The following is a 57,671-nucleotide window of genomic DNA, read 5'->3' on the forward strand; positions in this document are numbered from 1 at the left end:
GGTTTTTGTCAGATGAACAACGACAAAAAATGAAACATCCAAACGATCAGCCGAAAAAAGAAAAACGTATCGCCAGTCGGATGGCGTAGTCGGCACAGACCTTGCCCTCTTGAAGGACTGTTTTTCTCTCAAGAGTTGTTCGCCTAAGTTCCGCCTCTGTCTCTTTCAATGAAAGAAGGTAAGCGGGATGTTTGCGAAAAAGAACCCCATGGCTTCAGCCGTGGGAGTGGTCAGAAGAGCGCGAGAATCCGAGCACCAGAGTTCCATTAAAAGAAGTTGTTTTCGAAGGAGCAATCAATTCGTAAACTGAAATGATATATTTCTAAGTAAAACCGGAACAAACCGATGAAGGATAAAGACAACATTTCGGAAATTTTATACGCTAAGCAGATTCAATCAAAAAACCGATTTTCTGTATTCAGAAATCGATTTTTTGATTGAAATTGTTTATGATAGGGAAGACGCCTTTTTCCGACAGGGACCGTCATCGAGTCAATCAGCATCAATTGGTTCGGGATCTTCAGCGGCCGCCGTGCAACATGATTGCATTGATCAATGGTTTTCTGAAATAGCTCCTTCATCAGATGAAAATCAAGATGGACGCCCTTCTTTATGTTAATGGAGGCAGCCTCTTCTTTTGTTGATTATTAAAAAATGGTTCATCTGCTTACACAAAAAAGCGTTTTCTAGTTATAAAGAGAACGCTTTTTGCTAATTTAAACAGGAATAGAGTTAAAAATCATTTATTGAAAAAAGAAAGATTTTACTATATATTAATATGGCTGGTAAAAACTTCATAACCTCATACAGGGAACACTTTCCACCTTTCGCAAGAATCCTACTCAACCTCATTTTTGTAAGCTTTTAAATAATCGTTGACCTTAAAAATTAAATAAGAAAGTAAGGAAAATAAATGAAAGAAAAAAATAGAGATAGACGAATCAACCGACTGATCCAGTCCACTATGAAAACTGTCGGGATGGATATTGAGATCAAACAGGAACAGACCGGAGTGAATATGAGTTATAATTTTATCTTTGACTATGTAGGTGTTGACATGCAGCGTGTGAGTGAAGCAATAAAGGAAATGCAGATTCCGGTTTCAATCGAAACATATATCAAAACATTTACATTGCACGAGTTAGGGCATGCGCTGGATCGGAGAGCTTTATTGGATTCACTGGACAGAACACTTGAAATTTTTGAGATGAAAAGAAACTATACGCTGTATGAACAGTACAATGACATTCATCTGCTCGCTATGCTGATTGAAGAGCATAAGATGAATATTGATTTTGAAGAAAAAGCTTGGATGAATGCTGAAGAATTGAACGAGAAATATGGCATTGTAGATTGGGGTATTTTTGAGAAGTTGAAAGACCAAGGAATGGCCACTTATATGAACTTATATAAAGAAGATTTACAGCTCTATAGCAAGCTTGTGGCAGAAAATAGTGAAAAAACTGCGTAAGCATTGATACAAATGAGTTCATAAAAAATGTATATTTTAATGAATTTCAACAGGCTGCGATAAACTTATGCGACAGCCTCTTTGCTGTTTACATTTGCAATTAGAGAACAGAGGGAAGGATTTTTCTTCTATTGTATTCGTACACGATAGAGTCATGGACAATGATAGATAAAATTCTTATAATTTAAATCAAGTTATTGGAAGCGTTTTCTGAAGGGGGATTTTATGAAAATCATTATAGCACCAGATTCATTCAAAGGAAGCCTAACTGCGGTTGAAGCAGCAAATGCGATAAACAGGGGCATTAAAAAGGCGTTTAAGGAAGCGGAAACAGTCTTACTCCCTGTAGGGGATGGCGGCGAAGGAACGATGGAAACCTTGGTTGCTGCTACAGGAGGAGAAATAAGAACAGTCTCCGTGACGGGCCCGTTAGGCAATCAGGTCGAAGCAGCCTATGGAATATTGGGGGATAGTGAAACGTGTGTGATTGAAATGGCCACTGCATCGGGGCTCCACTTGATGCCTGGGGAGAAGAGGTCTCCTCTGCAAGCCACTACTTACGGCACCGGGCAATTAATTCAGCGGGCTCTTGATGACGGATTTATTTCCTTCATTATTGGTTTAGGGGGATCGGCGACAAATGATGGAGGAGCTGGAATGCTTCAGGCTCTGGGGCTGCAGCTTTTTGATAAACAAGGAAATAAAATTGGCCATGGCGGCGGCGAACTAAACAAAATTAGGAAAATTGACTTACACTCTTTTGATAAACGAATAACAGACAGCAAGTTTATCATTGCTTCTGACGTCCAAAATCCGTTGATTGGACCAGAAGGCGCTTCTCGGGTTTTCGGTCCGCAAAAAGGAGCCACAGCTGCGGAGGTGGAATTGTTAGAGCGGAATCTCACCCATTGGGCAGACGAGGTTGCCAAAGCAACCGGGATCAAACTTCACGATCAGCCAGGCGCAGGGGCAGCCGGCGGCATCGGAGGCGCATTTCAAGCTTTTTTCCCAGTTAAAATGAAGCGTGGGATAGATGTCGTTCTTAACTATATTAAACTGGATGATGAATTGGCGAATGCAGATCTTGTCATTACAGGAGAAGGAAAGGTAGATAGCCAAACAGTATTTGGGAAAACCCCCATCGGTGTCGCTCAAGCAGCGAAAAATCGAGATGTTCCAACCATTCTTATGACTGGATCTATTGGGGAAGATATTGAGGTACTTTATGATGCCGGTGTTGTAAGCGTAAACAGTATTATTAATAGACCAATGTCTTTAAAAGAAGCTATGGAGCAGGCAGAGGAATTACTGCAATCAAGTGCAGAACAAGTTATTCGTTCGTATTTCTATCGTAGTATAAAAGAGAAAATGAAGCTGTCTTCAATAAGACATGAAGAATGACTGCCTAACTAGGGAGTCTTTTTTTCTGTGAGGTTAAGTATAGATTTATTAACTTTAAAAGAAGGAATTAAATGAAAAAAGAATCTTCAAGAGCGAAGATTCACGATTATAATCCCTGTTATTATAATGTAAATCTATTCTCTAAATCATCAAATCCTTGATCATTGTCTTTCCTTACTTCAAATTGTATGCCATCACGAGAAAACACGCTAACTTCATAGTTTTTGTAATCCCCATAGTTTTTGCGCTTGCCTTTTACATCGTAGATAAAGCCAATATAGTCTTTTCCTTCACCTGGCAAAATCTCTTCTTCAACGAACTGAACGTCTTTGTAGTCAAAGGGTCCACTCGATAATACATTTTTGATGGTTTCTACTGAGCTTGACAAATCACATTTTATTTTTTCTGAGGAATTCATTTAATCCACCCTTTCTTTTATTAATTTGACTCCATTCTTTAAAGCTATGCTATGTTATTCCCTGTATGAATCGTTTTAAACGTAATTTATCTGAAAACACTATTAATTTTTAGAAGGTGTTTTTTATTTGTAAATAATAAGTTACATTTAACCAAAATGGAGGTAAACAGTAATATCAAAATAAAAATGATACAATAATGACAAATGTATGAAAGACGGAAGGAGATTTTAGTTGTGCGTGACATGCAAAAAAAAATTATTGAAGAGCTAAAAGTGAAACCGGAGATTAATGCACAGGAAGAAATTAGACGAAGTGTTGATTTTCTGAAAGATTATTTGCGCCGCCATTCTTTTTTAAAAGGATTTGTACTCGGTATTTCCGGTGGTCAGGATTCAACACTCGCTGGTAAACTTGCACAGATAGCCGTCGATGAATTAAAAGAAGAAACAGGTTCTGAGGACTACGCTTTTTTTGCTGTACGTCTCCCATATGGAGTTCAAAGGGATGAAGATGATTGTCAGGATGCACTTGACTTTATCCAACCGGATGAAACGTACACGATTAATATTAAACCATCTGTGGAAGCGAGTGAAGAGGCACTCCGGGCAAATGGTATTGAATTAACGGATTTTTCAAAAGGGAATGAAAAAGCACGTGAACGAATGAAAGCACAGTACAGCATTGCTGCTATGAAACATGCAGTTGTCATTGGAACGGATCATGGAGCAGAAGCTGTAACGGGTTTTTACACAAAATACGGTGACGGGGGTGCTGATCTTGTTCCGCTTTTCCGTTTGAATAAGCGGCAAGGACGTCAAATGCTGCAAGAATTGGATTGTCCGAAGCATTTGTACACGAAAGTACCGACAGCTGATCTTGAAGAAGATCGTCCGCAGCTGCCGGATGAAGTGGCACTTGGCGTTACGTATAAACACATCGATGATTATTTGGAAGGGAAAACGGTACCGGATGCAGCAGCGGAAAGAATCGAAGAATACTTTAAAAAATCCGCGCATAAACGTCATCTTCCCATTACTGTTTTTGATGATTTTTGGAAAAAGTAATGCTTTCCGGCTTCTGCTGGGAAGTTTTTTTAAATCTGAATTTTCAATAAAAACTCCAACGCCTTGACCGGTTCGCTGTATACATATAAAATGAGGTCAAAATGTGTGAATACGAACAAACAATAGAGGATTGTTTCCGATAATACGGAATTGTTGAAGATAGTTAAACAAAGAGGAGTAGATACGATGACAGGAAAATCAGAGTTACAAAATCAGGAAATGATCCTAGTGCTTGATTTTGGCAGTCAGTACAATCAATTAATCACACGACGAATTCGTGAATTTGGTGTATACAGTGAGCTTCATCCACACACAATTACATTGGAAGAAGTGAAAGAAATTAACCCAAAAGGGATTATTTTCTCTGGTGGACCAAACAGTGTGTACGCAGACAATGCATTTGGCTGCGATGAACGTATTTTTGATTTAAATATTCCTATATTTGGTATTTGTTACGGCATGCAGTTGATGACAAAATATTATGGGGGCAAAGTAGAATCGGCTTCTCATCGTGAATATGGCAAAGCGGCCATCAACGTGCAGACAGAATCCGCACTTTTCGCCGATCTGCCGAAAGAGCAAGTGGTTTGGATGAGCCATAGCGATCTTGTAACAGAAGCGCCGTCAGGATTTACGGTTGATGCTGTGAATCCGTCATGCCCGATCGCGTCGATAAGCTATGCAGAAAAAAATCTGTATGGTGTTCAGTTCCATCCAGAAGTAAAACATTCTGTGTATGGCAATGATATTTTGAAAAATTTCGTCTTCGGTGTTTGCGATTGCACAGGAGACTGGTCAATGGAAAACTTCATCGAAGTCGAAGTGGAAAAAATTCGTCAAACAGTTGGTGACAAAAATGTTCTTTGTGCTATGTCAGGCGGTGTTGATTCATCAGTAGTGGCGGTATTGATGCATAAAGCAATTGGTGATCAACTAACATGTATTTTTGTCGATCACGGTCTTTTACGTAAAAACGAAGCAGAAGAAGTGATGGATACATTTGCGAATGGATTTAATATCAACATTATTAAAGTGGATGCAAAAGACCGCTTTTTAAATAAACTTGTGGGTGTTTCTGATCCAGAGAAAAAACGCAAAATTATTGGTAATGAATTTATTTATGTATTTGACGATGAAGCATCAAAACTAAAAGGTATTGATTACCTTGCACAAGGAACACTTTATACAGATATTATTGAAAGTGGGACAGCGACCGCGCAAACAATTAAATCACACCATAATGTCGGCGGCCTGCCAGAAGATATGCAATTCCAATTGATCGAACCGCTTAATACTTTATTTAAAGATGAAGTACGTTTGCTCGGTTCTGAGCTCGGTATTCCAGATCATATTGTCTGGCGTCAACCATTTCCAGGACCTGGTTTGGGCATTCGGGTTCTTGGGGAAATTTCTGAAGAGAAATTGGAAATTGTTCGCGAATCCGATGCGATTTTACGTGAAGAAGTGCGTAACCATGGACTTGAGCGTGAAATTTGGCAATACTTTACCGTTCTTCCGGATATCCGCAGCGTGGGTGTGATGGGGGATGCACGTACGTACGATTACACAATCGGCATTCGTGCGGTGACATCCATTGATGGCATGACATCTGATTGGGCACGTATTCCTTGGGAAGTACTTGAAGTAATCTCAACTCGTATTGTTAATGAAGTAGCACACGTAAACCGCGTCGTGTATGACATTACGAGCAAGCCGCCTGCAACGATTGAATGGGAATAAAACACGAACGAATATCCAAAAAACAATAACTTTGTTCGTCTTTTTTTATTGACGAATAATTATTATATGAGTAAGATGAAAGAGAACTACATTATTTTTCGCATTGTATCGTATATCGTCAAGAATAAGGCTTGACAGTTTCTACCGGGCTGCCGTAAATGGTCCGACTACGAATGAATGAAAAGAGAATGATCTCTTTCTGTATTCTTTTCTTAGTCATGCCCGGAACAAATCTGTTCCGGGCATTTTTTCTTATCTGAAGTTACGATCGGAAGGAGAACTATTATGAATAAATTTTTCCAATTGGAAGAATTAGGTACAAATTATCGACGCGAATTTATTGGTGGTTTAACTACCTTTTTATCAATGGCGTACATTTTGATTGTCAATCCAATTACGTTGTCACTGCAATCGATACCTGATTTGCCTGACGCGATGCGGATGGATTATGGAGCTGTGTTTACGGCAACAGCACTTGCTGCTGCACTTGGTTCCATTATAATGGGTATTTTTGCAAAATATCCAATTGCGCTGGCACCAGGGATGGGATTAAACGCATTTTTTGCTTATACAGTTGTTTTAGGATATGGAATTCCGTGGGAAACGGCTTTAACAGGCGTTTTAATTTCCGGATTAACTTTTATTGTTTTAACCATTTCAGGACTTCGGGAAAAAATCATTAACGCAATTCCCGCTGAGCTTAAATACGCGGTCGCAGCTGGGATCGGATTGTTTATCACATTCGTTGGTTTTCAAAATGCAGGTATTATTGTTAATGATGATGCCGTACTCGTTGGACTTGGTGATTTAACTTCAGGCAACACACTGCTGGCCGTCTTTGGCATTATCCTTACAGTTATCTTGATGACAAAAGGGATTAATGGCGGAATTTTTTATGGCATGGTTATTACATCAATTGTTGGAATGATTGTTGGATTAATTAGTCTTCCAACAGGTATTGTTGATATGGCGCCAAGTTTGGCTCCAACTTTTGGTGTGGCTGTTGAGAATATTTTCCAATCGCCTAGTAATGTATTTACCTTGCAAATGCTTGTTGTTATCCTGACATTTTTATTCGCTGACTTTTTTGATACAGCTGGAACGCTTCTCGCTGTCGCAAACCAGGCAGGATTGATGAAAGATAATAAACTACCACGTGCAGGAAAAGCATTGCTTGCCGATTCATGCGGAACAGTATTAGGAGCGATTATTGGTACTTCAACTACAACTTCTTATATTGAGTCTTCTGCGGGTGTAGCCGCTGGAGCACGTTCTGGTCTTGCAGCAGTCGTAACTGGATTGTTCTTCTTATTATCACTTTTCTTCTTTCCGCTTCTTCAAGTGATTACGGCACCAGTAACAGCACCAGCGCTTATTATCGTCGGGGCCCTTATGGTGTCGGCTTTAGGAAAAATTGAATGGACAAGATTTGAAATCGCTGTTCCTGCATTCTTGACGATTATCGCCATGCCGCTTTCTTACAGCATCGCGACTGGAATTGCGATTGGATTTATTTTTTATCCAATTACAATGATCGTCAAAGGGCGATCAAAAGAAGTTCATCCAATTATGTATGGAATGTTCGTGATCTTCGTTTTATATTTCATCTTTCTTAAATAGGAATAACAAAACACCTTCTCAGGATGAGAAGGTGTTTTTTCGAATCAACATCGTGCTATACTGTAAAAAGAAAAAGGACATTGGAGATGCTGCCGTGGAAAAATTTTCTGTGAAAAAAGTATTAAACAACAACGTGCTTATCGCTTCAGGAGAAGATGGTGTGGAAGTTGTATTAATCGGAAGAGGAATGGGATTCGGGCGACAGCAGGGAGACAGCATCATCCGTGATTCAGTTGAAAAGCTGTTTGTTTTGACCGATCGGAATGAGCAGGAGCAATATAAAAAGTTGCTGCCGAGTATTGATGATGAGACATTAAAAGTAATGATTGCAGCGGTTGAATTGATTCGTGATCGTGTTGGACAAACGTTAAACGAGCATATTCACGTTGGCCTGACTGATCACCTTTTGTTCGCTGTCAACCGGATGATCCGAGGGATTGGAATACGGAATCCATTTTTGTTGGAAACGAAAGCGCTCTATCCGTTTGAATACGAAGTGGCAGAATCAGTAACCAAGCTTATTAACGAGCGGTTGACGGTGGCGCTGCCTCCAGGTGAGGTAGGTTTTATTGCCCTTCATATACATAGCGCGATTGCAAATCAAGATGTACGTGATTTGAGCCGTTATTCAGAATTGATGGCAGCCCTTATTCAAATGATTGAACTGCAATTAGACGTGAAGGTAGATAAAGAAAGCATTGATTATATGCGGCTCGTCCGTCATATTCGCTACACGATTGAACGGGTTGTCCGCGGTGAAAAAGTGGATGAACCTGAAAAAATAGCAAGTCTATTGAAAACAGAATACCCAATATGCTATAATCTGTCGTGGAAGCTAATCAAAGTGATGCAGCAAACATTAAAAAAGCCGGTGTATGATGCAGAAGCGGTATACTTGACGATGCATTTGCAACGGATTCAGACAAAAATGAAATAATTTCCGTTCTTTTACGTGTTACTGATACGATCAGGCATGAGTAGAGGAGATATAGGGAATAGAAGGATAAATACTTCTGTTTTCTGTTGTCTTCTTTTCTCATGCCTTTTTTCGTGTTTGTCTATGTTCTCTTTGAAAAGCGCATACTAAAAATAATTGAAGGAGGAAAATATATGTTTAAAAAGTTTTTTGGTGTTTTGCAAAAAATTGGTAAAGCACTTATGCTCCCTGTAGCGATTTTGCCGGCCGCTGGCTTACTTCTTGCAATCGGTAATGCACTTCAAAACCCGACACTTGTCGAATTGGCTCCATTTCTTGAAGCAAATTGGATTGTTCAAATAGCAGCAGTTATGGAAAATTCAGGGGATATTGTATTTGGCAACTTGCCCATATTATTTGCTCTTGGGGTGGCCATCGGTCTTGCAGGAGGAGATGGTGTAGCCGGTCTTGCAGCATTAGTCGGGTATTTAATTATGAATGCCACCATGGGAACAGCTCTTGGTCTTGACCGATTAGAGGTTATCGAAAATGCGGATCCAGCATATGCGCTCATTTTAGGGATTCCATCTCTTCAAACAGGCGTATTCGGGGGAATTATCGTCGGTGTTCTCGCGGCCTATATGTACAACAAATTCTTTAACATTGAATTGCCGTCCTACCTCGGTTTCTTTGCAGGTAAACGGTTTGTTCCAATTGCAACAGCTGCATCATCGGTTGTACTCGGTCTTTTAATGATTTTCATCTGGCCAACCATTCAAAGTGGTTTAAATACATTTTCTCATTTCGTCTTAAATTGGAATCTTGCCGGATCAGCTTTCGTTTTCGGTGTGATTGAACGTGCATTAATTCCATTTGGTCTGCACCATATTTTCTATACACCATTTTGGTTTGAGTTCGGTTCGTATATAAATCAGGCTGGGGAAGTTGTTCGTGGGGATAACACAATTTTCCAGGCGCAAATTAAAGATGGTGTTCAAAACTTAACAGCTGGTACATTTATGACAGGTAAATATCCGTTCATGATGTTTGGTCTTCCAGCAGCAGCGCTTGCGATTTATCATGAAGCGCGTCCGGAACGCAAAAAGATTGTTGCCGGTATTATGGGTTCTGCCGCTTTGACCTCTTTTTTAACAGGGATTACTGAGCCGCTCGAATTCTCATTCTTGTTCGTTGCACCTGTGTTATTCGCCATTCACACAATCTTTGCAGGTCTCTCATTTATGACGATGCACCTTCTAGACGTTAAAATTGGGATGACTTTCTCTGGCGGTTTGATCGATTATATTTTATTCGGTGCCATTAATCCGCAAACGAACGCATGGATCGTTATTCCAGTTGGTCTCGTCCTAGCGGTCATTTATTACTTTGGTTTCCGTTTTGCGATTCGCAAGTTTAATTTGGCAACACCAGGACGTGAACCGGAAGATGAAAATGAGGACAACGATGCACCAGCAGTTGTTGCGAGTGAACTTCCGTATGAGATATTAGAAGCAATGGGCGGCAAAGAAAACATTGCTAACCTGGATGCGTGTATTACACGTCTTCGCGTTTCGGTTAACGACAGTGCGAATGTTAACAAAAAACGACTGAAACAGCTGGGAGCTGCCGGGGTTCTTGAAGTTGGTAACAACATTCAAGCAATTTTCGGTCCTCGTTCAGATAGCTTGCGTCACCAAATGGCGGACATTATGAAAGGAAATTCTCCACGTCCGACTGCGGTAAAACCAGATCAAGAAGTACAGAAAGAAATTGAACAGGCGGCACCTGCTGCGATTCGCAATGATGTGACAAGTCGTTTCGTTGCGCCACTCACAGGCGAGTTAATGCCGATCACAGAAGTACCGGATCCTGTTTTCTCAGGAAAAATGATGGGGGATGGTTTTGCGGTTAAGCCAACTGAGGGTATAGTTGTCTCACCGGTTGACGGTAAAATCATCAATGTCTTTCCAACAAAGCATGCAATTGGTCTTCTGTCAGATACTGGTCTTGAAGTATTAATTCATTTCGGTATTGATACGGTGAAATTGAAAGGTGAAGGGTTCGAATCACTTGTCTCAGAAGGGGACACTGTGAAAGCGGGTCAGCCACTTCTTAAAGTAGACCTTGATTACATTGCCGAAAACGCAACTTCAACAATTACACCAATTATTTTTACAAACCTTGCTGAAGGTGAATCAGTGGTTGTTGATAAACCTGGTTTAGTGAAATCTGGTGACGAGAACATTATCACTATTAAATAAGAAGTGATCGGTCTTAAACAGTCTAATACGGACTGTTTAAGACTTTTTTATTTAATGAGTGTATGATACACTGCCGTCAAAGAGGAGTGGAAAAGCCGATGATAGATAACGCCATTTTTATGGTTGTGATCATATTATGTATTAACGTTGTATACGTGTCGTTTTTCACGATTCGAATGATTTTAACATTGAAAGGATACCGGTATACAGCTGCTTTTGTCAGTACCATTGAAGTTGTCATTTATGTTGTCGGCCTTGGGCTTGTTCTTGACAATTTAAATGAAATTCAAAACTTGATTGCGTATGCAGTTGGTTATGGCCTTGGTGTCATCGTTGGAATGAAAATTGAAGAGAAGTTAGCGCTTGGGTATATGATGGTCAATGTAATCACGAAAGAATATGACAAAGATTTACCAAAGCGGCTTCGTGAAGATGGGTATGGTGTAACAAATTGGGCAGCCAATGGTCTTGAGGGTGAGCGGATGGTTTTGCAAATATTAACACCAAGAAAATATGAATTAAAACTATACCAAAGAATACAGGAACTTGATCCAAAAGCGTTTATAATCGCTTATGAATCAAAGACGATTCACGGCGGGTTTTGGGTAAAAACAGTGAAAAAAGGAATGCTGATGAAATGAGCAAAAAGAAAATATTCCGAGTTGAAGCAGAGGAAACAATTGATCATTGTCTAGACCGTATGAGAGATGAAGGATATGTCCCGGTCCGGCGAATGGAAAAACCGATCTTTGAAGAAAAAAAGAAAAATGGAGAGACGATTCATGTCCCGATTGGCCGTGAAATCGTCTTTGAAGGAAAAAAAACGACGTAAATACGAACGTTTAAATAAACGCATTGAATATCGTTCGATTTTTATTGACAACTACTCTGCGTCGTTGTTAATATGTAAATGACAAATAAACCACCTCATATAATAGCGGGAATATGGCCTGCGAGTTTCTACCGGCTGCCTTAAACAGCCGACTATGGGTGAAAGCATTCGGAATCTCGATCGGCTGCGGACGAATCGCTTTCTCCTTCAACGGGGAAAGTGGTCTGTCCGCTTTTTTATGTAAAATAATCTCACATTGGAGGATCAATATGACGATTGAAGTTGGCGTTATTATGGGCAGCACATCGGATTGGGAGACGATGAAACATGCATGTGACGTACTAGACGAACTTGGCGTATCGTATGAAAAACGGGTCGTCTCTGCGCATCGTACACCTGACTTAATGTTTGAATATGCCGAGTCTGCACGTGAAAGAGGCATTAAAGTGATTATTGCCGGTGCGGGCGGAGCGGCTCATTTGCCGGGGATGACTGCGGCGAAAACGACATTGCCGGTTATCGGTATTCCTGTACAATCGAAAGCATTGAATGGACTTGACTCATTATTATCAATCGTTCAAATGCCAGGTGGTGTACCGGTTGCAACGACAGCAATTGGCAAAGCAGGCGCAACGAATGCTGGACTGCTAGCTGCGCAAATTTTGTCTATTGCTGATGCGAAAATTGCCGAAAAATTAGAAAATCGCCGAAAAGAAACAGAAAAAATGGTATTAGAAAGCAGTGATCAACTTGGCTAGAAAAATCATTGAACCAGGTAAAACAATTGGTATTATTGGCGGAGGACAACTTGGCCGAATGATGGCACTCGCGGCGAAGGAAGCAGGCTTTCGCATTGCTGTATTGGAACCGGTAGAAGATGCCCCCTGTACACAAACAGCCGATATTGTTATTCAAGCACCTTATGATGACCAAGCTGCCTTAAAACGACTTTCTGATGTAAGTGACGTGATCACATATGAATTTGAAAATATTGATTACGAAGGATTAAAGGAGTTAATGAAAGAAGCTTATGTGCCGCAGGGAGCAGAATTGATCCGAATTACGCAAAATCGTGTTTTTGAAAAAGAAGCGATTACAAATGCAGGTGTGCCAGTTGCTCCGTATCGCGTCATCCGGACAGAAGCCGACCTTAAGCAAGGCATGGAAGAGCTCGGTTTACCGGCGGTGCTTAAAACAGCAACAGGTGGCTATGATGGGAAAGGGCAATTCGTCTTAAAAGAAGCTGAACAAGCGATTGAAGCGGCCGCTCTTTTAACACATGGAGAATGTGTCCTTGAGCAATGGGTGCCATTTGAAAAAGAGATTTCCGTTATTATTACGCGTAATCCAGCAGGTGAAACAACCTATTTCCCAGCAGCAGAAAATATTCATGTTGATAATATTTTGCATGAATCCATTGTGCCGGCTCGCATTTCTGATGAAACGAAACATGCTGCGTTTGAAGCGGCAGAAAAGATTGCATCTGCGTTGTCACTTGTCGGTACACTTGCTGTAGAAATGTTCATCGGAAAAAATGGTGAAATTTACATTAATGAGCTCGCACCGCGGCCGCATAATTCAGGGCATTATACAATTGAAGCGTGCGGTATTTCGCAGTTTGGTCAGCATATTCGTGCCATCTGTAATTGGCCGCTTAAAAGTACAGAGTTGTTAAAGCCAGCTGTGATGGTAAATATACTCGGTGAACACGTAGATGGGGTCATTCAAGCGATCCTTAGTAAACCGGAATGGTCGATTCATTTATATGGAAAAGATGAAGCGAAAGAAAAGCGGAAAATGGGGCATGTGACCATTTTAGCTGAGACGGTTGAAGAAGCATTGCAAGATATAGACGAAAGCCGAATTTGGGCAAACTAAGATGTACACATATCGGAGGATGAAAAAATGATCGAACGTTATACGCGACCAGAAATGGGCACTATTTGGACAGAAGAAAACAAATTTAAGGCATGGCTTGAAGTTGAAATTCTTGCCTGTGAAGCATGGGCGGAAATTGGCGATATTCCGAAAGAAGATGTAAAGAAACTTCGCGAGAACGCTAGCTTTGATATTAACCGTATAAACGAAATTGAACTTGAAACACGCCATGATGTTGTGGCCTTTACGCGTGCTGTCTCAGAAACACTTGGCGAAGAGCGTAAATGGGTTCATTACGGATTAACGTCAACAGATGTCGTTGATACGGCATTATCTTACTTACTCAAACAAGCAAATGATATTTTGCGTAAAGATATTGAATCATTTATTGAAATCCTCCGAAATAAAGCGATTGAACATAAACATACGGTCATGATGGGCCGTACGCATGGTGTTCATGCAGAACCGACAACATTCGGACTGAAAATGGCGCTATGGTATGAAGAAATGAAACGAAATCTCAAACGCTTTAATGATGCTGCAGAAAATGTTGAGTTTGGGAAGATTTCTGGTGCAGTGGGCACGTATGCAAACATTGATCCGTTTGTTGAAGAATATGTTTGTGAAAAGCTTGGAACGAAACCGGCTCCAGTATCAACACAGACGCTTCAGCGTGACCGTCATGCTCATTATATAGCAACCCTCGCACTCGTTGCTGCATCCATTGAAAAGTTTGCAACAGAAGTACGCGGTTTGCAAAAATCAGAAACGCGAGAAGTAGAAGAATTTTTCGCGAAAGGTCAAAAAGGATCTTCAGCAATGCCGCATAAACGCAATCCGATCGGTTCAGAAAACATGGTTGGTCTGGCGCGTGTGATCCGTGGCCACATGGTTACAGCGTACGAGAACGTGTCGCTCTGGCATGAACGCGATATTTCGCATTCATCAGCAGAACGTGTGATTTTACCGGATGCGACGATTGCTTTGAACTACATGCTGAACCGTTTCGGCAATATTGTGAAAAACCTGACTGTGTTCCCTGATAATATGAAGCGCAATATGGATCGCACACTGGGCCTTATCTACTCACAGCGCGTTCTTCTTGCACTGATTGACAAAGGGATGGCGCGTGAAGCAGCGTACGACACCGTTCAACCGAGAGCAATGGAAGCATGGGATAAACAAGTTCAATTCCGTTCCCTTGTGGAAGCAGACGAAACGATTACGTCGAAATTATCTGCTGAAGAAATTGCAGACTGCTTTGATTACAATTATCATTTGAAGCATGTTGACACAATCTTTGACCGCATTGGCCTGAAGTAATGCTTATTCCTAACTGGGGAGGAACCGGATATGAACAAAGGTAAACAGCTTTATGAAGGAAAAGCGAAACGCATTTATGCAACTGACCAAGAAGATGTGGTATGGATTGAATATAAAAATTCGGCAACCGCGTTTAATGGCGAGAAAAAAGCTGAAATTGACGGTAAAGGCCGTTTAAATAACTTAATTACGGGGCTTCTTTTTCAAAAGCTTGCAGAAAAAGGGATTGAATCTCATTTCGTTAAACAAATTTCTGAAAATGAGCAGCTTGTAAAACATGTAACAATTATTCCACTTGAAGTCGTTGTCCGAAATGTTGCGGCAGGCAGTATTGCGAAACGTCTCGGTTTTGAAGAAGGAACGCCTTTTAAAGAGCCGATTGTCGAGTTTTATTATAAAAATGATGAACTGGGTGATCCGCTTTTAACAGAAGATCATGTGAAAATTCTTGATATTGCGACACCTGAAGAATTGCAAGTGTTGAAAAAAGAAGCATTGCGTATAAATGAGGTGCTTGTCCCGCTTTTCAGTGAAATAGACATAGAACTAATCGATTTTAAAATTGAGCTAGGCAAAGATAAAAGTGGGAATATTTTACTTGCGGATGAGATTTCACCGGACACATGCCGTCTTTGGGAAAAAGGGACAAACCGCAAATTAGATAAAGACCTTTTCCGCCGGGATTTGGGCGGATTAACAGAAGCATATACCGAAATCTATAATCGACTTGGAGGAACAATTTAATGTATAAAGTTAAAGTTTACGTTACACTTCGCGAAAGCGTGCTGGATCCGCAAGGAAAGGCTGTACAGCAGTCTTTATCAAGCCTTGGCTATAAAGGTGTAGAAGATGTGCGCATTGGAAAATATATGGAGCTTCAGCTTGACGATACAGTAACCGATGTAGAAGGAACAGTGAAAGAAGTATGCGAAAAGCTATTGTCTAACCCGGTTATTGAAGATTACCGATATGAAATCGAGGAGAGTGCGAAACAGTGAAATTTGCAGTCATCGTATTTCCAGGATCCAACTGTGATGTGGACATGTATCATGCAGTAAAAGACGAGCTTGGTGAGCAAGTAGATTTAGTGTGGCATGATGCCGACAATCTTGATCAATATGACGGAATCTTAATTCCAGGCGGCTTCTCGTACGGCGATTATCTTCGTTCAGGCGCGATTGCCCACATGTCAGTAGTCATGAATGCTATTAAAAAAGCGGCTGAAGCGGGCAAACCTGTTTTAGGTGTATGCAATGGATTCCAAATTTTGCTTGAGTCTGGACTTCTTCCAGGTGCGATGCTTCGCAATAAAAACTTGAAATTTATTTGCCGGACAGTTGAACTAACGGTTGAAAATAATGAAACAATGTTTACGTCTTCATACGAAAAAGGCGATAAAATCCGTATTCCGATTGCACATGGTGAAGGCAATTACTACTGTGATGAGGAAACGCTAGGAAAATTAAAAGAAAACAATCAAATTGTATTCACGTATGCGAGCGATGTAAATGGCAGTCTGTCCGACATTGCAGGCATTACAAACGAAAAAGGTAATGTACTTGGCATGATGCCGCATCCGGAACGGGCTGTTAGCGATCTTCTTGGCAGCGCAGACGGACTTAAACTTTTCCAATCAATTGTGAAACACTGGAGGGACTCTCATGTCGTTAATGCTTGAACCAAACGCGCAACAAATTAAAGATGAAAAGCTGTATCGTACGATGGGCTTGACGGACGAAGAATTCGATAAAGCAACAGAAATCATCGGGCGTTTGCCAAATTATACAGAGACAGGTCTATTCTCGGTGATGTGGTCTGAACACTGCAGCTATAAAAACTCAAAGCCAGTTCTTCGTAAATTCCCGGTTGAAGGCGAGCATGTTTTGCAAGGACCAGGTGAAGGTGCTGGAATTGTGGATATCGGTGACGGTCAAGCGGTCGTATTTAAAATTGAAAGCCATAACCATCCATCTGCTATTGAACCATATCAAGGTGCAGCGACAGGTGTAGGAGGCATTATCCGCGATGTTTTTTCAATGGGAGCACGCCCGGTTGCGATATTAAACTCGCTTCGTTTCGGTGAGCTTGAAACGTCACGTGTGAAATATTTGTTTGAAGAAGTGGTTGCCGGTATTGCTGGATATGGCAACTGTATCGGTATTCCGACAGTCGGCGGCGAAATCGGATTTGATCCATCTTATGAAGGCAATCCGCTTGTAAATGCAATGTGTGTTGGCTTAATTGCTCATGAAGATATTCAAAAAGGACAGGCAAAAGGCGTTGGAAACACAGTTATGTACGTTGGTGCGAAAACAGGACGCGATGGCATTCATGGGGCAACGTTTGCTTCTGAGGAGCTAAGCGAAAATTCTGAAGAAAAACGGCCGGCTGTTCAAGTAGGCGATCCATTTATGGAAAAATTGCTACTGGAAGCTTGTCTTGAGCTTATCCATAACGACGCCCTCGTTGGCATTCAAGATATGGGTGCAGCAGGTCTCACAAGTTCTTCTGCTGAAATGGCTTCTAAATCTGGTTCGGGTATGGAATTGAATCTTGATTTGATCCCACAGCGTGAAACAGGCATGACACCATACGAAATGATGTTATCTGAATCACAGGAACGTATGCTTATCGTTGTTGAAAAAGGACGCGAAAAAGAAATTGAAGACTTATTTGCCAAGTACGATCTGGAGGCGGCATCAGTAGGTGTTGTAACTGATGACAAAATGCTTCGTCTTCTTCATAAAGGTGAAGTAGCAGCAGAAATACCGGTTGATGCATTAGCAGAAGATGCACCGGTTTATCATAAACCATCAGCTGAACCACAATACTTCCGGGATTTCCAGGCTATGGAACAGGCAACACCGAATGTAACGGATTACAAAGAAACACTTGTAAATCTATTAAAACAGCCGACGATAGCGAGCAAAGAGTGGGTATATGACCAATACGATTATCAAGTACGGACAAATACAGTTGTTGCACCGGGTTCTGATGCGGCGGTTATTCGCCTGCGCGGCACAGATAAAGCTCTTGCCATGACAACAGACTGTAACTCTCGCTATATTTACCTTGACCCGAAAACAGGCGGTAAAATTGCGGTTGCAGAAGCAGCGCGTAACATCGTTTGCTCAGGTGCAAAACCGCTGGCGATTACAGATGGATTGAACTATGGCAGCCCTGAAAATCCAGGTGTATTCTGGCAGCTTGAAGAATCAGCTGATGGCATCAGTGAAGCATGTCTAGCACTTGAATCACCGGTTATTGGCGGAAATGTCTCTTTATATAATGAAACGAATGGCACAGCGATTTATCCAACACCTGTTATCGGGATGGTGGGGTTAATTGAACATACAGATTACATTACTACACAGTCCGTTAAACAAGCCGACGATCTTGTGTATGTTATCGGTGACGCTATGAATGAATTTGGCGGCAGCGAATTGCAAAAAATGACGAATGGCGGCGAAATTTTTGGTCAAGCGCCAGCGATTGATCTATCCGTTGAAAAAGCGCGTCAAGATGCGATTCTTTCAGCCATTCAATCAGGCCTTGTTCAATCTGCTCACGATATTTCAGAAGGTGGATTTGCAGTAGCTCTTGTTGAAAAAGTATTTGGCACAGATCTTGGTGTAAATGTATCCCTTGAAGGCGAAGCAACAGCCGCATTGTTTGCAGAAACACAATCCCGTTTTGTTGTTACGGTGAAAGCAGGAAATAAGGAAGCATTTGAAGCAGCTGTACAAGATGCAAAAGAAATTGGAAAAGTAACAGTAGAACCAGTCGTGTCAATTCGTGTCAATGGAGAAGAAGTGGTACAGGCATCTGTCAAAAGTCTTGAGGATGCTTGGAAAGGAGCTATTCCATGCTTGCTGAAATCAGAGGCTTAAACGAAGAGTGCGGCGTTTTCGGTGTCTTCGGTCATGAAAATGCTTCCCAAATCACCTATTATGGTCTTCAAAGCCTGCAGCACCGCGGACAAGAAGGAGCGGGCGTCGTCATGAGTGACGGCGAACACCTTCGCGGTCATAAAGGCGAAGGACTGGTGACAGAAATTTTCAATCAGGATATTATCAATGGATTAACAGGGGCAAGTGCGATTGGCCACGTTCGGTATAAAACAGCAGGCGGCGGCGGATATGAAAATGTCCAACCGCTTCTCTTCCATTTCCAAACAGGGAGTTTTGCGCTTGCACATAACGGAAATCTAATCAATGCCGATTCTTTAAAAAGTGAACTTGAAGCGCAAGGCAGTATTTTTCAAACGACATCGGATACGGAAGTGCTGGCTCATTTAATTCGCCGAAGCGGTCTTGGTACGATGAAAGATCGGATGAAAACAGCGTTATCTATGTTAAAAGGTGCTTATGCATTTCTGGTAATGACAGAAAATGAGCTGCATGTAGCACTCGATCCACAAGGAATGCGCCCGCTTTCAATCGGGAAACTAGGCGATGCGTATGTCGTCGCATCTGAAACGTGTGCATTTGATATTGTCGGCGCTGAATTTGTACGTGACGTGAAGCCAGGAGAATTGATTACGATCAATGAAGATGGCCTTCAATCTGAACAGTTTGCCGTTGCCACAAACAGTGCGATTTGTACGATGGAGTATGTATATTTCTCCCGTCCAGACAGTGACATTCATAACATCAACATTCATAGTGCTCGAAAACGTCTTGGAAAAATGTTAGCGAAAGAAGTAAACATTGAAGCGGATGTTGTTACAGGCGTGCCGGACTCAAGCATTTCAGCGGCAATTGGTTTCGCGGAGGCAACAGGTATTCCATACGAAATGGGTCTTATTAAAAACCGTTATGTTGGCCGGACGTTCATCCAGCCTTCTCAATCGCTTCGTGAGCAAGGGGTCAAAATGAAGCTTTCTCCTGTGCGCGGCGTAGTAGAAGGAAAACGGGTTATTATGGTCGATGATTCGATCGTACGTGGAACGACAAGCCGACGGATTGTAACCATGCTAAAAGACGCGGGTGCGAAAGAAGTACATGTGTGTATCAGTTCACCGCCGATTAAGCATCCTTGTTTTTATGGGATCGATACATCGAAAAGTGAGGAATTAATCGCAGCGCACTATTCAGTAGAAGAATTACGCGAATTAATCGGGGCAGATTCATTAACATATTTAAGCCCGGAAGGTACTATAGAGGCGATTGGCCATGAACAAAAAAATGGCGAATGCGGGCAATGTATGGCTTGTTTTACGGGTAACTATCCGACTGAAATTTATCCGGATACGAAACATCCAATTGATAAAGAAAAGATGTGCTGATGCACCGGATTGAATAAGGAGGAACAAAAATGGCAAAGTCGTATGAAGCAGCAGGCGTGAACATTGAGGCCGGATACGAAGCGGTAGAACGGATGAAAAAACATGTGGAACGTACGAAACGAGCCGGCGTCATGGGCGCGCTCGGCAGTTTCGGCGGCATGTTTGACCTGTCCTCTTTAAATTTAAAAGAGCCCGTTCTCGTTTCGGGAACAGATGGGGTTGGCACAAAGCTGAAGCTGGCGTTTATGATGGATAAACATGATACGATTGGCGTGGACTGCGTGGCGATGTGTGTCAACGATGTTGTCGTGCAAGGAGCAGAACCGCTCTTTTTTCTTGATTACATCGCATGTGGAAAAGCAGTGCCGGAAAAAATTGAGCAAATCGTTCAGGGTGTAGCGGATGGCTGTGAGCAGGCCGGTTGTGCGCTTATCGGTGGAGAAACAGCAGAAATGCCCGGACTTTATGAAGAAGAAGAATATGATATGGCTGGCTTTACAGTCGGTGCTGTTGAAAAGAGCAAAGTAATTACTGGTGAAGATGTAAAAGAGGGCGACGTTTTAATAGGTCTTGCATCAAGTGGTATTCACAGTAACGGCTACTCACTCGTGCGCAAAATCTTCTTCGAAAAGCATAACCTCGCCGTTGACGCAAAAGTAGATGGTTTGTCTGTTCCACTTGGAGAAGCATTAATTGAACCGACACGCATTTACGTAAAGCCTGTTCTTTCTGTATTAAAAGAGGCAAAAGTAAACGGCATGGCACACATTACGGGCGGCGGATTTGTCGAGAATATTCCGCGTGCGTTACCGGATGGACTTGGAGCATCAATCGAAGCAGGTTCATGGCCAGTTCCGGATATCTTCAACGTTCTTGAAACGTATGGAGAGCTTGACCGAGAGGAAATGTACAACATTTTCAACATGGGTATTGGTTTCGTCTTAATTGTGTCGCAGGAAGAAGAAGCAAAGGTAAAATCATTGCTTCATGCAGCTGGTGAAACGGCGTACACAATCGGACGTGTGACGAGTGGCGAAGGAGTTACAGTTCAATGAAGAAAATAGCGTTATTTGCTTCCGGAAGCGGCAGTAACGTGCAAGCGATCGCAGAAGCGGTACAAGCAGGCTCTGTACCGGCTGAAATCGTCTTACTTGTCTGTGATAAACCAGAGGCATTCGTGGTAGAGCGAGCTGAAAAATTAGGCATTCCAACATTTTCTTTTCGGCCGAGAGAGTATGAGTCAAAAGAATCATTTGAAACAGACATCGTTTCCCGTCTCCGCGCCGCGGAGGCGGAGTATGTCTTTTTAGCTGGCTATATGCGGCTTATTGGTCCAACGTTACTCGAAGCGTATCGAAACAGAATCATCAATATACATCCATCCTTGCTGCCGGCTTTTCCAGGTAAAGACGCCATTGGGCAAGCATTTGATGCAGGGGTGAAAATTTCCGGTGTAACCGTTCATTTCGTTGATGAAGGAATGGATACGGGCCCGATTATTGACCAAGAATGTGTTCGGATCGATTCTGGCATGACACGTGAAGATTTGCAAAAAGCGATCCAACAAATAGAGCATAGCCTTTACCCGAACGTTATAAGAAATCTTTTGAATGGAAATAGGAAGGATGACAACGGATGACAAAACGTGCATTGATTAGTGTATCAGATAAAAGCGGTGTAGCAGAATTTGCGAGAGAGATTGCAGCGCTTGGCTACGAAATTGTTTCAACAGGCGGAACGAAGAAAATGCTTTCTGAAGCGGGAGTGCCGGTAAAAGGGGTAACCGATGTAACGGGCTTTCCAGAAATCTTAGAAGGACGTGTGAAAACACTGAATCCTTATATTCATGGAGGCTTGCTTGCGAAACATGGCGAACCCGATCATCAAAAACAGCTAGAAGAGCATAATATTCAGCCGATTGATATCGTCTGTGTCAATCTGTATCCATTCCAGCAAACGATCGCAAAACCGGATGTCACGACTGAAGATGCAATTGAAAACATTGACATCGGCGGTCCAGCGATGCTGCGCGCGTCTGCAAAAAACCATGAATACGTAACGGTGATCGTCGATTCCAGTGACTACAATGAAGTACTTGCTGAACTGAAAGGCGACGGGAAAACAACGCTTGAAACACGACGTAAGCTAGCAGCGAAAGTATTCCGTCACACAGCTGCATATGATGCGATGATCGCAGGCTTTATGACCGATCTTGCAGGGGTTGAAAATCCGGAAAAATTAACGGTTACATATGAGTTAAAACAATCACTTCGCTACGGAGAAAATCCGCATCAACAAGCGGCGTTTTATGCACAGCCACTAGGTTCTTCTTTCTCTGTTGCCCGTGCAGAACAGCTTCACGGCAAAGAGCTTTCTTATAACAATATTCGGGATACCGATGCAGCGCTTCAAATCGTCAAAGAATTTACTGAGCCGGCAGCAGTTGCCGTAAAACATATGAACCCATGCGGTGTCGGAGCAGGTGCGACAATTGAAGAAGCATATTCACGCGCATATGAAGCAGATCCGACGTCCATTTTTGGTGGTATTGTGGCGCTTAACCGTCCTGTTTCAAAAGAGCTTGCTGAAAAACTGCATGAAATTTTCCTTGAAATTATCATCGCACCTTCATTTGATCCAGAAGCAATCGAAATTTTATCGAAAAAGAAAAATATTCGTCTCTTAACGCTTGATTTTGCGAATGGGAAAAAAGGGGAGAAAGTGCTCACGTCTGTTGAAGGCGGTCTTCTTTCTCAAGACCTTGACGAATTGTCCCTTGCAGATGCAGATGTAAAAGTGGCAACGAAGCGTGAGCCGACAGAAGAAGAGTGGACAGCACTTAAACTTGGCTGGAAAGTCGTGAAACACGTGAAATCAAACGCGATTGTTGTCACAGATGATAAAATGACACTTGGTGTTGGCGCTGGTCAAATGAACCGTGTCGGCGCTGCAAAAATTGCACTTGAACAAGCAGGTGAAAAAGCAAAAGGTGCTGCTCTTGCATCAGACGCATTCTTCCCGATGGATGATACAGTCGAAGCAGCAGCAAAAGCCGGCATTACGGCGATCATTCAGCCAGGCGGATCGATTAAAGATGAGGATTCAATTAAAAAAGCAGATGAATATGGCATTGCGATGGTCTTAACGGGCATCAGACATTTTAAACATTAATAGGGGGACACTTTACATGAACGTACTCGTAGTCGGACGGGGCGGACGGGAGCATGCAATCTGTAAAAAGGCTGCGGAAAGCCCGCTGGTTGAGAATGTATTTTGTGCGCCAGGAAACGCCGGGATTAGCCGCGATGCGCACATTGTTAATATTGATGAAATGAACTTTAAAGATATTGCGTCTTTTGCGAAAGAACAAAAAGTGGGCCTTGTGATCGTTGGTCCGGAAAATCCGCTTGAAGCGGGAATTACTGATTACTTGAAAAAAGAAGGCTTAAATGTATTTGGTCCGAATCAAAATGCCGCTATTTTAGAAGGAAGCAAATCGTTTTCTAAAATGATGATGGAAAAGTACAACATTCCAACAGCCCGTTATCAGTCTTTTGAAGACTATGATGCAGCGAAAGCGTACATTGAGCAAGAGGGTGCCCCAATTGTATTAAAAGCAGACGGTCTTGCTGCAGGTAAAGGCGTGACAGTAGCAATGACGCTCGACGAAGCACTTACAGCTCTTGAAGACATGATGCTTGATAAAAAATTTGGCGATGCATCTGCACGTGTCGTCGTTGAGCAGTATTTGCAAGGAGAAGAATATTCACTGATGGCTTTTGTTCATGGCGAAAATGTCTATCCAATGGAAGCTGCGCAAGATCATAAGCGTGCGTTCGATAATGATGAAGGTCCTAACACAGGCGGCATGGGTGCTTATTCACCAGTACCGCATATTTCGCAGGCCATTAACGAACAATCGGTTGAAGAAATTATTCGTCCAATCGCAAAAGGCATGGTTCAGGAAGGGCGTTCTTTTACAGGCATCATTTTTGCTGGTCTTATGCTGACTGAAGAGGGACCAAAAACAATTGAATTTAACGCTCGTTTTGGAGATCCAGAAACGCAGGTTGTATTGCCTCGGCTTGAAAATGATTTGATACAGGTTATGCTTGATGTATTGGACGGAAAAGATCCTGATCTATCATGGAAAGACGAATCTGTTTTAGGTATTGTTCTTGCTGCCAAAGGTTATCCAGAAGCATACGAAAAAGGCAATGAAGTGAAAGGACTTGATCACATTGAGTCTGCATCCGTTGTTCACGCGGGCACTTACACAGAAGAGGACGGCATTATCCGTGCAAATGGCGGACGTGTCCTGCTCGTGACAGGAAACGGAGCACACCCGACTGAAGCACAGAAAAAGGCGTATGAGAAAATGAAAAACATCGATACGGAAAATTTCTTTTATCGCAGTGATATCGGAAGCCGTGCTATTTCAAAAGCTGGATTATAAAAAGAGGAACTGTCTCAATTGAGGCAGTTTTTTTACATATAATAGGAATATTTAAATGGATATTTACATAAATTGTCCCGATTAAAAGTTATATGCAATTTTCTTGCCAAAGTGTCAAAGTTTCTTCACAATTTTACTTTTTCTTTCGTGCGCTAATGGATGATATATGATAAGATGATGGCAATCACACGCTTTGAAAGCGATGTCATTTTGAGAGGAAAGATTGTCATGTCTGATTTAAAACATAGATGGAAAAATAAACAGCTGCGTGAACAGATCGCCGTTCTTGATCTTAAAAAAGCACCAACACTTGTTTTGCAAAATGCTCGTTACTTGCATTCAACGTTAAAACGATGGATGGTTGGTAATATTTGGATATATAAAAACCGTATTGTGTATATCGGTGATGAAATGCCGGTGTCAGCTGATGAAATTTTCGACTGTACTGGAAAAACGATTGTGCCAGGGTATATAGAACCGCATGTACATCCTTTTATGCTATATAATCCGAAGACGTTTGCTGAATATGCTGCCAAACGCGGAACGACGACACTTATCAATGATAACTTAATGATGCTTTTGACACTCGAAGAAAAGAAAGCGTTTTCTTTGGTTGACGAATTAAACCGGATGCCGGTATCAATGTATTGGTGGTGCCGTTATGATGCACAGACAGAGCCTGATAATGAAGATGATATTTTTGCAAATGGCGTGATTAATTCGTGGCTTGAACATGATAGTGTCATTCAAGGCGGCGAATTAACAGGATGGCCAAAACTTTTAGACGGCGATGATATGATGCTGTACTGGATGCAGGAAACGAAAGGAATGAAAAAACGGATCGAAGGCCATTTCCCAGGTGCTTCTGAAAAAACATTGACGAAAATGACGCTATTTGGTGCAGACGGCGACCATGAGTCGATGAGTGGGGAAGATGTACGTAAGCGGCTTATGAATGGGATGATGGTGACGCTACGTCATTCATCGATTCGTCCAGATCTTGAAAAGTTGTTGACGGAAATGAAGGAAATGAATCTTGATCAATATGATATGATGATGTTCACAACAGATGGATCGTCACCTTCTTTTTATGAAGATGGAATTATTGATAAAATGATCAAAATCGCCATCGACTACGGGGTACCGCCAATTGATGCCTATCATATAGCGTCTTATAATGCGGCCCGCTATTACCGGATGGAGCATGTGCATGGCATGATTGCGCCAGGGCGAGTGGCGAGTGTCAATATTTTAACAGATGAATTTCATCCGGATCCAGAAGCGGTTTTGTCAAATGGAATCTGGGTCAAAAAAAGCGGAATAGATACATCTCCATTTCCTGATATTCAATGGCAGCAGTTTGGGCATACAAAAATGCGTTTTAATTGGGAATTGAATGAGGATGATTTGCAGTTTTCAATGCCATTCGGAATTGAAATGATCAATAATGTGATTACGAAACCGTGCCATGTAGTGAAAGATGTGGTAGGCGAGAATTTCTATATGGAAGAAAATCAAAATTATCTGGTGCTGCTTGACTATGAAGGTAAATGGCGTGTAAACACAACGATTAAAGGCTTTGCAACAAATGTGCAGGGATTTGCATCTTCGTTTTCAAGTACTGAGGACATTGTTTTAATTGGAACGGTAAAAGAGGAGATGCAACGGGCGTTTGAACGGATGCAGGAGATGGGCGGAGGCATTGTACTTGCAGAAAATGGAGAAATTATTCATGAAATCCCTCTGCCATTGTCCGGTATTATGTCTGATCAGCCATTTGAGACCGTTGTTGAGCAAGAACTGAAATTGAAAGAATTGTTGTCAGAGCGCGGCTACCAATTTAATGATCCGCTTTATACATTATTATTTTTAACGTCGACTCATCTTCCATATATTCGGATTACATCGCAGGGCATGTATGACGTTATGAAAAAAACGATACTCTTTCCAACAATAATGCGTTAAAATGGTAAAGTGAAAACTGTTTTTGGAGTGTCGATATGAAAAAAAAATGGATTGTATGGGCAGCTGTATCTATGTTAATTAGCGGATGTGCGAATTCGCAGTCTGCCAATAAGAGTGAACGAAATGAAATAAATCCCCTTACTGGTATAGAAACGTTAGATACGAATCGGCGGGCGGTAGCAGTCGTCATCAGTAATTCTACAGAAGCTCGTCCGCAGACTTCGCTAGAAGATGCGGATATTGTATATGAAATGCTGGCGGAAGGCAATGTTTCCCGATTTCTGGCCATTTATCAGAGTGAGTATCCTGAATTTGCTGGCCCAGTTCGCAGTGCACGTGATTATTTTGTCGAAATTGCTATGGGCTACGATGCACTATTTTTAGCGCATGGGTATAGCCCTGAAGCGAAAGAAATGCTGTTTGACGGGAAAGTGGATCAATTAAACGGTATTCAGCATGATGGCGCTGTATTTAAACGTGATGGATCTAGACGGGCGCCTCATAATTCATATGTATATTTCGACGAAGCCGTCGAGCTAGCAAAAGAGAAAGAATATAATATGGATTCATCGCCAGCACAACTGTCTTTTTTGACAAAAAAGGAAGAAGAATTATTGACTGGGGAGCCTGCTTTAAACATTGTGGTCCATTCATCAAATAACGAATCATATGATGCTGCATATGAGTATGATAAAGAATCGGGATTGTACCACCGTACAATAGGTGGTTTAGAGGTAAGTGCCGATAATATTTTTGTCATTGAAGCAGATCATCGCGTCGTTGATGCAGCGGGTCGGCTTGACATTAATCTTACCTCTGGCGGAGATGCCTTTTTAATTCAAAAAGGCATCAAGAAGATGGTCAAGTGGCAAAACAAAAATGGACGGATTGTGCCGTATAAAGAAAGCGGTGCGGCTTTTAAGAAAGGAAAAACATGGATTCATGTTGTATCTGCCTCAAGAGGGCTGAATAGAGTAGTTGATGTGGAAAATGAAGGTGAAGGGAATGGAAGTTGATTATGCAGATAGATAAACTGCGTGGAAAAGCGCTCGATCAGCTGTTTCAAGCGGTTCTCTCGCTTCGTGATATGGAAGAATGTTATCGCTTTTTTGACGATTTGTGCACAGTGAATGAAATTCAATCGCTTGCACAGCGTTTAGAAGTAGCGCGTATGCTTCAAGAAGGAAGAACGTATCATAAAATCGAAACTGAAACCGGCGCCTCAACGGCTACCATTTCACGTGTGAAACGCTGTCTGAACTATGGCAACGACGGATATGAATTCGTGTTAAAACGTGTTCATGAAAAAGAATAATGACAAAGCTGTCTCTTTTCGGAGAGACAGCTTTTTTATAGATAAAAAAAGGAAAGAATGTTCACGAGAAATGAGATCTACTTACGAAGGCGAACTCTGCTTTTCGATGTTATAATATTAAGTTGTAACTGAATGATTGGAGGTTTCTATACATGTATAATGTTCATGAATGGCGGCATGTATTTAAATTAGACCCGAATAAAGAAATTGATGATGGGTTGCTTGAACGCGTATGCGAGTCTGGAACTGATGCAGTGGTTATCGGTGGTTCGGACGGCGTGACACTTGAAAATGTACTTGATTTAATGATGCGTGTGCGTCGTTATCCGGTGCCTTGTATACTGGAAGTATCTTCAATTGAGATGGTGACGCCAGGCTTTGATTTATACTTTATCCCAACTGTCTTAAATAGTACGGATGCAAACTGGATTACGGGGCTTCATCATGAAGCGATGAAGGAATACGGGGAATTGATGAATCCAGAGGAACTTGTTGTTGAAGGCTATTGTATTGCCAATCTAGAGAGCAAAGCAGCAAAATTAACAGGAGTTGAAAAAAAACCGGATGTAGAAGATGTTGCTGCGTATGCTCGCATGGCGGGACATTTATTGAAACTGCCGGTGTTTTATCTTGAATATAGCGGCACGTATGGTGATATGGCAGCTGTTCAAAAGGCGGCGGATATTTTGGACGATTCGGACACGACATTTATATATGGAGGGGGAATCCAAACGGCGGAGCAGGCGAAAGAAGTCGGACAATATGCTGATATCATCGTCGTTGGCAATGCCGTTTATGATTTTCCGGAAGAATCATTAAAAACCGTCACAGCAGTCAAAATATAATATATAATAAAGAACTAATGTTCTGAATGGTGGTGGCAGTATGCAGTTTTTAACTGATCGATTATTAAAAGGTTTAAACCGAGAGCAGCAGGAAGCCGTTAAAGCGACAGAAGGTCCGCTTTTAATTATGGCGGGTGCAGGTTCAGGTAAAACACGCGTCCTGACACATAGGATTGCGTACTTAATTGTAGAAAAAGAAGTAAATCCCTATAATATTCTCGCGCTTACGTTTACGAATAAGGCCGCGCGTGAAATGAAAGACCGGGTTGGATTGCTGCTCGGCGGTGTGGCAGAAGAAATCTGGATGTCAACGTTCCATTCGATGTGCGTGCGTATTTTGCGCCGTGATATTGATCGGATCGGTTACAGTCGAAATTTTACGATTTTGGATACGGCGGATCAATTATCGGTCTTGAAAAATATTTTAAAAGATCTGAACATTGATCCGAAAAAGTTTGATCCACGTGCTTTGTTAGGGGCAATCAGTTCGTCAAAAAATGTACTTATTGACGCAGATGCTTTTGCGAAACAGCAAGGTGGATATCACGATAAAGTAACGTCCGACGTGTATGCAGAATATGAAAAGCGATTGAAGAAAAACCAGGCGCTTGATTTTGACGATTTAATTATGTTGACGATCCGTCTGTTTGAGCGCGTACCGGAAGTACTCGAATTTTATCAGCGGAAATTTCAATATATTCATGTCGACGAGTATCAAGATACTAATAAGTCCCAGTACACACTTGTGAAATTACTAGCGAGCCGTTTTCAAAATTTATGCGTCGTCGGGGACAGCGATCAATCGATCTATCGCTGGCGCGGTGCGGATATTGAGAATATTTTATCGTTTGAAAAAGACTACCCGCATGCGAAAACTATTTTTCTCGAGCAAAACTATCGTTCAACGAAACGAATTTTGCAGGCAGCGAATGAAGTGATTGAAAACAATTCAAACCGGAAACCGAAGAAGCTCTGGACGGAAAATTCTGATGGCAAAAAAATCGCTTATTTTCGGGCGGACAGTGAGCGAACAGAAGCGGAATTTATTGCTGGAAAAATAAAAGAAATATGTGCAACAGGAAGGAAATTTTCCGAATTTGCAGTGCTGTACCGGACAAATGCCCAGTCGCGTCTCATTGAGGAAACGCTTATGAAGTCGAACATTGATTACACAATCGTCGGCGGCATTAAGTTCTATGACCGAAAAGAGATTAAAGACTTACTTGGGTATTTGCGTCTTATTGCAAATCCGGATGATGATATTAGCCTTTCACGTGTCATTAATGTACCAAAGCGCGGGCTTGGTTCGACGTCGCTTGATAAAGTTGCCCGCTACGCGCAAGAGCATGATATTTCGATGTATAAGGCCCTTTCGGAAGTGGATTTTATTGGGCTTAGCGGAAAAGCGGCAAATGCGGCAGCTGGTTTTCGTGACATTATCAACATTTATACACAGCAGCAAGAGTATTTGTCGGTTTCGGAGCTTGTAGAACAAGTCATTGACCGTACGGGTTACGTGGACATGCTAGCGGCGGAGAAAACGATTGAATCACAGACAAGAATTGAGAACATTGAAGAGTTTTTGTCCGTTACAAAAGCGTTTGAAGAATCAAGCGAAGATAAATCACTTGTCGCCTTTTTAACGGATCTCGCGCTTATTGCGGACATTGACAAGCTCGGAAAAGAAGAAGAATCAGCGGAATCTGTCGTGCTCATGACGCTTCATTCCGCGAAAGGACTCGAGTTTCCGATTGTTTTTTTAATCGGAATGGAAGAAGGCGTTTTCCCGCATAGCCGCTCAATAATGGATGAAGAAGAAATGGAAGAAGAAAGAAGACTGGCATATGTTGGGATTACTAGGGCTGAAAATGAATTGTATATAACGAATGCTGAAATGCGGACATTGTATGGGCGTACCAATATGAATCCGGTATCCCGTTTTATTAGCGAAATTCCGGAAGAGCTGCTTGAATCTGAAAACCCAAAACGGCAGGTGAAAAAACCAGCTGCATTTGGAGAGAAGAGCCGTCCTGTTACGCGTCCGCAAGCGAATGCGGCTGCTCAGCTGAACTGGAAAGTGGGCGATAAAGTGATGCACAAAAAGTGGGGGACAGGCACTGTTGTAGCGGCGAAAGGGAGCGGCGACAGTACAGAACTCGATATTGCATTCCCAAGTCCAACAGGCATTAAACGACTTTTGGCTCAATTTGCACCAATCGAAAAAGCGTAATAGAAAGGATGATGAATATGGATGTAAAAGCAGCTGAACAGCGTGTGAAGGAACTTCATGACACGTTAAATAAATATAGCTACGAGTATTATGTGATCGACAAACCATCCGTTCCTGATTCAGAATATGACCGGCTTTTAAATGAGTTGTCCCATATTGAATCTATATACCCGCAGCTGCAAACACCAGATTCACCGACGCAGCGTGTAGGCGGCGCCGTCCTTGATGCATTTCAGAAAGTGCGTCACGATGTGCCGATGTTAAGCCTTGGCAATGCATTCGACGAAGCTGACTTGCGGGATTTTGATCGGCGCGTCAGCCAGTTGATCGGCGATGCATCCTATTCATATGTATGTGAATTGAAAATTGATGGTCTTGCGGTGGCATTGAAGTATGAGAATGGCTTATTTGTACAAGGAGCGACGCGCGGTGATGGAACAACAGGTGAAGACATTACCGCGAATTTAAAAACGATTCATTCAATCCCGCTCCGTTTGAAAAAGCCGTATACGATAGAAGTGCGCGGTGAAGCGTTTATGCCGAAGCAGTCGTTTATCGCACTTAATTGCATACGGGATGAACGAGGTGAAGAACCATTCGCTAATCCGCGTAACGCAGCGGCAGGTTCACTGCGGCAGCTTGATCCGCGCATTGCAGCCAAACGTAACTTGGACATTTTTCTTTACAGTATTGGAAATCCGGAAGCAATCGGTGCCGAAACGCATAGTGAAGGGCTGAATTTGCTGGATTCGCTTGGATTTAAAACAAATAAAGAACGCCGTGTATGTAAAACGATCGAAGACGTTATTGACTACGTGAAAAGGCAGTCGGAAAAGCGGACGAATCTGTCTTATGAAATTGATGGGATTGTCGTCAAAGTGAATTCACTTAGCCAACAAGACGAGCTCGGTTTTACGGCGAAAAGTCCCCGCTGGGCAATCGCTTATAAATTTCCTGCAGAAGAAGTCGTGACAAAGTTGACGGGTATCACGTTGAGCGTCGGGAGAACAGGTGTTGTGACACCGACTGCGGTTCTGCAGCCGGTACGCGTTGCTGGAACAACAGTTGGACGCGCGTCGCTTCACAATGAAGACTTAATTCGGGAAAAAGACATTCGGATAGGCGATATGGTGGTTGTAAAAAAAGCAGGAGACATTATTCCAGAAGTCGTCAGTGTTTTGCTGGACCGCCGTACAGGAGAAGAAGAGGAATTTCACATGCCGGCTGAATGCCCGGAATGCGGCAGCGAACTTGTCCGGCTGGAAGAAGAGGTGGCTCTTCGTTGTATTAATCCACAATGCCCGGCACAAATTCGGGAAGGGATGAATCATTTTGTTGCGCGGAATGCAATGAATATTGATGGTTTAGGAGAAAAAGTCATTGCCCAGCTTTATCGTGAAAAACTAATTAGGGACGTTGCCGATTTATATTTTCTGCAAAAAGAGGTGCTCATTGAACTTGAACGGATGGGTGAAAAGTCAGCAGAAAATTTGCTGGCAGCGATTGAATTATCAAAACAAAACTCACTTGAACGATTGTTGTTCGGACTGGGCATCCGCCATGTCGGAGCCAAAGCAGCCAAAACGCTCGCGATGGAATTTGGCACAATCGATAAGCTAAAAGAAGCATCTGAAGAAGAATTGACAGCGATACATGAAATCGGCAGCAAAATGGCAGATGCAATCGTTGTGTACTTTGAGCAGCCGGAAGTAGCGAGATTAATTGAAAAGTTAAAGACAGCCGGTGTTAACATGACCTATAATGGACCGATACGGACTCAAGCGGCAGAAGGGGATTCACTTTTTGCAGGAAAGAATATTGTCTTAACAGGGAAACTTGAGCAGCTTACACGAAGTGAAGCGAAAGAGCGTATTGAAGCACTTGGTGGTAATGTTGTAGGGAGTGTCAGTAAAAAAACAGATCTTGTCATCGCTGGTACGGAAGCTGGTTCAAAACTTGAAAAAGCAGAAAAATTCGGTGTAGATGTCTGGAACGAGCAGCAATTAATGGATGAACTTACGAAATAAGAGGTGGCTTTTTTGAAGAAAGAATGGATTCTTATAGCACTGTCCGCTATACTGCTCGTAACAGGGTGTGCGCCGGCTTTGCAAAAAGAAGATGAAGTGAAACAGGAGAATGGTGAAGAGCAGACAGCCGTTATTCCGAGCTATCAAATTTCGGAAAACTTCTACCGTACGATCGTGCCTTTTGAAGAGGGAAAAGCCCGTGGAATGATTGTATCTCATTTAAATACTCGCTATGATATCGATGAATTTGAAACGGGGTTAATGAGGATTGCACAAGAAAACTTTTCACCGGAGACGTATTTCTTTCGAGATGGACAGACGCTTGAAGCGGATGTTATTCGCTCGTGGCTGAGCCGTAAGTATACAGATGCTCAGCTGGCAGAAAAAAAGCTGACGGCGGAAGAGAATTTGGGATTGAATCCGGTTGATAATGAGGAAGGTTCTGTAGAGGAGCGAAATGAACGGGCACCGATCTATTTGGCGCACATTATGGAGCAAAATTATCTAACGAAGAAAGAAGATAATTCATTGCAGTTGGACGGCATTGTGATCGGCCTTGCGCTAAATTCGGTTCACTATTATCAAAAAGAACAATATGGCCCAGAGTATGAATTTACGATTCCAGATGAAACGATTGAAGAGGAAGGAAAGAAAATGGCTGCACAAGTTGCCTCGCGTCTCCGCACAATGGACAAAACGAAAAATGTGCCAGTGACAATTGCTTTATTTCAACAAGCACCGAAAAATTCGGTTACAGCTGGTAATTTTATTGCTTATACACATCTGGATGCAGGCGAAGCAGAAACGAATAACTGGAAAAATATTGATGAAGAATATGTCTTGTTTCCATCGACTGAAGCAGAAGAAACCCACCGGGAAGATGCGACCTATTTTTTGAACTTTAAGCAAGATATGGAGAAGTATTTTAATAACTTTAATGGAGTAATTGGCCGGGCGCTTTACAGCGGAGGGGAATTATCCAGTTTGAAAATTGAAATTCCTATTCAATTTTACGGCAAAGCAGAAGCAATTGGATTTACACAGTTTGTGACAGGGCTTGTCATGGATCATTTCCCTGCATACGTGCCAATTGAAGTAAACATTACATCAATGAACGGAACGGAAGCACTCATTGTCAAAAAAGCTAATGAAGAGGAACCTTACGTTCATATTTATGAATAAGAAAAAACCTGGTTTGGCCATTACCGTCAAATCGGGTTTTTTATTTCATTAGACAAAGAAAATTGCATAAGGGCAATTTTTAAAATACAATAATAGAAAAGAAGATGAAGGGATAGTTTGTATGGACGAGAATGTATTACTGGCTCTAGGCTTAACATTGTTTGCCGGATTGGCAACAGGTATTGGCAGTGCGCTGGCTTTTTTTACATCGCGTACAAACACAAAATTTCTTGCCTGGTCACTTGGGTTTTCAGCAGGTGTCATGATTTACGTATCAATGGTCGAAATTTTTGTAAAAGCAAAAGATGCGTTAGTCGGAGAACATGGAGAATCAACAGGTTACTGGTTGACAGTTATCGGCTTTTTTAGCGGAATGGTTGTTATTGCAATTATTGATCGATTTATTCCATCTGTTGGGAATCCGCATAATGTTAAAACGGTAGAAGAATTCCACGAGGAACCGACACATGATGAGTATGCACGCTTGAAAAAGATGGGTATCTTTACGGCAGCCGCGATTGCGATTCATAATTTTCCAGAAGGGATTGCGACGTTTGCTTCGACCATACAGGACCCAAGCCTTGGTATTGCAATTGCGATTGCAGTAGCGATTCATAATGTCCCTGAAGGCATTGCGGTGGCTGTTCCTCTTTACTTTGCAACAGGCGACCGGAAAAAAGCGTTTAAGTGGTCCTTTTTATCAGGACTGTCTGAACCGATTGGTGCCATCTTTGCGTGGCTCATCTTAATGCCTTATTTAACGGATACGATGTTCGGCATGATATTCGCTGGTGTAGCGGGGATTATGGTGTTCATTTCTCTTGATGAACTGCTGCCGGCCGCGCAAAAATACGATCAGACGCATCTAGCTATTTATGGCGTCGTCTCGGGAATGCTTGTTATGGCGCTAAGTTTGGTGCTCTTTATGTAAAAAAAGAAACATCTCAAAAGCTGAGTATATCGGCAGTTGGGATGTTTTTTATTGCTGAATTGTTAAGGCGATTGGAATAATTCCAGTATAAGCGCTTGTGGCGAGGGCATACGTTAACATTTAAGTTAATTGAAAAATAAAAAGTTAAATACAACTTGACACATAGGAATAATTAGATTATCTTAAATACAACGATATAAACACCAATTTTTTTGCAGTAAATGTACGCACTACACAAATTGTTAAGAGAAAAATTAAATAAAAAGATGCCGATCAGTCAACTGAAGGCCCCAATCTCTAATCAATAGAGGTGTGGGGTCTTTTTTATTTAAAAAATATTTAGGGGGAGAAAAAATGTTAAGTAGGACAAATAAAACGTGGGTATTATTCATATCATTCATTCTTTTACTAGTATTGAGTGCTTGCAACAATGAAACTTCAAAGGAAGAAGCAACCTCGGAAAAAGAAGGCGGGCAAAAAACGATTCAAATCGGTTATCAAAAATTTGGTACGTTGAATTTCTTAAAAGCGCAAAAAACGCTTGAAAAAGAATTAGAGCCAAAAGGGTTCACTGTTACATGGACGGAGTTTCCAGGAGGTCCGCAATTACTTGAAGCATTAAATGTAGGCAGTTTAGAATTTGGTCATACAGGGGAAGCTCCACCGATATTTGCTCAAGCAGCCGATGCCCCATTAATTTATTTCGCAAATGAACCAAAAAATCCAAAAGGAGAGGCTATTATTGTACCAAAAGATTCTCCTATTCAAAGTGTTGCTGATTTAAAAGGGAAAAAAATCGCTTTAAATAAAGGATCAAATGTCCATTACTTGTTGGTAAAAGCGTTAGAAGCAAATGGGCTTAAGTATGAAGATGTTGAGACATCCTTTTTACCTCCATCTGATGCAAGAGCAGCTTTTGAAAAAGGTGTTGTCGACGCTTGGGTGATTTGGGACCCATTTTTAGCAGAAGCTGAACGAAAGACAGGAGCCCGTATCTTAGTGGATGGAACAGATTTAGTGAATAATAGAGAATTCTTTTTAGCATCAAAGGGTTTTGCAGAAGAGAATCCGGAAGTGTTAGACATTATTTATAGTGAAATTGATAAGGCAGAAACGTGGGTATCTGAAAATAAAAAAGAAGCAGCAGAATTTTTAGCTCCCCAAATTGGGATGGATAAGGAAACGCTAGACATCGTGCTTGAGCGAAGAACATACGGAATCGAAAAGATATCGGATGAAGTAATCAATGATCAACAAGCGATTGCGGATCAATTTTATAAACTTCAGTTAATACCTAAAGAAATTAAGACAAGTGATGCAACAGTAGAAACGAATTAATCTGTGTGTCTATCAGAAATTAAACAATTAAAGGAGCGGGGAAAATGAACGTATTTTGGTTTATACCAACACATGGGGATTCACGTTATTTAGGTGTTACTACAGGAGGGAGAGCTGTTAATTTACCGTATTTAAAACAAGTGGCGCAAGCAGTGGATAGTTTAGGCTTTACGGGGGCTTTATTGCCGACAGGAAGGTCTTGCGAAGATGCTTGGGTAGTGGCTTCCTCTTTAATACCGGTGACTTCACGAATGAAATTTCTTGTAGCTGTAAGACCGGGTATTACTTCGCCATCGCAAGCTGCGAGAATGGCTGCCACCTTCGATCGATTATCGAATGGACGATTATTAGTCAATGTCGTGACAGGCGGTGATCCTGTTGAATTAGCAGGGGATGGGTTGCATTATTCTCACCAGGAGAGATATGAGCTGACAGATGAGTTTTTAACAATTTGGAGAGAGTTGTTAGAGACGGGGGAATCAACTCTAAAAGGGAAATATTTAGACGTGCAGGATGCCAAACAATTATATCCGCCTATTCAAAAACCATACCCGCCGCTCTACTTTGGCGGATCTTCAGATATCGGTCATGAAATTGCTGCTGACCATATCGATGTATATTTAACGTGGGGTGAGCCGCCTGCACAAGTGAAAGAAAAAATTGAGAAAGTGAGAGCATTAGCAGCGGAAAGAGGCAGAACGGTTAAATTTGGCATTCGTCTTCATGTTATTGTCCGCGAAACAGAACAAGAAGCTTGGGCTGCTGCCAATGATTTAATTAAGTATGTAGACGACGATTTAATTGCTGCATCGCATAAAGCTTTGTCAAGATATGATTCAGTTGGTCAAAAAAGAATGTCCGAACTCCATAATGGAAGTAAAGAAAATTTAGAAATTAGCCCAAATTTATGGGCAGGTGTTGGTCTTGTTCGAGGGGGTGCTGGGACGGCTCTTGTAGGAGATCCAGAAACGGTAGCAAAACGAATGAAGGAATATGAAGATATCGGTATCGAAACATTTGTTTTATCTGGTTATCCGCATCTGGAGGAGGCTTATCGTGTATCAGAATTGTTATTCCCATATTTAGAATTAGATCAAGAGATAACGGTGGATCGATCTGAGAACCCCAATATTGTCAGCCCGTTTGGAGAAATTGTTGCAAATGGACTTTTACCTAAAAATTTAAAAGCAACGAGGTAACAAAAATGAAATTTAAACGACTTTTACCGTGGATTGTCCCAATTGTTTTGCTTGGATCGTGGCAGTTATTTTCTTCTATTGGATGGCTATCTAATCGAGTGTTACCAAATCCAATTGATATATTCACCGCGGCTGTTGAGTTAACAAAAAGTGGCCAATTAGCAGCGGACGTTTGGATAAGTACACAAAGAGCGTTTTGGGGATTTGTTGTAGGCGGAGGGATCGGTTTTCTACTTGGATTGGCAAACGGTTTATCCAAAACGGCAGAGAGTTTACTTGATTCCTCCATACAAATGATCCGTAATATACCCCATTTAGCTTTAATTCCAATCGTGATTTTATGGTTCGGAATAGAGGAAGAAGCAAAATTATTTTTAGTTGCTTTAGGTACCTTTTTCCCGATTTATTTGAATACGTTTCATGGGATCCGTTCAGTGGATAAATCTTTAATTGAGATGGCGAATGTATATGGGCTAAAAGGCTTCTCTTTATTTTCAAATATTATTTTCCCCGCAGCATTACCATCAATACTCGTTGGTGTGCGCTATGCATTAGGGATTACATGGGTGACGTTAATAGTGGCTGAAACTATTGCATCGAATTCTGGCATTGGCTATATGGCTATGAATGCAAGGGAATTTATGCAATTAGATGTTGTTGTATTAAGTATTATTCTCTATGCTCTGTTAGGAAAAATGTCTGATTTAACAGCAAAATTAGTAGAAAAACGATTTTTAAAATGGCATCCAAGTTATCAAAAATAAAATGGAGGTGAAGAGTATGGCAAAGGATCATACAAATGAACATATATTGCACCTTGATAACATTGGTAAATCTTTTGATGGTAAAGAAGTGTTAAAGAAAATAGACTTACAAGTGAACAAAGGGGACTTCATTGCTGTTGTCGGAAAGAGTGGCTGCGGGAAGAGTACATTATTAAGAATCATTGCTGGATTAGAGGAGATAAGTTCTGGCAGTCTGTTGGTTGATGGAACAGAATTAAAAGGCAGAAATCAGATGGCAAAAATGATGTTCCAGGACGGAAGACTGCTTCCATGGAAAAAAGTTGCGGATAATGTCGGCTTAGGTTTGAAACCAGAAGAGAAGAAGCAAATACCGACTATTTTAAAGAAAGTGGGTCTAGCCGAACGTGCTAACGTTTGGCCAGCTGTCCTATCTGGAGGTCAGAAACAAAGAGTAGCCCTTGCTAGAGCGCTCATCCATGATCCCGAGCTGCTCCTATTAGATGAACCATTGGGCGCCCTTGATGCTTTAACGAGGATGGAGATGCATGAATTAATTGAGGATTTGTGGAAAGAAAAACAATTCACGGCCATATTAGTTACTCATGATGTTGAAGAAGCTGTTGCGTTAGCTAACAGAGTGATCTTAATTGAAGAGGGCGAAATTGTGATGGATCTGCCAGTTCATCTCCCATATCCACGCCAAAGAGATAACCCCCTATTTTCATCATTAGTTGGTCAAATATTAAGTAAGATTATGGGCAAAAAAAGAAAAGCAGAATCTAATTTAACCACAATAGCTAACACATCATCTTCTAAAAGTGTGCGCAGGGCGTAGCCTAACAGTGAGAGGAAGATAACGAAATTGGCTTTGGACACGGAACCGCCTTGAATTTCAAGGCGGTTTTTCTTTTTCACTGAACAATTATGAATGAAGGATGAAATCATGGTAAAATAAAGTGAAACTTCATTCAGGGAGGGTGTTCTTCCCTTACTGAATAAAGAGGAACTCAGGTAAAGAGCGCCGCGTCCTGCGGCAATACATGAGTGACCAGGCTCAGCCTGGCCCGAACGAATCGGGCTTTTACGGGCAGTTAATCCCCCAATGAATCCTTTTTTCTTTTCGAAGTCTTAAAGGGGGATCTTACTGCCCGTTAATGCGGGGCAAAGTTTGTGCAAACAAAAGAATGCCGATACTTTTATGGAGGTGGATTACATTGACGCGAATTTCTGAAGAGCAAGTACGACACGTGGCGCATCTGGCACGATTGGCGGTAACAGACGAAGAAGTGCATAAATTTACGGAACAACTCGATGCGATTATTACATTCGCCGAGCAGCTAAATGAACTTGATACATCAAACGTTAAACCAACGTCACACGTTTTAGATATGAAAAATGTGCTTCGAGAAGACAAATCAGCACCTGGGCTTGATCGCGAAGAAGTGTTGAAAAATGCACCAGATCAGCAGGACGGACAAATCCGTGTACCGTCTATTATCGAATAAGGAGGAGAGAGTGTGTCATTATTTGATCATAAACTGAATGAGATTCAGTCGATGTTACATAAAAAAGAAATCACCATCCCGGACCTCGTTGACGAATCGTTTAAACGAATTGCAGCAGTGGATGGAGATGTAAAAGCATTTTTAACGCTTGATGAAGAAAATGCCCGCAATCAAGCAAAAAAATTGCAGGAATCGGGCAAAACAGGGATCTTAAATGGTGTGCCGATTGGCGTAAAAGATAACATTGTTACAAAAGGAATCCGTACAACAGCAGCGAGCCGGATTCTTTATAATTTTGATCCGATTTATGATGCGACCGTTGTGAATAAACTGCGTGAAGCCGGCACCATCACAGTTGGTAAATTAAATATGGATGAATTTGCGATGGGGTCCTCGACGGAAAACTCAAGCTTCCAGAAAACACGCAATCCATGGGATCTAGACCGGGTGCCCGGTGGTTCATCTGGTGGTTCTGCTGCATCTGTTGCAGCGGGTGAAGTACCGTTCTCACTCGGTTCCGATACAGGCGGCTCGATTCGCCAGCCCGCTTCATTTTGCGGTGTTGTCGGCATGAAGCCAACGTATGGCCGTGTATCCCGCTTCGGCTTAATTGCCTTTGCGTCATCGCTTGATCAGATTGGCCCGATTACACGTAACGTAGAAGATAATGCGCATTTGCTTGAAGCGATCGTTGGCGTCGATCCGCATGATACGACTTCAGCAAACGTGCCAGGTGAATCCTTTGCGAAAAACTTAACTGGAGATGTGAAAGGACTGCGTATTGCGGTGCCGAAAGAGTATCTCGGTGAAGGGGTTTCAGAAGAAGTGAAGCAGTCTGTATTAGCTGCTTTGAAAGTGTTAGAGGGACAAGGTGCCACATGGGAAGAAGTGTCACTTCCACATTCCAAGTACGGCGTTGCTACATACTATTTACTCGCGTCTTCTGAAGCATCGTCTAACCTTGCTCGTTTTGACGGAATCCGTTACGGCTACCGTGCTGAAAATGCAGAGAACTTAATTGAATTATATAAAAAAACACGTGCAGAAGGCTTTGGCGACGAGGTAAAGCGCCGGATTATGCTTGGAACATTTGCATTAAGTTCTGGTTATTATGATGCATATTATAAAAAAGCACAGCAAGTACGTACGCTTATTAAAAAAGATTTTGAAGATGTCTTTGAAAACTATGATGTCATCATTGGACCGACAACGCCGACCCCGGCCTTTAAAATCGGTGAAATCATTGATGATCCACTCACGATGTATGCGAATGATATTTTGACGATTCCGGTTAACTTGGCAGGTGTGCCAGGCATTTCAATTCCATGTGGATTCTCTAACGGAATGCCGCTCGGTCTGCAAATTATCGGCCGTCATTTTGATGAAAAAACGGTTTACCGCGTCGCGCATGTGTATGAGCAGGCGACTGATTTCCATAACGAAAAACCAGAGTTGTAAAGGAGGGTATAAGGTGGAATTTGAAACAGTCATCGGACTTGAAGTCCACGTTGAATTAAAAACGAATTCAAAAATCTTTTCATCGGCACCAGCCCATTTCGGTGCCGAACCGAATACAAATACAACCGTTATTGATCTCGGCTATCCAGGCGTTTTGCCGGTTATGAACGAAACGGCTGTTGAATATGCAATGAAAGCTGCAATGGCCATCAACTGTGAAATTGCTGAAGAATCCATCTGGGACCGAAAAAACTATTTTTATCCAGACAATCCGAAAGCGTATCAAGTCTCGCAAAATGATAAGCCCATCGGTGAACATGGATGGGTTGAAATTGAAGTGAACGGCGAAACGAAACGAATTGGCATTACACGTCTTCATTTAGAAGAAGATGCTGGTAAACTGACGCATGCGGGCAAGCACTCTTTATGCGACTATAACCGTCAAGGTACGCCGCTTGTTGAGATCGTCTCTGAACCGGATATTCGTTCACCGGAAGAAGCATATGCGTTTTTAGAAAAATTAAAAGCGATTATTCAATACACAGAAGTATCGGACTGTAAAATGGAAGAAGGGTCACTTCGCTGTGACGCAAACATTTCCATTCGACCATTCGGACAAAAAGAATTCGGCACAAGAACAGAATTGAAAAACTTGAATTCTTTTAACTTTGTACGTAAAGGGCTTGAATATGAAGAAAAACGTCAAGCCGAAGTCATATCATCAGGCGGAAAAGTCGATCAGGAAACACGCCGCTTTGATGAGTCGACAGGCAAAACGCTGCTTATGCGTGTGAAAGAAGGATCGGACGATTACCGTTACTTCCCAGAACCAGATCTTCTTCCCGTGTATATTAATGACGAGTGGAAAGAACGTGTTCGCGCATCAATTCCTGAACTTCCAGATGCACGTAAAAAGCGTTATATGGAGGAATTAGGACTTCCGGCACATGATGCAAAAGTTCTCACGATGTCAAAAGAAATTGCAGATTTCTTTGAAGCGACAGTCGCAGTAGGTGCCAGTGCAAAACAGGCATCCAACTGGCTAATGGGTGAAGTACCTGCTTATTTGAACGCGGAAGGCAAAGAGCTTGCCGAAACAAAATTAACGCCGGATAATTTAGCAGGTATGATTTTACTTCTTGAAAAAGGAACGATTTCATCTAAAATTGCCAAGACCGTTTTCAAAGAGCTGATTGAAAACGGCGGCGACGCTGATGTGATTGTGAAAGAAAAAGGATTGGTTCAAATTTCAGATGAGTCCGCCCTTTTGAAGTTCGTTAACGATGCGCTCGATGCGAACCCGCAGTCGATTGCAGACTTTAAAGACGGCAAGAAAAAAGCAATCGGCTTTCTTGTCGGCCAAATTATGAAAGCATCAAAAGGACAGGCAAATCCGCAAGCAATCAATAAATTGCTTGCCGAAGAAATTGCCAAGCGATAATGTAGAGACGGCCGCCGGTTAGATGCCGGCGGTTTTATTTTTATTTCAATCCCAACTTGACTTATCGGAAAAGATGTATTAAATTATATATAACCAATAAAGATAATCGGAATTAAAAAAGGAGGAAATGATGATGAGAGAAGAGTATGCAGTCATGCCGGGAGCAGAGTCATTTTATCTTGAAGGAAACGACATCGGCATTGTGCTTTCACATGGATTTATAGGCACACCACAAAGTGTTCGGGACGTCGCAGAAGCACTGAATGAACAGGGATTCTCTGTTATTGCGCCGCGTTTAAAAGGACACGGGACACATCAAAAAGACATGGAACGCTGCACCCACGAAGATTGGTATGAAAGCTACTCTCGCGCGTATCGTTTTCTTAAAAAACGCAATAAACGTATTTTCTTAATGGGGCAGTCGATGGGTGGTACGCTGACGCTTAAATTTGCAGCCGAGCACCATGATATTGAAGGCATCATTACGATCAATGCCGCACTTACACTTCCATCACTTGAGTATTTACAGCATGATCCCACACCGCGTTTTATTGAAGAAGGTGCACCGGATATTAAAAAAGAAAATGTGCATGAGATTACGTATAAGGAAGCACCGGTTCAATCCATTCGCGAGCTGCAAAAGCTCATGGGGCTTGTCCCGGCACTTTTACATCGTATTCATGTGCCAGCACTATGTATCAAATCAGCTAAGGACAATGTGGTACCGCCTGAAAATACATCGTTTATTTATCAGTCCATTTCATCATGCAGGAAACGAATTGTGACGCTGCCGAATTCATATCACGTTGCAACGATGGACCACGACCAGCATACAATCGTCAGCGCTGTCACTGATTTCGTTCTCGATCAAATCCGTTCAAAAGCAGTCGGATAAATAAAAAAGCTGTCCGGAAGACTCCTTAAATTAGGAGTCTTGCTGGACAGCTTTTTCTTGTAATACAGCCGCAATTGCATCGACTGCTTTTTCAATTTCTTCATTTGTGACGTTGAGCGGTGGAAGAAGACGTAATACGTGTGTTCCCGCTGTTAGAATGAGCAGTCCTTGTTCACGTGCTTTTGTGACAAACGGGCCAGCTTCTTCAGTCAACTCGATGCCAACCATAAGGCCTTTTCCTTTTAACTGTTTAACGAAATCAACGCCGGAAAGAGCTTCTGTTAATAATACATTCAACTTATCGCCTTTTGCGGTTACATCAGCTAAAAATGAATCATTGAAAATCGTGTTTAATGTTTCTTTTGCAGCGGCAAGGGCAACGGGGTTTCCTCCGAATGTTGAGCCATGTGAGCCGGCTGAAAATGCTTCAGCGAGTGCCGTTTTTCCTACGATGGCACCTAGCGGGAAACCGTTCGCAATCCCTTTGGCAACAGAAATAATATCTGGATCAAGACCAATATGCTGGAATGCAAATGCTTTACCGGTCCGGCCGATACCGGTTTGAATTTCATCAATGATCACAAGAGAACCATTTGCATGAGCCAGTTTTTCAACTTCCAGTAAAAAGTCTGTATCACCTGAATTGATGCCGCCTTCGCCTTGGATGACTTCAAACATAACGGCTGCTGTATTTTCATCAAGCGCTGTCTTCAACGCCTCAATGTCGTTCATTTTCACATATTCAAAAGATTCAAGCATCGGACCAAAGCCTGTCTTAATTTTATCTTGTCCGGTTGCTGCCATCGTTGCAAATGTCCGTCCATGAAATGAATCGATAAACGTAATAATTTTTGTCCGGCCTGTTGATTTGCGGGCGAGTTTGATCGCAGCTTCATTTGCTTCCGCGCCGCTGTTGCCGAAAAAGACAAGATCAAGGCCAGATGCATCCGTTAATTGCTTGGCAACATCTTCTTGTAATTCACTTTGAAATAAATTGGATGTATGCCAAAATTTTTCAAGCTGTTTTTCCACTGCTTTTTTTACATTGTCGGGCGTATGTCCAAGATTGCACACACTAATGCCGGACGTGAAATCAAGGTATTCTTTGCCGTCTTTTGCAGTAAGGTAAGCACCTTTCGCTTTTACAGGCGTTACATCCCAGCGTGCATATGTAGGGAATAAATGGCTCAAATTGTCTCCTCCTCATTATTAAACTCTGTGCCATACCAATGGCCATCTTCGTAAAATGGTTTTTTACCTGACACAATGTGTACATGTTTACAGTTTTCAAGTGCTCTTAGGGCGGTTTGGACTTTCGGAATCATGCCGCCGCTTATCACGCCAGACTCAATGAGTTTCTTTGTTTCAGCATCTGTTAAAACCGGTATAAGCTGGCCATCGTTTAATACACCGTCTACATCTGTTACCATGAGCAAGTGATCTGCGGCAAGTGCGCGGGCTGCAGCACCGGCTGCGTGATCAGCGTTAACATTCAACACGGTGCCATCCGGACCTTTTGCGATCGGTGTTAAAACAGGAAGAAGTCCTGCGTTTAAAATTGTTTCTAAAACGGTTTTGTTGACGGATGTTACGTCACCGACAAAACCGAGATCTTCCTTGTTGATGAAATCGGCATTAAGAATACCTTGGTCACTTGATTGTAAGCCGATTGCTGCAATGCCATGTGCTTCTAGTAAGCGGACGAGCTTCCGGTTCATGCTGCCAGATAAGACGAGTTCCGCCGCTTCAAGTACCTCTTGTGAAGTGACACGAAGACCATTTTTAAATTCACTTTTCACATTCATTTTTTCTAGGATGGCATTGATTTCCGGACCGCCGCCATGAACAAATACGATTTTGTAACTGTCTGCCAGCAGTGAGGTCATACTTGAAAAAAAGCTATCTGATAGCTCTTTCAGCACACTGCCGCCACACTTTACAACGACTGTTTTCATTACAAATCATCCTTTCATTACGGATACATTGGGAAGCCTTTAAGCCCTGATGTTTCATCAAAATTAAACATCAAATTTGCATTTTGAATAGCCTGACCAGCTGCACCTTTAACAAGGTTATCGATGACTGAGACGATGACTAAACGATTTGTGCGTGTATCGACATCAACAGAAATGTCACAGAAGTTCGAACCGGCGACTTCTTTAATACCGGGAAACTGCTTTGAAGGGCGAACGCGGACGAATGGATCATTTTTGTATGTTTCAATGTATAGTGCATGCACGTCTTCGGTGGTCATACCGTTTGTGAGAGGCGCGTACATCGTCGCCATAATTCCTCGAGATACAGGAAGCAGGTGAGTTGAGAATGTTATTGGTGATGTGTCTTTATTCCACCACGTTAATTGCTGCTCGATCTCCGGAATGTGCTGGTGCTCGTTCACTTTATAAATGCGAAAGTTGTCGTTCATTTCTGCGAAGTGAACAAGCGGTGACAACCCGCGTCCAGCACCGGATACACCTGATTTTGCATCAATAACAATGTTCTTCATATCAATCAAATTATTTTTCACGACGGGTGCGAGTCCTAACAGTGCAGCTGTTGGAAAGCAGCCGGGATTTGAGAGTACTTTCGCTTCTTTCACGTTTTCACGGTTCCATTCTGTCAATCCGTATACTGCATCTGCAATAAACGCTTTGTCAGCAGGCTCTTTTTTATACCATAATTTATAATCATCTGTTTCTTTCAGGCGAAGATCACCGGATAAATCGACGACTTTTGCATGACCGCCAGCAAGTTGAGGTGCAAGTCCGGCAGCAACACCTGATGGCACCGCTAAAAAGACAACATCCGACGTTTCTTTAATGGCGTGTGGGTCAATCTTTGTCAGCGGGAGCGGGCAAATTTCTGCTAAGTGTGGATAATCTTCTGTTACGGGAACATTTTCTTTGCTCGATGAATAAATTGCGTGTAATTCAAAATTAGGATGATTGGATAAAAGACGTATAAGTTCAATGCCACCATAGCCGGAAGCGCCGATAACTGATGCTTTCATGTGAAAACTCCTTTGAATTTTTATTTATAATTATTCATAAATATTAATATCTATTCTTCTATTATAAAATTGCTGCCTCTTTAAATCAACCGATTTTGTCAAATGAGCGGTTTTTGTGCATAATGGAGTCAGAGAATGGCTAGCAAATCAGCAACGGAGGGAAAAAATGGATTTAAATAATTGGTTTGAGAAAGGGTTAACGCCCGAACAATATATAGAACAAATGTCGGAGAATAAGGAAAATTTGCTTCATGTATTGAAAAAGTTTCATTTGTCCGGCGATGAAGCCTCGCTCATGAATAAACTGAGAGAAGCAAATTGGCGTACTATTGTCATTACCGAAGACTGGTGTGGCGATGCCATGATGAATGTGCCGATTTTGCTGACACTCGCAAAATCTGCTGATATGGATATTCGCCTGCTTCATCGTGATGAGAATTTGGAATTAATCGATCAATATTTAACGAACGGTACGTCTCGTTCTATTCCTATCTTTATTTTCATCAATGAAGAAGGTGAAGAGCAGACGGTATGGGGGCCGCGTGCGCCAGCTGTGCAGGAAATGGTAACAAATTATCGGTCGTCTTTGCCGCCGCGCGAACACGCCGATTTTGATGAAAAAAGCCGTGAAATGATAAACAAGCTGACAGAAGCGTACCGGACAGATGAGACGCTTTGGCAGGAAGTGTACAGCAGTTTGAAAACGACGATTACGGAACGATTATATTAATTATATTAATGGAAGAAAGATTGGGATAAAGATGACGAAAAAAGCAAGAATTATTTACAATCCAACTTCCGGCCGCGAGTTGTTCCGCAAGCATTTGCCGGAAACACTTGAAAAATTAGAGCGTGCTGGTTATGAAACATCTGCTCATGCAACAACAAGTGAAGGCGATGCGACAAAAGCGGCGCGTCTGGCAGTTGAACGGGGTTTTGACATAGTTATTGCGGCTGGTGGTGACGGTACATTAAATGAAGTTGTGAACGGCCTGGCCGGCAACGACTATCGCCCAAAGTTTGGCGTTCTTCCGATGGGAACAACCAATGACTTCGCACGTGCCTTGCATATTCCACGTGATATTCAAGGTGCTGTGGATGTGATTACGGCAGGTGAAACCATTCCTGTTGATGTCGGCCGCATGAATGAGCGTTTCTTTATTAACATTGCTGGCGGCGGCCGCTTAACAGAGCTGACATATGAAGTGCCGAGCAAGTTAAAAACCATGCTTGGGCAGCTAGCGTATTATTTGAAAGGAATTGAAATGCTTCCGTCTATTAAACCGACCGATGTGACGATCGAATATGACGGACAAGTGTTTGAAGGCGAATCTCTTCTTTTTTTAATCGGTTTAACAAACTCAGTCGGTGGCTTTGAAAAGTTGGCACCAGATTCGTCGGTTAATGACGGTCTGTTCACGCTGCTCATATTGAAAAAAACGAATTTGGCTGAATTTATTCGTATCGTCACTCTTGCGCTGCGAGGGGATCATTTAAACGATCCACATGTTATTTATACGAAAGCAAAGCATATTAAGGTTCATTCACGAGATAAGATGCTTGTGAATTTAGATGGCGAGCTTGGCGGGGAAATTCCAGCAGAGTTTGAAAATTTGTACCGCCATATTGATGTGTTCGCACCGATAGAAAAACTACGGCCACAGGACCGTATTTATTAATCATTAACTGTTTTGGAAATCAGGCTCTCTGGTTTTTGAAACAGTTTTTTCTTTTTTTGAAAACTTTTGTTTCCTGAAATATGTGGTATACTAAATTTAGTTACCTAGGTAATTAAATGGAGGGAATTATGAATACACATCAATTATTTCATACGATTCATCAGTTATCGCGTGAATTGGTAAAACAAACGAATAATACCTTACAGCCGTTCGGCCTTTATACAGCTCAGTGGTCTGTTTTGTTTGTATTAAAGGAAAAAGGAAAAATGACTCAAAAGGAGTTGTGCGATTATTTGGCCGTCGAGGCTCCGCCAATGACCAGAACAATCCAGCGTTTAATAAAACAAGGATATGTGAAGCAAGTGACGGGTGAAGACCGCCGAGTCAAAATTATTGAGATGACGGAACAATCAAAAGCAGCATATTCGGAGTGGGAAACGGCTGTACTTGAAATGAATGATCGTCTGCTTATGGGAGTATCCGATGAACAAAGAGAGTGTATGCAACAATTATTATCATCTTATTTAATGAATGTGAAAGAGAATTCGCAGAAGGGGATGCTACATGAATAAACCAAAATTATGGACAAAAGATTTTATAAGTGTCTCCGCAGGGAACTTTTTCTTATTTATGACATTTTACTTTTTACTTGTAACGCTTCCTATATACATTTTGCAAGAACAAGGCGGAACAGAAGCACAGGCGGGCCTTGTCACAACCGCTTTTTTAATAGCCGCAATTTTGATTCGTCCTTTTGCGGGTCAGTGGATTGGCATGTTCGGGCGAAAAAAAGTATTCATCACCTCATTGATTCTTTATCTGATTACGATGATTCTGTATTTAGTTGGAACAAATTTTAATGTGCTGCTTGTCCTGCGTTTTTTTCAAGGAATTAGTTTTGGGATGGCGACAACAGCAGCAGGTGCAATTGTTGCCAATATTATACCTAATTCACGGCGGGGAGAAGGAATGGGCTATTTTGTCTTATCAAACAATCTAGCGATGGCGATTGGGCCGTTTGCCGGTTTGACGCTGTTTAATGGCTGGGGCATGACCGCCGCTTATATTGCCTGCATCGCTGTTTCTGTTATCGCATTCATTATCGCACTAAGTATGGCAGCGGATGATTCAGGTTCTGCCCGTTTAGGTTCTATATTTCGCGTAAAATTACATCCGCAGCATTTGTTTGAAAAGTCGGCGCTGCCGATTGCCGTGACAGGCGCTTTTTTCTCAGTGGGATATGCGTCCATTTTATCATTTGTACCGGTATATGCAGAGGAAGAACTGAATCTCGGTGGAATTGCTAGTTATTTCTTTATCGTGTACGCAGTGCTGCTTGTGCTTTCTCGTCCATTCACAGGACGCTGGTTTGACCAGTACGGTGAGAATGTTATCGTTATCCCGTCAATTGTTTTATTTGCAGCTGGCCTCATTGTACTCAGTCTCGCGGATGGGGCTGTTCTTTATTTCGTGGCAGCTGGTATGATTGGCATTGGCTGGGGAACTTTGTTTCCGAGTTTTCAAACGATTGCGATTGCCAGGGCAAAGCCTGAAAGAAAAGCAACGGCAACTGCCACTTTTCTCTCTTTTTATGATTTCGGCATTGGAATAGGGGCAGTTATAATCGGCGCCGCTGTAGCTGGACTGGGGTTTAAAGTGATGTATGCATCGCTCGCTGCGTATGTACTTATTGGCATACTTGTTTATATGGCAGCGGCGAAAACGAAGAAGGAAAACATCACAGCCTGAATTAAATAAACAGTAAAAAGTCTCAAAAATCGGTCTGTACTGGTTTTTGAGATTTTTTATCTTAGAAGAGGCTAAAAATTTAAAAAAGGGCAGTGGTTTGCTACACTTATGAAAAATAAAGTTGGAAGAAGGCATACGTATGAGTCACGTTTTATCATTATTAAAACCGTATCGACTGTCCATGGCAGCAGCGTGGGGGCTCATGCTTTTAGAGCTAGCCGTCGAGTTAGTGATGCCGATTTTAATGGCGAAAATGATTGATAACGGGATCATTGCCGGCAATCTTAATATTGTTATCCGGTGGGGGATAATCATGATTGCGCTGTCCCTATTTTCGTTTGCAGCAGGTATAACGAACTCATTTATTGCTGCTCGCATCGGTCAAAACTACGGGTTTGATATCCGGAAAAAGCTTTTTGAAAAAGTACAATCTTTTTCATTTGCTCAATATGGTCATTTTGACACGTCCACGCTCATTACTCGAATGACCAATGATGTAACACAACTGCAAAATGCAGTCTTTATGAGCTTACGCATTATGCTGCGTGCACCGCTCATGATTGTTTTTGGTACAGCGATGGCGTTATACGTTCATTTCGGCTTGTCCCTTGTGTTGATCATTGCCGTACCGGTGATGCTTGTATTCATGCTCTTGATGATGAGACGAGGTACCAGCATGTTCGGTAACGTTCAAAAAAGATTAGATAAAGTGAACAATGTCATGCATGAAAACTTAACTGGTATTCGCTTGATTAAAGCATTCGTTCGGAGTGATCATGAAAAGTCGCGCTTTCAGAAATCAAGTAAGGCACTCATGGATGAAACAATTCGCGTCATTCGTACGTTTGAAAGCATTGTGCCCATTTTGCTGCTCGTCATGAACGGTGCTCTCCTTCTCATTTTATGGTTCGGCTTTGTTGAAATGCAGAAGGGGACAGTGACGACGGGTGAAATTGTAGCCATTATTAACTATGCGGCCCGAATTATCATATCACTGTCGATTTTCACATTTATTACGATTGCGTTTGCACGAGGAAAAGCATCAGCAGGCCGGATTGAGGAAGTGCTGAACATTGAACAGGAAAAGCTGAATCCAGTGACGGAGTTATATCCAAAAGATGGTGATCTTGCACTAGAGAATGTATGTTTTACCTATCCAGGCGGCACTGCCCCTATTTTAAAAGATTTATCAATGACGGTAAAGCGAGGAGCAATGGCGGCTATTTTAGGTGAAACAGGATCAGGAAAAACGGCGTTATTGTCCCTTATCCCCCGTTTGTATGAACCAGATTCAGGGATCGTCTCAATCGGCGGCCTTGATGTCAGCCAAATGAAAGTGGATTCGCTTCGCCGGGAAATTGGTTTTGTTCCACAGGAGTCGCATCTGTTTACCGGTTCAATTTTTGATAATATTCGTTGGGGTAAGACAGATGCAACAGTAGAAGAAATTATTGAGGCAGCGCGTAAAGCGCAAATCCATGACACTGTAGCCGCATTGCCAGAAGGCTACCATACAATGATCGGTCAAAAAGGTGTTACGTTATCTGGTGGGCAAAAGCAGCGTATATCTATTGCCCGTGCGCTTATTCGAAAGCCCGATATTTTATTGTTAGACGATAGTACAAGTGCTCTTGATGTGAAAACAGAAGCAGCGTTAATTGATGCGATAACGGAAGAAAAATGTACCATTATACTGGTCACACAAAAAATATCAACGGCAGAGCAGGCGGACTGTATCTTTATGATTGAAGATGGAAAAGTGGTGATGTCGGGCACGCACAAAGAGCTGTCTCGGCAAAATGGATTGTATAAACGCCTTATGGAGTCGCAAGGCAGAAAGGAAAACGTACATGAACAGACACGGTGCTAACCCGCAACCGAAGCCGAAAATTCAAAATATGTCCGGCACATTGAAACGGATCACGGGTTATTTATTAAAGAGAAAAGGAAAACTCGTCTTAACGATTGTTACAGTAGCGCTTAGTTCTGTTTTAGCACTAGCCGGTCCCTTTTTAATCGGTGTGGCCATTGATAATTATATTGCAATGGGGGATGAACGTGGTCTTTTATGGCTTCTTGGGGGACTGGCGCTCGTCTATGCGAGCTATTCTGGGGTGTTATTTTTACAAAACTATTGGATGGCTGACATTGCACAAAAAACAGTTTACGAACTGCGTGATGACTTATTCCGGCATTTTCATAAGTTGCCACTTGCCTTTTTTGACAAACGCCGTCACGGTGAATTAATGAGCCGTGTAACGAATGACATTGAAAATATAAGCAGCACGCTTAACAGTTCGATCATTCAAATTGCATCGGGCATTTTGACGCTTGCCGGTTCTATTGCTGTGATGCTGTATTTAAGCCCAATTTTAACTGTTGTCACATTGCTGATTATTCCACTTATGTTTAGCGGAATGAGGTGGATAACAAAACGGACAGGTCCGAAATTTAAAGAACAGCAGCGCTATCTAGGTGATTTAAACGGCTTTATTGAAGAAGCGATTTCAAGCCGCCATATCGTGAAAATGTATTCACGTGAAGATGAAATGATCGCGGATTTTATGATGAAGAATGAGCAGCTAAAAGAAGTAGGCTACTTGGCACAGGCATACTCTGGATTTATTCCGAAATTGATGAACGTTTTGAACAATGCGAGTTTCGCTTTCATTGCACTTGCTGGGGGAATTTTGGCGCTGAACGGTCAAGCATCAGTCGGGACGATTGTGATTTTTACGGAATATGCCCGCCAGTTTACACGGCCGCTTAATGATCTTGCAAACCAATATAACACGATGTTATCGGCTGTTGCAGGAGCGGAGCGTGTGTTCAATATTATCGATGAGGAAGAAGCGATCGATGGAAAGACAGGTACCCGTCATAATATGTTAGGTGAAGTCAGAATCAAAGATGTCTCATTTTCATATGAAAAAGGAAAAGAGACGCTTATCCATGTTACATTCAGTGCATCAAAGGGAGAAACGATTGCGCTTATTGGGCCGACTGGATCGGGCAAAACAACGATTATGAACTTGCTGGCAAGGTTTTATGAACCAGATAGCGGTGTGATTTTATTTGATGGTGTCGATAGTCGAAACATTTCCGGTGCAAGTTTACGAGGACAGATGGGATTTGTTTTGCAGGACACGGTATTGTTTGAAGAAACGGTTATGGAAAATATTCGCTATGGCCGTCTTAATGCGACAGATGAAGAAGTAATCGAAGCGGCACGACTTGCCAATGCTCATTCATTTATTATGAAAATGGCAGATGGCTACGCATCAAAACTGAGTCAAGAAGGATCAGGTATTAGTCAGGGGCAGAAACAGCTGATCGCGATTGCCCGGGCGATTTTAGCCGATCCGGTTATTTTAATTTTGGACGAAGCGACAAGCAGTATCGACACGATTACCGAACTGCATATTCAAGAAGCACTCGGAAGGTTAATGGAGGGGCGCACAAGCTTTGTTATTGCACACCGGTTAAATACTATCCGCCGTGCTGATCAAGTCATTCGATTGCGTGCCGGCCAAATTGAGGCAATGGGTACTTATGAAGATGTGGTGAAACATCATGGGGAAGCCAAGTGTGATCAGAAACCTAGCTGAGCGATCAGAAAGCTGCAAAGGTGGTCGGAAACCTTGCTGGGTGACCCAAAAAGCAAAATCAAAGGTTGCAAAAAAGGCACTGCTATAAAATAGCAGTGCCTTTTCGCTTTATTAAAGATCCAGCGTTTGGGGCTGCTGGTCTTTTTTGTTCATTAATCGAATTTGTTCCGGCTTAATTTGCAAAATAAGCAATTTTGGGTCTTCCGGGCCATCGAACCACCCTTCCAGATGTTCATTCCACACTTTTTCCTTCAAGCTTTCATCGTCAGATTCGATAACTGTCCCTTCGACTTCCACATATGTGTCACCTATACCTTCACCCTCGTAACCAAGTAAAATGTGCGTATACGGATTTTGTTCAATATCTTCCGTTTTGTGCATATCTTTGCTTGTTGCGGTATAAAGCGTTAGATCGACATTAAAAAAGGTCATGTAGCGCGATCTTGGCTTATTGTCATGAATGGTCGCCATTGTTCCAATACGACTATCCTGTAAAATAGTCAAAATCTGTTCTTTTAGTTCCTTTTGCTTCATTATGTTCATCTCCTATTTGTTTCATGTCTCTTATTACTATTCCTTTACCAGCTTTTTTTAAACATTATTTATTAGGAGGGAAGATATTGAAAAGAAGCTGACTTAAAAGTCTCTATTTTCTTCATTTTACCGTAATGAATTATGATAAGATTACGCTGAAAGGCGGTGCTACGAGATTGATTTTTATCAGTTTTTTTGTTGCGCTCACTTGTATTATTGGAGGCGTGATTGGATTGACGTCAAACCCAGTTGGAAACGAACAACTCATTTTGATCGGCTGGTTTAGTTTTGGTCTCATTTTATTTATCTACACGATTTATTGGTACAGGAAACGGCGCAAAAAAGGGAAAGATGATGATTATTCCTATTGCGACTGTCCAACGCCGACTATAAATAAAAAAACATTTGACTGCGACAAAGATGGAGATTGTGACTGTGGTCCGGACTGTCCGTCATGAAGGAGTTTTTTACGCTGCAATTTATGCCATGCCACCGCCGCCCAGAACGATCTCTCATTGTGTGCGGGAGGCAGTTTCCAGTCTGTTATAGATGTATGTTTTTATTAATCGGCTTATTTTTAGCTATTCCGATGGCCTTTTTTTCACCCATTCTGTCTTTTGTCCCGTCATTTTTAATGGCGATTGCATTGAACATTCCGATGCTGCTGGATGGATTCACACAAAAAAGGCAGTATCGCACAAGCAATAATTTGCTCCGTGTCATTACTGGCCTTTCAGCGGGATTGGGGCTGGCGCAATTTGCTGTAAGTGCAGCGAATGCAGGTGCGGAAATAATTTTAAATGGGTTTTAAATAAGGACGAAATGAATGCGCACAATAAGGATGAAAAATTGGAGTTGCTGTTGAAAGAAGCGGAGCACCGTTGTAAGATGAAGGGTATCGTTTTTTCAAGTAAACGATCCTCTGTCCGGTCTTAATGGGAATAGGCAGATAGGCTTAATAAATGAGGGGGAGTAATTGTGGCAAAGATTCAAGCCCCGGTAAAAATAAAAGACGTGCTGAACGTCACGTTTACCGATTTAACGCATGAAGGAAAAGCAGTAGCGAAAGTAGAAGGCTACCCGCTGTTTGTCGAAGGTGCACTGCCGGACGAAACGGGTGAAATTGAAGTGACAAAATTAAATAAAGGGTACGGATTTGCGAAATTGATCCGCCTCGATAAAACAGTGCCTGAACGTGTGGTGCCACCATGTTCTGTATATGATGAATGCGGCGGCTGCCAACTTCAGCATATGACATATGAAGGGCAGCTTAAGATGAAATATAATCAGGTGAGAAATGTGATGGACCGCATTGCAAAACTGCCAAATGTGCCGGTTCATCCAGTGCTTGGCATGGAAGAGCCGTGGCGTTACCGGAACAAAGCACAGGTGCCGGTCGGCATGAACGGCGGCCGCATTGTCGCCGGTTTTTACAAAAAACGCAGCCACGAGATTATCGATATGACCGAATGTCTCATTCAGCATGAACAAAGTGATAGCATCATTCAAAAAGTGAAAGATGTTTGCGCGGCAAACGGTGTCATGCCGTACGATGAACAGCGGCATAAAGGGGTGCTTCGGCATGTGATGGCGCGGATCGGCTATACGACAGGAGAAATGATGGCGGTGCTCGTCACGCGCACAGCTGAACTGCCAAATAAAGAGGCGATCATTAAGGGCATCCGCGACGCGATTCCAGGCATTACATCGATTGTACAAAATGTTAATCCGGATAAAACGAATGTTATTTTTGGAAATCAAACGCGCACACTGTGGGGCGAAGATGTCATTTATGATCTGATCGGCGATGTGAAATTTGCCATTTCTGCCCGTTCGTTTTATCAGGTGAATCCGCTGCAGACGGAAATGCTCTACAGAAAAGCACTTGAATTTGCGGAGTTGACAGGTGATGAAATTGTCATCGACGCCTATTGCGGTATTGGCACGATATCATTGTTTCTCGCCAAACAGGCAAAAGAAGTGTATGGTGTTGAAATTGTGCCGCAAGCGATTGAAGATGCGAAGAAAAACGCAGCGTTAAATGGTATTACAAATGCGCAGTTTAAAGCAGGGAAAGCAGAAGAAGTTATTCCGACCTGGCATAAACAAGGTATCCGGCCAGACGTGATTGTCGTTGATCCACCGCGTAAAGGCTGCGACGATGCGTTGTTACAGACAATTCTGGAAATGAAACCGAAACGTGTCGTCTACGTTTCCTGTAACCCGGGAACACTCGCACGGGATTTACGGGTACTCGAAGACGGAGGGTATAAAACAAGAGAAGTACAGCCGGTCGATATGTTTCCACAGACAGTGCATTGCGAAGCGGTTGCGTGGTTGGAGTTATCATAATTATATTAAAAGAACGAGTTCCAATTTTGGTGGAATTCGTTCTTTTTTATTTGTTAAGGTGAGTGTATCTCACAACTAATTTTAAAAGATGGCATAAGAAATGGTATATATAATTGGCAAACGTCATTTTCTTTATTTAGCAAAATACATATTTCTAAAGTTTGTTAAGTGTCGATTTCTTTTATTACAAATCCTTTTGCAAAGGTGTTTAAAATACGTATGAGACGTTCTGTCATTTCGCCGGGTGTCACATCAAAATCTTGTGCAATCCAGTCCAAAATCAACCCCGCCGTACCGAAGGCCATATAGCGCTTTTGGGAGTGATCATCAACATAAGACACTCCGTATTGAATATCAAATTTATCTTTAAGTAAATTAAAAATCGCTTCAGGCAGTTGCTGGTGAATGCGAGGTAACGTATCTTCTAAAAGTAGCAATCTGAAGTAATCACGGTGATCGTAAATGTAATACAACAATTCGAAGGAGTTTGTTGTCAACTCCTGCACTTTCACCTGACTATCACTTTGATACTTAGACATGCTGTAATACTGAATGGCTTCAAACATTTCATCCATTAACTCTTCAACAAGATCATATATGTTTTGATAGTACACATAAAAGGTTGTTCGATTATATTGTGCATAATCTACAATGTCCTTCACCGTAACAGCACTAAATCCCTTTTTATGTACCATTTCAATAAATGCATTTTTTAAGAAATTCTTTGTACGAAAAGCTTGATTGGAACTGGATTTCATCATATTCCTCTCCTACTATTAGACAGATTGACTAAAAGTGTTGGTTTCTTCAACATTATAGCAAATGTTAAGGATTGTATACAGAAAGTGAAACCCAGTAAACTATAAATGTAAATAGAATCTTTAGGGGGGGTACAAAAAATGAGATTTGAAAATAAAGTTGTTGTTATTACAGGTGCTGCAGGAGGTATCGGTAAAGAGATTGCTCGTAAGCTTGCAGGTGAAGGGGCAAAGTT

53 protein-coding genes and 2 riboswitches (1 of these 55 running past the window's edge) are annotated in these 57,671 nt (G+C 42.0%); of the genes, 47 read left to right on the top strand and 6 right to left on the bottom strand.

What is annotated here, in order from left to right; translation table 11 throughout:
• The first annotated feature begins 913 nt into the window (after positions 1-913).
• Together ACZYRN_RS14455 and ACZYRN_RS14460 are read left to right on the top strand one after the other, a co-directional pair.
• Positions 914-1,471, top strand: a complete 558-nt coding sequence (locus ACZYRN_RS14455) for an integrase (RefSeq protein ID WP_488912320.1) — start codon at positions 914-916, stop codon at positions 1,469-1,471.
• A gap of 225 nt (positions 1,472-1,696) precedes the next feature.
• Complete coding sequence (locus ACZYRN_RS14460; RefSeq protein ID WP_488912321.1) at positions 1,697-2,872, top strand: glycerate kinase; 1,176 nt, start codon at positions 1,697-1,699, stop codon at positions 2,870-2,872.
• 121 nt (positions 2,873-2,993) lie between these two features.
• Here the strand turns inward: ACZYRN_RS14460 and ACZYRN_RS14465 are convergent, their stop codons facing one another.
• The gene (locus ACZYRN_RS14465; protein ID WP_488912322.1) at positions 2,994-3,290 is read right to left on the bottom strand and encodes a hypothetical protein; all 297 of its coding nucleotides are present in this window, start codon (positions 3,288-3,290) and stop codon (positions 2,994-2,996) included.
• 243 nt (positions 3,291-3,533) lie between these two features.
• Between ACZYRN_RS14465 and nadE the strand changes: the two genes are divergently transcribed.
• The 35 genes from nadE (at position 3,534) to ACZYRN_RS14640 (ending at position 43,745) form a co-directional block, all read left to right on the top strand.
• Entirely contained in the window at positions 3,534-4,355 is an 822-nt protein-coding gene (gene nadE / locus ACZYRN_RS14470; protein ID WP_488912537.1) for an NAD(+) synthase, read from the top strand.
• A 186-nt stretch (positions 4,356-4,541) separates the two neighbouring features.
• Complete coding sequence (gene guaA / locus ACZYRN_RS14475) at positions 4,542-6,095, top strand: glutamine-hydrolyzing GMP synthase (protein WP_488912323.1); 1,554 nt, start codon at positions 4,542-4,544, stop codon at positions 6,093-6,095.
• An 88-nt stretch (positions 6,096-6,183) separates the two neighbouring features.
• Positions 6,184-6,285, top strand: a riboswitch (purine riboswitch).
• A 95-nt stretch (positions 6,286-6,380) separates the two neighbouring features.
• A complete protein-coding gene (locus ACZYRN_RS14480; RefSeq protein WP_488912324.1) occupies positions 6,381-7,715 on the top strand; it encodes an NCS2 family permease in 1,335 nt (444 codons plus the stop codon).
• A gap of 94 nt (positions 7,716-7,809) precedes the next feature.
• On the top strand, positions 7,810-8,652 hold the full coding sequence (gene glcT / locus ACZYRN_RS14485) for a glucose PTS transporter transcription antiterminator GlcT (protein WP_488912325.1): 843 nt from the start codon (positions 7,810-7,812) through the stop codon (positions 8,650-8,652).
• A gap of 173 nt (positions 8,653-8,825) precedes the next feature.
• Positions 8,826-10,892, top strand: a complete 2,067-nt coding sequence (gene ptsG, locus ACZYRN_RS14490) for a glucose-specific PTS transporter subunit IIBC (protein ID WP_488912326.1) — start codon at positions 8,826-8,828, stop codon at positions 10,890-10,892.
• A 98-nt stretch (positions 10,893-10,990) separates the two neighbouring features.
• Positions 10,991-11,533 carry a DUF2179 domain-containing protein gene (locus tag ACZYRN_RS14495; protein ID WP_488912327.1) on the top strand — a complete coding sequence of 181 codons (543 nt, stop codon included), beginning with the start codon at positions 10,991-10,993 and terminating at the stop codon, positions 11,531-11,533.
• Entirely contained in the window at positions 11,530-11,724 is a 195-nt protein-coding gene (locus tag ACZYRN_RS14500) for an NETI motif-containing protein (RefSeq protein ID WP_488912328.1), read from the top strand. The genes ACZYRN_RS14495 and ACZYRN_RS14500 overlap by 4 nt, the downstream gene beginning before the upstream one ends.
• A 75-nt stretch (positions 11,725-11,799) precedes the next feature.
• A riboswitch (purine riboswitch) is annotated at positions 11,800-11,899 on the top strand.
• Between the two features lie 94 nt (positions 11,900-11,993).
• Positions 11,994-12,482 carry a 5-(carboxyamino)imidazole ribonucleotide mutase gene (gene purE / locus ACZYRN_RS14505; protein ID WP_488912329.1) on the top strand — a complete coding sequence of 163 codons (489 nt, stop codon included), beginning with the start codon at positions 11,994-11,996 and terminating at the stop codon, positions 12,480-12,482.
• On the top strand, positions 12,475-13,602 hold the full coding sequence (gene purK, locus ACZYRN_RS14510) for a 5-(carboxyamino)imidazole ribonucleotide synthase (protein WP_488912330.1): 1,128 nt from the start codon (positions 12,475-12,477) through the stop codon (positions 13,600-13,602). The genes purE and purK overlap by 8 nt, the downstream gene beginning before the upstream one ends.
• A gap of 27 nt (positions 13,603-13,629) precedes the next feature.
• Positions 13,630-14,925 (top strand): adenylosuccinate lyase, encoded by a 1,296-nt coding sequence (purB, locus tag ACZYRN_RS14515; protein ID WP_488912331.1) that lies wholly within the window; start codon positions 13,630-13,632, stop codon positions 14,923-14,925.
• Between the two features lie 30 nt (positions 14,926-14,955).
• Entirely contained in the window at positions 14,956-15,669 is a 714-nt protein-coding gene (purC, locus tag ACZYRN_RS14520) for a phosphoribosylaminoimidazolesuccinocarboxamide synthase (protein WP_488912332.1), read from the top strand.
• Positions 15,669-15,923, top strand: a complete 255-nt coding sequence (gene purS / locus ACZYRN_RS14525; RefSeq protein ID WP_488912333.1) for a phosphoribosylformylglycinamidine synthase subunit PurS — start codon at positions 15,669-15,671, stop codon at positions 15,921-15,923. The genes purC and purS overlap by 1 nt, the downstream gene beginning before the upstream one ends.
• Positions 15,920-16,603, top strand: a complete 684-nt coding sequence (gene purQ / locus ACZYRN_RS14530; protein WP_488912334.1) for a phosphoribosylformylglycinamidine synthase subunit PurQ — start codon at positions 15,920-15,922, stop codon at positions 16,601-16,603. The genes purS and purQ overlap by 4 nt, the downstream gene beginning before the upstream one ends.
• Positions 16,587-18,815: a phosphoribosylformylglycinamidine synthase subunit PurL gene (purL, locus tag ACZYRN_RS14535; protein ID WP_488912335.1), complete on the top strand. Its 2,229-nt coding sequence runs from the start codon at positions 16,587-16,589 to the stop codon at positions 18,813-18,815. The genes purQ and purL overlap by 17 nt, the downstream gene beginning before the upstream one ends.
• A complete protein-coding gene (purF, locus tag ACZYRN_RS14540; protein ID WP_488912336.1) occupies positions 18,791-20,212 on the top strand; it encodes an amidophosphoribosyltransferase in 1,422 nt (473 codons plus the stop codon). Before purL ends, purF begins: the two co-directional genes overlap by 25 nt.
• Positions 20,213-20,241: 29 nt before the next feature.
• The gene (gene purM / locus ACZYRN_RS14545) at positions 20,242-21,267 is read left to right on the top strand and encodes a phosphoribosylformylglycinamidine cyclo-ligase (protein ID WP_488912337.1); all 1,026 of its coding nucleotides are present in this window, start codon (positions 20,242-20,244) and stop codon (positions 21,265-21,267) included.
• A complete protein-coding gene (gene purN / locus ACZYRN_RS14550) occupies positions 21,264-21,851 on the top strand; it encodes a phosphoribosylglycinamide formyltransferase (RefSeq protein WP_488912338.1) in 588 nt (195 codons plus the stop codon). The genes purM and purN overlap by 4 nt, the downstream gene beginning before the upstream one ends.
• A complete protein-coding gene (gene purH / locus ACZYRN_RS14555) occupies positions 21,848-23,383 on the top strand; it encodes a bifunctional phosphoribosylaminoimidazolecarboxamide formyltransferase/IMP cyclohydrolase (protein WP_488912339.1) in 1,536 nt (511 codons plus the stop codon). Before purN ends, purH begins: the two co-directional genes overlap by 4 nt.
• A 16-nt stretch (positions 23,384-23,399) precedes the next feature.
• Positions 23,400-24,668: a phosphoribosylamine--glycine ligase gene (purD, locus tag ACZYRN_RS14560; protein WP_488912340.1), complete on the top strand. Its 1,269-nt coding sequence runs from the start codon at positions 23,400-23,402 to the stop codon at positions 24,666-24,668.
• A gap of 228 nt (positions 24,669-24,896) precedes the next feature.
• A complete protein-coding gene (locus ACZYRN_RS14565) occupies positions 24,897-26,633 on the top strand; it encodes an adenine deaminase C-terminal domain-containing protein (RefSeq protein ID WP_488912538.1) in 1,737 nt (578 codons plus the stop codon).
• A gap of 35 nt (positions 26,634-26,668) precedes the next feature.
• On the top strand, positions 26,669-27,649 hold the full coding sequence (locus ACZYRN_RS14570; RefSeq protein WP_488912341.1) for a DUF3048 domain-containing protein: 981 nt from the start codon (positions 26,669-26,671) through the stop codon (positions 27,647-27,649).
• Between the two features lie 2 nt (positions 27,650-27,651).
• Positions 27,652-27,948, top strand: a complete 297-nt coding sequence (locus tag ACZYRN_RS14575) for a YerC/YecD family TrpR-related protein (RefSeq protein WP_026221837.1) — start codon at positions 27,652-27,654, stop codon at positions 27,946-27,948.
• A gap of 152 nt (positions 27,949-28,100) precedes the next feature.
• Positions 28,101-28,793, top strand: coding sequence for a heptaprenylglyceryl phosphate synthase (gene pcrB, locus ACZYRN_RS14580; protein WP_488912342.1), 693 nt, complete (start codon positions 28,101-28,103; stop codon positions 28,791-28,793).
• 40 nt (positions 28,794-28,833) lie between these two features.
• The gene (gene pcrA / locus ACZYRN_RS14585) at positions 28,834-31,023 is read left to right on the top strand and encodes a DNA helicase PcrA (protein WP_488912343.1); all 2,190 of its coding nucleotides are present in this window, start codon (positions 28,834-28,836) and stop codon (positions 31,021-31,023) included.
• Positions 31,024-31,040: 17 nt separating this feature from the next.
• A complete protein-coding gene (gene ligA / locus ACZYRN_RS14590) occupies positions 31,041-33,050 on the top strand; it encodes an NAD-dependent DNA ligase LigA (RefSeq protein WP_488912344.1) in 2,010 nt (669 codons plus the stop codon).
• A gap of 12 nt (positions 33,051-33,062) precedes the next feature.
• Positions 33,063-34,232 (top strand): CamS family sex pheromone protein, encoded by a 1,170-nt coding sequence (locus ACZYRN_RS14595; protein ID WP_488912345.1) that lies wholly within the window; start codon positions 33,063-33,065, stop codon positions 34,230-34,232.
• A 121-nt stretch (positions 34,233-34,353) separates the two neighbouring features.
• Complete coding sequence (gene zupT, locus ACZYRN_RS14600) at positions 34,354-35,163, top strand: zinc transporter ZupT (RefSeq protein ID WP_488912346.1); 810 nt, start codon at positions 34,354-34,356, stop codon at positions 35,161-35,163.
• Positions 35,164-35,517: 354 nt separating this feature from the next.
• Entirely contained in the window at positions 35,518-36,501 is a 984-nt protein-coding gene (locus ACZYRN_RS14605) for a sulfonate ABC transporter substrate-binding protein (protein ID WP_488912347.1), read from the top strand.
• Between the two features lie 44 nt (positions 36,502-36,545).
• The gene (gene ssuD / locus ACZYRN_RS14610; RefSeq protein WP_488912348.1) at positions 36,546-37,700 is read left to right on the top strand and encodes an FMNH2-dependent alkanesulfonate monooxygenase; all 1,155 of its coding nucleotides are present in this window, start codon (positions 36,546-36,548) and stop codon (positions 37,698-37,700) included.
• A 5-nt stretch (positions 37,701-37,705) separates the two neighbouring features.
• Positions 37,706-38,464 carry an aliphatic sulfonate ABC transporter permease SsuC gene (gene ssuC / locus ACZYRN_RS14615; protein WP_488912349.1) on the top strand — a complete coding sequence of 253 codons (759 nt, stop codon included), beginning with the start codon at positions 37,706-37,708 and terminating at the stop codon, positions 38,462-38,464.
• 16 nt (positions 38,465-38,480) lie between these two features.
• Positions 38,481-39,281 (top strand): ATP-binding cassette domain-containing protein, encoded by an 801-nt coding sequence (locus tag ACZYRN_RS14620; protein WP_488912350.1) that lies wholly within the window; start codon positions 38,481-38,483, stop codon positions 39,279-39,281.
• Between the two features lie 379 nt (positions 39,282-39,660).
• Complete coding sequence (gatC, locus tag ACZYRN_RS14625) at positions 39,661-39,951, top strand: Asp-tRNA(Asn)/Glu-tRNA(Gln) amidotransferase subunit GatC (RefSeq protein ID WP_076764064.1); 291 nt, start codon at positions 39,661-39,663, stop codon at positions 39,949-39,951.
• Between the two features lie 12 nt (positions 39,952-39,963).
• Positions 39,964-41,409, top strand: a complete 1,446-nt coding sequence (gatA, locus tag ACZYRN_RS14630) for an Asp-tRNA(Asn)/Glu-tRNA(Gln) amidotransferase subunit GatA (protein ID WP_488912351.1) — start codon at positions 39,964-39,966, stop codon at positions 41,407-41,409.
• A 13-nt stretch (positions 41,410-41,422) separates the two neighbouring features.
• Entirely contained in the window at positions 41,423-42,850 is a 1,428-nt protein-coding gene (gene gatB / locus ACZYRN_RS14635; RefSeq protein WP_488912352.1) for an Asp-tRNA(Asn)/Glu-tRNA(Gln) amidotransferase subunit GatB, read from the top strand.
• Positions 42,851-42,983: 133 nt separating this feature from the next.
• Complete coding sequence (locus ACZYRN_RS14640; protein WP_488912353.1) at positions 42,984-43,745, top strand: alpha/beta hydrolase; 762 nt, start codon at positions 42,984-42,986, stop codon at positions 43,743-43,745.
• Between the two features lie 30 nt (positions 43,746-43,775).
• On the opposite strand, the gene argD is transcribed toward ACZYRN_RS14640, so the two are convergent.
• The 3 genes from argD to argC are packed head-to-tail and all read right to left on the bottom strand — an operon-like array spanning position 43,776 to position 46,755.
• Positions 43,776-44,936, bottom strand: a complete 1,161-nt coding sequence (gene argD, locus ACZYRN_RS14645; protein ID WP_488912354.1) for an acetylornithine transaminase — start codon at positions 44,934-44,936, stop codon at positions 43,776-43,778.
• On the bottom strand, positions 44,933-45,700 hold the full coding sequence (gene argB / locus ACZYRN_RS14650; protein ID WP_488912355.1) for an acetylglutamate kinase: 768 nt from the start codon (positions 45,698-45,700) through the stop codon (positions 44,933-44,935). The genes argD and argB overlap by 4 nt, the downstream gene beginning before the upstream one ends.
• Positions 45,701-45,717: 17 nt before the next feature.
• Positions 45,718-46,755 (bottom strand): N-acetyl-gamma-glutamyl-phosphate reductase, encoded by a 1,038-nt coding sequence (argC, locus tag ACZYRN_RS14655; RefSeq protein WP_488912356.1) that lies wholly within the window; start codon positions 46,753-46,755, stop codon positions 45,718-45,720.
• Between the two features lie 166 nt (positions 46,756-46,921).
• Here argC and ACZYRN_RS14660 point away from each other — a divergent pair, with 166 nt between their 5' ends.
• The 6 genes from ACZYRN_RS14660 to ACZYRN_RS14685 all read left to right on the top strand — a co-directional run bounded on the left by ACZYRN_RS14660 (position 46,922) and on the right by ACZYRN_RS14685 (position 53,791).
• Entirely contained in the window at positions 46,922-47,485 is a 564-nt protein-coding gene (locus ACZYRN_RS14660; protein ID WP_488912357.1) for a thioredoxin family protein, read from the top strand.
• Positions 47,486-47,516: 31 nt separating this feature from the next.
• Entirely contained in the window at positions 47,517-48,434 is a 918-nt protein-coding gene (locus ACZYRN_RS14665) for a diacylglycerol kinase (RefSeq protein ID WP_488912358.1), read from the top strand.
• Positions 48,435-48,562: 128 nt separating this feature from the next.
• Complete coding sequence (locus ACZYRN_RS14670; RefSeq protein ID WP_488912359.1) at positions 48,563-49,006, top strand: MarR family winged helix-turn-helix transcriptional regulator; 444 nt, start codon at positions 48,563-48,565, stop codon at positions 49,004-49,006.
• A complete protein-coding gene (locus tag ACZYRN_RS14675) occupies positions 48,999-50,183 on the top strand; it encodes an MFS transporter (protein ID WP_488912360.1) in 1,185 nt (394 codons plus the stop codon). The genes ACZYRN_RS14670 and ACZYRN_RS14675 overlap by 8 nt, the downstream gene beginning before the upstream one ends.
• A 139-nt stretch (positions 50,184-50,322) precedes the next feature.
• Positions 50,323-52,053 (top strand): ABC transporter ATP-binding protein, encoded by a 1,731-nt coding sequence (locus tag ACZYRN_RS14680; protein ID WP_488912361.1) that lies wholly within the window; start codon positions 50,323-50,325, stop codon positions 52,051-52,053.
• The gene (locus ACZYRN_RS14685; protein WP_488912362.1) at positions 52,034-53,791 is read left to right on the top strand and encodes an ABC transporter ATP-binding protein; all 1,758 of its coding nucleotides are present in this window, start codon (positions 52,034-52,036) and stop codon (positions 53,789-53,791) included. The genes ACZYRN_RS14680 and ACZYRN_RS14685 overlap by 20 nt, the downstream gene beginning before the upstream one ends.
• 111 nt (positions 53,792-53,902) lie before the next feature.
• On the opposite strand, the gene ACZYRN_RS14690 is transcribed toward ACZYRN_RS14685, so the two are convergent.
• On the bottom strand, positions 53,903-54,325 hold the full coding sequence (locus ACZYRN_RS14690) for a pyridoxamine 5'-phosphate oxidase family protein (RefSeq protein WP_488912364.1): 423 nt from the start codon (positions 54,323-54,325) through the stop codon (positions 53,903-53,905).
• Between the two features lie 176 nt (positions 54,326-54,501).
• On the opposite strand from ACZYRN_RS14690, the gene ACZYRN_RS14695 reads away from it, so the two are divergent.
• The 3 genes from ACZYRN_RS14695 (at position 54,502) to rlmD (ending at position 56,677) form a co-directional block, all read left to right on the top strand.
• Positions 54,502-54,783 (top strand): hypothetical protein, encoded by a 282-nt coding sequence (locus ACZYRN_RS14695; RefSeq protein WP_488912366.1) that lies wholly within the window; start codon positions 54,502-54,504, stop codon positions 54,781-54,783.
• A complete protein-coding gene (locus ACZYRN_RS14700; RefSeq protein ID WP_488912367.1) occupies positions 54,780-55,136 on the top strand; it encodes a DUF2085 domain-containing protein in 357 nt (118 codons plus the stop codon). Before ACZYRN_RS14695 ends, ACZYRN_RS14700 begins: the two co-directional genes overlap by 4 nt.
• A 167-nt stretch (positions 55,137-55,303) precedes the next feature.
• Positions 55,304-56,677 (top strand): 23S rRNA (uracil(1939)-C(5))-methyltransferase RlmD, encoded by a 1,374-nt coding sequence (gene rlmD, locus ACZYRN_RS14705; RefSeq protein ID WP_488912368.1) that lies wholly within the window; start codon positions 55,304-55,306, stop codon positions 56,675-56,677.
• A 164-nt stretch (positions 56,678-56,841) separates the two neighbouring features.
• Here rlmD and ACZYRN_RS14710 read toward each other — a convergent pair whose 3' ends face one another.
• Positions 56,842-57,438, bottom strand: a complete 597-nt coding sequence (locus tag ACZYRN_RS14710; protein WP_488912369.1) for a TetR/AcrR family transcriptional regulator — start codon at positions 57,436-57,438, stop codon at positions 56,842-56,844.
• Between the two features lie 138 nt (positions 57,439-57,576).
• Here ACZYRN_RS14710 and ACZYRN_RS14715 point away from each other — a divergent pair, with 138 nt between their 5' ends.
• On the top strand, positions 57,577-57,671 hold the 5' portion of the coding sequence (locus ACZYRN_RS14715) for an SDR family NAD(P)-dependent oxidoreductase (protein ID WP_488912371.1). 676 nt of this gene lie beyond the right edge of the window; 95 of the gene's 771 nt are visible here — the first part of the coding sequence; it begins with the start codon at positions 57,577-57,579; its stop codon lies off the right edge, out of view.

This window comes from Domibacillus sp. F004 (assembly GCF_057814295.1).

Excerpts from the sequence above, each read along its gene's own strand:
- argB (WP_488912355.1), bottom strand. The coding sequence starts at position 45,700 with ATGAAAACAGTCGTTGTAAAGTGTGGCGGCAGTGTGCTGAAAGAGCTA.
- purF (WP_488912336.1), top strand. The coding sequence starts at position 18,791 with ATGCTTGCTGAAATCAGAGGCTTAAACGAAGAGTGCGGCGTTTTCGGT.
- ptsG (WP_488912326.1), top strand. The coding sequence starts at position 8,826 with ATGTTTAAAAAGTTTTTTGGTGTTTTGCAAAAAATTGGTAAAGCACTT.
- ACZYRN_RS14640 (WP_488912353.1), top strand. The coding sequence starts at position 42,984 with ATGAGAGAAGAGTATGCAGTCATGCCGGGAGCAGAGTCATTTTATCTT.
- ACZYRN_RS14700 (WP_488912367.1), top strand. The coding sequence starts at position 54,780 with ATGAAGGAGTTTTTTACGCTGCAATTTATGCCATGCCACCGCCGCCCA.
- purD (WP_488912340.1), top strand. The coding sequence starts at position 23,400 with ATGAACGTACTCGTAGTCGGACGGGGCGGACGGGAGCATGCAATCTGT.
- purB (WP_488912331.1), top strand. The coding sequence starts at position 13,630 with ATGATCGAACGTTATACGCGACCAGAAATGGGCACTATTTGGACAGAA.
- purL (WP_488912335.1), top strand. The coding sequence starts at position 16,587 with ATGTCGTTAATGCTTGAACCAAACGCGCAACAAATTAAAGATGAAAAG.
- ACZYRN_RS14465 (WP_488912322.1), bottom strand. The coding sequence starts at position 3,290 with ATGAATTCCTCAGAAAAAATAAAATGTGATTTGTCAAGCTCAGTAGAA.
- pcrB (WP_488912342.1), top strand. The coding sequence starts at position 28,101 with ATGTATAATGTTCATGAATGGCGGCATGTATTTAAATTAGACCCGAAT.
- ACZYRN_RS14685 (WP_488912362.1), top strand. The coding sequence starts at position 52,034 with ATGAACAGACACGGTGCTAACCCGCAACCGAAGCCGAAAATTCAAAAT.
- ACZYRN_RS14565 (WP_488912538.1), top strand. The coding sequence starts at position 24,897 with ATGTCTGATTTAAAACATAGATGGAAAAATAAACAGCTGCGTGAACAG.
- ssuC (WP_488912349.1), top strand. The coding sequence starts at position 37,706 with ATGAAATTTAAACGACTTTTACCGTGGATTGTCCCAATTGTTTTGCTT.
- ACZYRN_RS14500 (WP_488912328.1), top strand. The coding sequence starts at position 11,530 with ATGAGCAAAAAGAAAATATTCCGAGTTGAAGCAGAGGAAACAATTGAT.
- ACZYRN_RS14675 (WP_488912360.1), top strand. The coding sequence starts at position 48,999 with ATGAATAAACCAAAATTATGGACAAAAGATTTTATAAGTGTCTCCGCA.
- ACZYRN_RS14670 (WP_488912359.1), top strand. The coding sequence starts at position 48,563 with ATGAATACACATCAATTATTTCATACGATTCATCAGTTATCGCGTGAA.
- purH (WP_488912339.1), top strand. The coding sequence starts at position 21,848 with ATGACAAAACGTGCATTGATTAGTGTATCAGATAAAAGCGGTGTAGCA.
- ACZYRN_RS14575 (WP_026221837.1), top strand. The coding sequence starts at position 27,652 with ATGCAGATAGATAAACTGCGTGGAAAAGCGCTCGATCAGCTGTTTCAA.
- pcrA (WP_488912343.1), top strand. The coding sequence starts at position 28,834 with ATGCAGTTTTTAACTGATCGATTATTAAAAGGTTTAAACCGAGAGCAG.
- guaA (WP_488912323.1), top strand. The coding sequence starts at position 4,542 with ATGACAGGAAAATCAGAGTTACAAAATCAGGAAATGATCCTAGTGCTT.
- ACZYRN_RS14460 (WP_488912321.1), top strand. The coding sequence starts at position 1,697 with ATGAAAATCATTATAGCACCAGATTCATTCAAAGGAAGCCTAACTGCG.
- ACZYRN_RS14660 (WP_488912357.1), top strand. The coding sequence starts at position 46,922 with ATGGATTTAAATAATTGGTTTGAGAAAGGGTTAACGCCCGAACAATAT.
- ssuD (WP_488912348.1), top strand. The coding sequence starts at position 36,546 with ATGAACGTATTTTGGTTTATACCAACACATGGGGATTCACGTTATTTA.
- purN (WP_488912338.1), top strand. The coding sequence starts at position 21,264 with ATGAAGAAAATAGCGTTATTTGCTTCCGGAAGCGGCAGTAACGTGCAA.
- ACZYRN_RS14570 (WP_488912341.1), top strand. The coding sequence starts at position 26,669 with ATGAAAAAAAAATGGATTGTATGGGCAGCTGTATCTATGTTAATTAGC.
- ACZYRN_RS14605 (WP_488912347.1), top strand. The coding sequence starts at position 35,518 with ATGTTAAGTAGGACAAATAAAACGTGGGTATTATTCATATCATTCATT.
- ACZYRN_RS14690 (WP_488912364.1), bottom strand. The coding sequence starts at position 54,325 with ATGAAGCAAAAGGAACTAAAAGAACAGATTTTGACTATTTTACAGGAT.
- ACZYRN_RS14710 (WP_488912369.1), bottom strand. The coding sequence starts at position 57,438 with ATGATGAAATCCAGTTCCAATCAAGCTTTTCGTACAAAGAATTTCTTA.
- ACZYRN_RS14455 (WP_488912320.1), top strand. The coding sequence starts at position 914 with ATGAAAGAAAAAAATAGAGATAGACGAATCAACCGACTGATCCAGTCC.
- nadE (WP_488912537.1), top strand. The coding sequence starts at position 3,534 with ATGCAAAAAAAAATTATTGAAGAGCTAAAAGTGAAACCGGAGATTAAT.
- ACZYRN_RS14665 (WP_488912358.1), top strand. The coding sequence starts at position 47,517 with ATGACGAAAAAAGCAAGAATTATTTACAATCCAACTTCCGGCCGCGAG.
- purE (WP_488912329.1), top strand. The coding sequence starts at position 11,994 with ATGACGATTGAAGTTGGCGTTATTATGGGCAGCACATCGGATTGGGAG.
- zupT (WP_488912346.1), top strand. The coding sequence starts at position 34,354 with ATGGACGAGAATGTATTACTGGCTCTAGGCTTAACATTGTTTGCCGGA.
- purS (WP_488912333.1), top strand. The coding sequence starts at position 15,669 with ATGTATAAAGTTAAAGTTTACGTTACACTTCGCGAAAGCGTGCTGGAT.
- ACZYRN_RS14495 (WP_488912327.1), top strand. The coding sequence starts at position 10,991 with ATGATAGATAACGCCATTTTTATGGTTGTGATCATATTATGTATTAAC.
- purC (WP_488912332.1), top strand. The coding sequence starts at position 14,956 with ATGAACAAAGGTAAACAGCTTTATGAAGGAAAAGCGAAACGCATTTAT.
- purM (WP_488912337.1), top strand. The coding sequence starts at position 20,242 with ATGGCAAAGTCGTATGAAGCAGCAGGCGTGAACATTGAGGCCGGATAC.
- argC (WP_488912356.1), bottom strand. The coding sequence starts at position 46,755 with ATGAAAGCATCAGTTATCGGCGCTTCCGGCTATGGTGGCATTGAACTT.
- ACZYRN_RS14480 (WP_488912324.1), top strand. The coding sequence starts at position 6,381 with ATGAATAAATTTTTCCAATTGGAAGAATTAGGTACAAATTATCGACGC.
- ligA (WP_488912344.1), top strand. The coding sequence starts at position 31,041 with ATGGATGTAAAAGCAGCTGAACAGCGTGTGAAGGAACTTCATGACACG.
- ACZYRN_RS14680 (WP_488912361.1), top strand. The coding sequence starts at position 50,323 with ATGAGTCACGTTTTATCATTATTAAAACCGTATCGACTGTCCATGGCA.
- ACZYRN_RS14620 (WP_488912350.1), top strand. The coding sequence starts at position 38,481 with ATGGCAAAGGATCATACAAATGAACATATATTGCACCTTGATAACATT.